We start from the raw sequence: 47,674 nt of genomic DNA, 5'->3' as shown, positions 1-47,674 counted from the left end.
GAGCTGATCGTGCAGGTTCTGGACGGGCTGCACCGGGCCGGCGAGGGGGGCGATGCGGGCCTCGAGGAGCAGACGAAGCGCGAGGTCGTCGCGCTCACCGACCGCTTCCCGATCTACGGCTGAGCTGTCAGAGCCTGATCTCCCGGCTTCCCCTTCCGCCGGGAGCGCTCTAGAACACGCCCCTTCCGGGGCCGGTCCCGCGCGGGACCGGCCCTTTTTTCGTAGCAGAGGAACGGGCGGCCGATGCGGTGCCCCTATTGCGGCGGCCTCGACACGCAGGTGAAGGATTCGCGCCCGAGCGACGACAGCTCGGCGATCCGGCGCCGACGCATCTGCCCGGATTGCGGCGGCCGCTTCACCACCTTCGAGCGGGTGCAGCTGCGCGAGCTGGTCGTGGTCAAGCGCTCGGGCCGCAAGGTGCCGTTCGATCGCGACAAGCTGCAGCGGTCGGTCGAGACGGCGCTCCGCAAGCGCCCGGTCGAGGCGGAGCGGATCGAACGCCTGGTCAGCGGCATCACCCGCCGGCTCGAGAGCAGCGGCGAGGCCGAGGTGTCGAGCGAGGCGATCGGCGAGGCGGTGATGGAGGGGCTGAAGGGCCTCGACGACGTCGCCTATGTGCGCTTCGCCTCGGTCTACAAGAATTTTCGCGAGGCGCGGGACTTCGAGGAGCTGCTCGGCCACCTCGCGGCCGGTGCCGCGCAGGCGTCGGCCGGGGAGGTCACGCCCCCGGCCGAGGACCCGCCGCCGGCCCGGCGCCCGCGGAGCCGCGCGTCGTGAGCGCCCAGGAGCAAGCCGACCGGCGCTACATGCGCCTCGCCCTCGCGCTCGGCCGGCGCCATCTCGGCCAGGCGTGGCCGAACCCGTCGGTGGGCGCGGTGCTGGTCGGCGGTCCGCCGGGGGCCGAGCGGATCCTGGCCCAGGGCGTGACGCAGCCGGGCGGCCGCCCGCATGCCGAGCGGGTCGCGCTGGCGGCGGCCGGCGAGGCGGCGCGCGGCGCCACGCTCTACGTGACGCTCGAACCCTGCTCGCATCACGGCCGCACATCCCCTTGCGCCGACGCCACCATCTCGGCCGGCGTCGCCCGGGTGGTGAGCGCGATGGACGATCCCGACCCCCGGGTCGCCGGCCGAGGCCATGCCCGGCTGGCGGAAGCCGGCATCGCCGTCTCGGTCGGGCTGATGGGAGCCGAGGCGGCGCGCGACCAGCGCGGGCACGTGTCGCGGATCCTGCGCGGCCGCCCGGCGGTCTTCCTCAAGCTCGCCCGCACGGCCGACGGCTACGCGGCGGGCGGGGAGGGGCGGCTGATGATCAGCGGCCCGCGCGCCAATGCCGAGATCCACCTCCAGCGGGCCCATTGCGACGCGATCATGGTCGGCGTCGGCACGGTGCTGGCGGACGACCCGTCGCTGACCGTGCGCCTGCCCGGGATGGCGGCGCGCTCGCCCCTGCGGATCGTCCTCGATCCCGGCCTGCGCACGCCGCCCAGCGCCGGCCTGGTGCGCACCAGCGCCACCGTGCCGACGCTGATCCTCGCCGGCCGCGACGCGCCCGAAGCGGCGGCCGAGGCGCTGGGCGCGGCGGGCGCCGAGGTCCAGCGGGTGCCGGTGACCGCGGACGGCCGCATCGATCTGCCCGCGGCCCTTCGCTTCCTCGGCGCCCGCGGCCTGACCCGGATCTGCTCGGAGGGCGGGCCGACGCTCGCCGACGCACTCGCCCGCGACGACCTCGTCGACGAGTGCCTGCTCGTCACCGGCGACTGCGTTCTCGGCCAGCCCGGCCTGCCGGCGATCGGCCCACATCTCGCGGCCCGCCTCGCCTCCGGGGACTTTCCGGTCGCGGAGGAGTACAGGATCGGCACCGATCTCTTCACCTGCCACGCACGGAGCCCGTAGATGTTCACCGGCCTCGTCTCGGATGTCGGCCGCGTCGCCGCGGTCTCCGGCGATTCCAAGCTCAAGCGCATCGCCATCGACTGCGCCTACGACCCCGCCGGCATCCTGATCGGCGCCTCGATCGCCTGCTCGGGCCCCTGCCTCACCGCCGTCACGGTGACGCCGCGGGACGGCGGCTGCACCTTCGAGATCGACGCCGCCGCCGAGACCCTGGCCCGCACCACGGTCGGGGAGTGGGTGCCGGGACGGCGGGTGAACCTCGAACGCTCGCTCAAGATCGGCGACGAGCTCGGCGGCCACCTCGTCACCGGCCATGTCGACGGGCTCGCCGAGATCGTCGCCCGCGAGCCGGTGACCGGCCAGGTCGACGACGTCTGGGCGCCGAGCGAGCGTTTCGTGCTCCGGGCGCCTCCGTCCCTCTCGCGCTTCATCGCCGAGAAGGGCTCGGTCTGCCTCGACGGCACCTCGCTCACCGTCAACGGTGTGACGGGCGACACCTTCACGGTGCTGCTGATCCCCCATACGCTCGCGGTCACCACCTGGGGCGAGCGCCGGGTCGGGGACCGGCTGAACCTGGAGGTCGACCTGATCGCCCGCTACGCGGCGCGGCTGACCGAGGCGCGGGCGAAGCCCGAATAAGGCCCCCGGGGATCGCCGCCGCGTTCGCCCGCGATGCCGGTCGAACGCCGCCCGAGATCGGCAACCAAACCCGCGTCTCGGCATTCACGTCCTCACCGCGACCATGGTCCCGTCACGGGAATTGCTGTAAGCCGACCCCATGAGCCTCGACCGGCCGATCGCGCGCCTGCTGGCGGCGATGATCCTTGCGATCATCGCCTACGCCGTGCCGTCCGCCGTTCAGGCCCATGAGGGTCATGCGCATCACGCCCATCATGGGGCCGCCGGGCCGGCGCCTCAGGCCACCGCGCCTTCGGCCTCCGTGACACCCAAGGTCGCGCTTGCCCCGGTGGCCGCCGAGGCCGCGCGCCTCATGCCGACCCATGACCATCGCTGCCGGTCCGGTTGCGGCACCCGCTGCTGCGCGACCATGGCCTGCTGCGCCACGTGTATCCTGCCCGGGTCCTCCCTGGTGTCACCGTCCCTGTTCCGGGCCGTCACGCTGATCCCGCGCGACCTTCCCCGGCTTGCCGGCATCGGCCCCGAGGCTCTGCCCGAGCCCCCACGAACCCGCGCGTGACGTAGCGCGCCTGGAGGCGCGCGACGCCCGGACTGCGCCCAAGAGCGGCGCCGTCCGAAAGCTCCGACGCGAGGATTCCCGTTCACGTCGATCCGTTTTGCCGCCGCCCTTGCCGCTGCGTTCCGCCGCTCCGGCGGGGTCCGCGCACGCCCATGCCGACGCGGCTCTCACGACGCGACCGCCACGGCCACTCCACCTGATCCCCATCGAGAGGAAGACCCATGATCCCGCTGCGCATCCTCGCCGCCATTGCCCTGCTGTCGGCCGGTCCCGCCATCGCCCAGGGCACACATGCCCACGGCGCCCACCGGATGCCGGGCGATGCCTCCGCGACCCATGACCACGACATGACGACGATGATCCAGGCGATGAAGCCGGATCCGAAGGACGCGGCCTCGACCAAGGACTTCAAGGCCGCCGACAGGACGATGATGCGCGACATGCACGTGCCCTATACCGGCGACGCCGACGTCGACTTCCGCACGCACATGATCCCGCACCACAAGGGCGCGGTGGCGATGGCCAAGGTGGCGCTCGACTACGCCAAGGATCCCGCGACCAGGGCGATGGCTCAGAAGATCATCGACGACCAGGAGAAGGAGATCTCCGAGATGGAGGGCTGGCTGAAGCAGCACGGCAAGTAGCCGATCCGGACCGCGTCACCCGAGATCCCGCAGGAGAGCACGATGCCCGAATCCACGATCCGCAAGGCGGTCCTCTACCGGATGGCCACCCCCGAACATACCTGCCCGTACGGGCTCAAGGCCAAGGATCTTCTCGAACGCGAGGGCTTCCAGGTCGAGGACCACCTGTTGACCACGCGGGAGGAGACCGACCGGTTCAAGGCCGAGCACCAGGTCAGGACGACGCCCCAGACCTTCATCAACGGCGAGCGGGTCGGCGGCTTCGACGACCTCCGGCGCCATTTCGGCAAGCCCGCGAACGACCCGAACAGGACGACCTACGTGCCCGTCGTCGCGGTGTTCTCGATGACGGCGCTGATGGCCCTGGCGGCGAGCCACGCTGTTGACGGGACCCCCTTCACTCTCCGCGCCGCGGAGTGGTTCATCGCCTTCAGCATGTGCGTGCTCGCCCTCCTGAAGCTGCAGGACGTCGAGAGCTTCTCCTCGATGTTCCTGGGCTACGACCTGCTCGGCCGACGTTGGGTGCGCTACGCCTACGCCTACCCGTTCCTGGAGGGCATCGCCGGAATCCTGATGGTGGCGGGTGCCCTGAACTGGATCTCGATCCCGGTGGCCCTGTTCATCGGCACGGTCGGGGCCGTCTCGGTGTTCAAGGCGGTCTACGTCGACAAGCGGGACATCACATGCGCCTGCGTCGGCGGGTCGAGCAAGGTGCCGCTCGGATTCGTCTCGCTTACCGAGAACGCGATGATGGTCGCCATGGCCCTCTGGATGCTGGCCATGCACCACTGATCGGTGGCTTGACCTTTATCCAGTGGACGGGCCTAGCGAGGCCACGACCGACGAATTCGTCGTGCAAGGAGGAAGACCATGAAACGGATCGTCCTGACATCGGCCGCCCTGCTGCTGCTGGCGGCCTCGCCGGCGATGGCGATGTCCTGCTGCGGAGGCGGTAAGGGCAAGGGCGCCATGATGTGCGGCAAGGCCGCGCCGAAGGGCGCCATGGCGATGAACCACGGCGCCATGAAGGGGAAGAAGGGCGGCTGCTGCTGCGAGGGCATGTCCATGAACATGAGCTGGCGCGGCTAAGCCGATTGCGCGGGAGGGGTCACCGGCCCTGCGACAAATCTGCGATAGATCAAGCCTGCTGGGGAACGCCCGCCCCGGCGCCCCTATCCTCGGCGCCGGGGCGGTTCTCTGCGGTCAGCTATGCGCCAGGATCGCCAGCAGCAGCAGCGCGATGATGTTGGTGATCTTGATCGCCGGGTTCACCGCCGGGCCGGCGGTGTCCTTGTAGGGGTCGCCGACGGTATCGCCGGTCACCGCGGCCTTGTGGGCGTCGGAGCCCTTGCCGCCGTGATGGCCGTCCTCGATGTACTTCTTGGCGTTGTCCCAGGCGCCGCCGCCGGAGGTCATCGAGACCGCGACGTAGAGGCCGGTGAGGATGACGCCGAGCAGCATCGCGCCGACCGCCGCGAAGGCCTGGCCCTTGCCGGCGATGGCCTGGATCACGAAGAACAAGACCACCGGCGACAGCACCGGCAGCAGCGAGGGGACCACCATCTCCTTGATCGCCGCCTTGGTCAGCATGTCGACGGCGCGGCCGTAATCGGGCCGCTCGGTCCCCTGCATGATGCCGGGCTTCTCGCGGAACTGGCGGCGGACCTCCTCGACCACCGCGCCGGCGGCGCGGCCGACCGCCGTCATGGCGATGCCGCCGAACAGGTACGGGATCAGGCCGCCGAGCAGCAGGCCGACGACCACGTAGGGGTTCTGGAGCGAGAAATCGACCGTGACCCCCTGGAAGAACCGATACTGCGTCGGCGAGGCGTTCTTGATGAAGTAGTCGAGGTCCGAGGTGTAGGCGGCGAACAGCACCAGGGCGCCGAGGCCCGCCGAACCGATGGCGTAGCCCTTCGTCACCGCCTTGGTGGTGTTGCCGACGGCGTCGAGCGCGTCGGTCGACTTGCGCACTTCCTTGGGTAGCCCCGCCATCTCGGCGATGCCGCCGGCATTGTCGGTGACCGGCCCGAAGGCGTCGAGGGCGACGACGACGCCGGCGAGCGCCAGCATGGCGGTGACCGCGATGGCGATGCCGAACAGGCCGGCAAGCGAGTAGGTCACGATGATGCCGGCGACGATCACGAGGGCCGGCAGCGCGGTCGATTCAAGCGAGATCGCCAGGCCCTGGATCACGTTGGTGCCGTGGCCGGTGACCGAGGAATGGGCGATCGACTTGACCGGCCGGTAGCTGGTGCCGGTGTAGTACTCGGTGATGACGACGATCAGCGCCGTGATGACGAGGCCGGCGACCGCGCAGAGCAGCAGGCTGAGCGAGGTGAAGCTGTCGCCGCCCGCCGTGGTGAAGCGGGTCGAGAAGCCGCCGAACATGACGAGGTTGAGACCGGCGATGGCGACGATCGAGAGCGCGCCGGCGCCGATCAGCCCCTTGTAGAGCGCCCCCATGATCGACTGGTTCGAGCCGAGCCGCACGAAGAACGTGCCGATGATCGAGGTGACGATGCAGGCCGCCCCGATCGCCATCGGGTAGATCAGCATCGTCTCGAGCACGTTGCGGCCGCCGACATCGGTCTGGCCGGCAAAGAAGATCGCCGCCAGCACCATCGTGGCGACGAGGGTGACCGCGTAGGTCTCGAACAGGTCGGCGGCCATGCCGGCGCAATCGCCGACATTGTCGCCGACATTGTCCGCGATGGTGGCGGGGTTGCGCGGATCGTCCTCCGGGATCCCGGCCTCGACCTTGCCGACGAGGTCGCCGCCGACATCGGCGCCCTTGGTGAAGATGCCGCCGCCGAGCCGGGCGAAGATCGAGATCAGGGACGCGCCGAAGCCGAGCGCCACCAGGGCGTCGATGACCTCGCGGCTCGCCGGGTTCAGGCCCGCGAAGCGGGTGAGGTAGGTGTAGTAGAGCGCCACGCCGAGGAGCGCGAGGCCGGCCACCAGCATGCCGGTGACGGCGCCCGACTTGAACGCCACCGACAGGCCGGCGCCGAGGGACTGGGCCGCGGCCTGGGCGGTGCGGACGTTGGCCCGGACCGAGACGTTCATGCCGATGAAGCCGGCGACGCCCGACAGGACGGCGCCGATCAGGAAGCCGACCGCGACCTTGAGGCCGAGGAACCAGGCGAGGAGCCCGAACAGCACCACGCCGACGAGCCCGATGGTGAGGTATTGCCGGCGCAAGTAAGCCTGGGCGCCCTCGGCGATCGCGCCGGCGATCTCCTGCATGCGCTGCGTGCCGGCATCGCGCCGCATGACGTCGTTGATGGTGACGATGCCGTAGGCAACGGCGCAGAGGCCGCCCAGGATGATGAGCAGGAGTGCGGTCATTCTACCGTCCTTGATTGTCGGGCATTCCCGCGACGTCGGACGGCCGAGATGGCGAGCGGCCGTGTACGCGCGAAGCGGGCCTCCCTCCCTGTTGAGCGGGCCCGCGCGCCAGCGCCGATCCGCCGCCTAGTCGTGCCAAACTTCCCACCCGAGCGCAAACGCTCCCAAGCTTCGTCCGCTTGAGACTTTCGGCGCCGGGGCCGAATTTTGGAATCGGGTCAGAAGTGGCTGAACGAACCCGAGCGGAAGCCCGCCGCGGTGCCGTCGGCCGCGCGGAAGACCGGCGGGGCGCTGCGATCGGTCACGATGCCGATCTCGGTGAGCGGCACGCCGGCCCGCCGGGCGGCCTCCTGCAGGGCCGGAACCTCGGCCGGATCGGCGGCGCACAGGATCTCGTAATCGTCGCCGCCGGTGAGCGCGATCTCGAGGGCGGCGCCCGCCGCGAGCGCCGCCCGGGCGGCTTCCGAGAGGGGGACCCGCGCGATCTCGACCTCGGCGCTCAGGTCGGCGGCCCGCATCATCTTGGCAAGGTCGCCGACGAGCCCGTCGGACACGTCCATCGCCGCGCGGGCATGGGCGCGCAGGGCCGGCGCCAGGGCGAGGCGGGCCTGCGGGTGCAGGTAGCGGTCGACCAGGGCGGCGCGGGCCGGGAAGGACAGGGCCTCGCCCCAGGGCGCGGCGGGCTTGGCCCGCAGCCTGAGGCCCAGCGCCGAATCGCCGATGCTGCCGGAGACCAGCAGCCGGTCGCCGGCCTGCGCCGCGCCCCGCCGCACCATCGTGCCGGCCGGAACCTCGCCGAGCGCCGTGATGCCCACGAGGGTCGAGCCTCCCGCCCGCACGGTGTCGCCGCCGAGAAGCGGGCAACTCGCCAGCGCCGCGGCCTCGCTCAGGCCGGTGCAGAACTCGGCGAGCCAGGCCTCGTCCCACTCGTCGGACAGTGCCAGGGTCAGCAGGAAGCCCCGTGGCTCGGCGCCCTTGGCGGCGAGGTCGGACAGGTTCACGCCGAGCGCCTTGCAGGCAATCGAGGCGGGCGGGTCGTCGGGAAAGTAGTGCACGCCGGCCACCACCGCGTCGGCGGTGAGAACAAGGTCGTGCCCGGGGCTCGGCGTCAGCAGGGCCGCGTCGTCGCGCAGGGACAGCCCGCCGGCACCGGCGAGCGGCGCGAAGTAGCGGGCGATCAGCTCATCCTCTGTCGGGCGGGGCAAACCAGATCTTGCCATCGCGGGGCGCTCTCGCGGCGGGGGGACGGGCAATCGACGGAAACGTGCTCCACCTGCCCCCCGGCCGGTTGCGCGGGCGCAGGCTGGCGGGCGCGATGATAACCCAACGCGAGAAAGGGAAAATTGTCCCGAACGCCCGGCTCGTCGCGCCGTGTCGCCGGGACCCGTCCCGCGTCGCCTCAGCCGGCGCGGGAACCCTTGGTCGTGGCTCCTTTGGGCGCGGACCCCTTGGTGAAGTCGTCCGGCCGCACCGCGCGGCCGACCTTGTCGAGCACCGCGTTGACGAGGCCGGGCTCCTCGCCCTCGTAGAAGCTGTGGGCGACGTCGACATATTCCGAGATCGCGACCTTCACCGGCACGTCGCGGCGGAACATCACCTCGTAGGCGCCGGCGCGCAGGATCGCCCGCACCACCGCTTCGAGGCGGCGCAGGGGCCAGCCGGCGGCGAGCGCCGCGTCGAGGCGCTGGTCGATCGCCCGCTGCTCCTCGACGACCCCGCGCAGGAGGTCGCGGAAGAACGCGGTCTCGGCCGGCGGGTGCTCGACCTCGTCGATGACCTGGCCGATCCAGAACGCCTCGAACTCGGCCAGCGCGTCGATCACGCCCTTGCCGGAGATCTCCATCTCGTAGAGGGCCTGGACCACCGCCAGGCGGGCGCCGCTGCGTTCGGCGGGCTTCATCTCACTCGGTCTCCGATTGGCGGCGGGGGGTGAAGCCGATGGTGCGATCCTGGCGGCCCGCCTCCTCGGCCCGGCGAAGCGCCAGTACCGCAAGCGCCGCCTCCGCCGCGCCGCCGCCCTTGTTCATCTCGGCGACGCGGGCACGGGCCTGGGCCTGGGCCTCGGTCTCGACGGTCAGGATGCCGTTGCCGAGCGGCAGGCGCAGGCCTACCGAGAGGTCCATCAGCGCGCGGGCGCTCTCGCCGGCGACGATGTCGTAGTGGCCGGTCTCGCCGCGGATGACGCAGCCGAGCGCCACCACGGCGTCGTAGGGCGTGCGTGCCCGGGCCGCCGCCTCGAGCAGGATGGCGACGGTCTGGGGAATCTCGAGCGCGCCCGGCACCGTGACGACCACGGCCTCGGCGCCGGCCGCCTCGATCGCCGCCGTCGCGCCGGCGAGGAGCTCGTCGGAGATCTCCTCGTAGTAGCGGGCCTCGACCACGAGCACGCGGGCTCCGGTGAGCTGGTGACGGTCGGCTCCGCTGTCTCGGCGTGGCGTGTGCATGGCGCGGGTCTTCGAGCTTCGAGCGAGCACCGGCTCGCGCGGGGCCGCTGAAGCGGCCTCGCTGCGGTGCATCACCGGCGGGGAAGGGGAGCACTAGACCAGAAGAGCGGCCTCCCACAAGTGCGCGGTACCCCCACCGATCGTCGCTCCTTGCCAATCCGGAACAATCCGGTCATCCCGAGCGCCGGAGCCGGGAGCCGAGCGCGACATCCTGGCCGCAACAAGAATCTCGCTACAACCAGACCCGCCCGGGAGGAGGCCGCCGTGACGACCGACATCGAAGCCCGCACCATCAAGCGGATCAGCTGGCGGCTGATCCCGTTCCTGATCGTCTGCTACTTCGTCGCCTATCTCGACCGGGTCAATGTCGGGTTCGCCTCGCTGACCATGAACCGGGATCTCGGCATCTCGGCCACCGCCTACGGCCTCGGCGCCGGCCTGTTCTTCATCACCTATTTCATCTTCGAGGTGCCGTCGAACCTGGCGCTGGAGAAGTTCGGCGCACGGCGCTGGATCGCCCGCATCATGATGAGCTGGGGCCTGATCTCCGGCGGCATGGCCTTCATCGGCGGCGAGACCAGCTTCTACATCATGCGCCTGTTGCTCGGTGCGGCCGAGGCCGGCTTCTTCCCGGGCATCATCTTCTATCTCACGCTGTGGTTCCCGGCCGCCTACCGCGCCCGCATCGTCTCGCTGTTCATGGTGGCGATCCCGCTCTCGAGCGTCATCGGCTCGCCGATCTCCGGCCTGCTGCTCGAGATGGACGGCCTGCTCGGCTTCCGGGGCTGGCAGTGGCTCTACGTGATCGAGGCGCTGCCCGCTCTGGTGCTCTCGGTGATGACCTACCTCTACCTCACCGACCGCCCGGCCGACGCCAAGTGGCTCGCTCCCGACGAGCGCGCCTGGCTGGAGCAGACCCTCGCCGCCGAGAAGGCCCGCAGCCCGCGCCAGGGGCATGTCCCGCTGACGCGAGAAATCCTCAACCCGCGGGTGCTCGCCATCGCGGTCGTGTATTTCGGCGCGGTCGCGCTGCTCTACGCCTTCGGCTTCTTCCTGCCGCAGATCTTCAAGGGCTTCGGGCTCACCAACGCCCAGACCGGCTTCCTGATGATCATCCCGTACGCCGTCGGCACGGTGGGCATGCTGTGGTGGGGCCGGCGCTCCGACGCCAAGCGCGAGCGGCGCTACCACCTCGCGGCGGCGCTCGCCTGCGCCTCGCTCTGCACCATCGGGGCGGCGCTGGTGCCCGATCCGATCGTCAAGGTCGTGCTGTTCTCGGGCGCCGCACTCGGCATCTTCGGCGCATTGCCGATCACCTGGACGCTGCCGACCGAGACCCTGTCGGGCGCCGCCGCCGCCGGCGCGATCGCGGTGGTCAACTCGATCGGCAACCTGTCGGGCTTCGTCGCGCCCTACGCCGTCGGCGCGATCAAGGACTGGACCGGCAGCTTCACCGGCGGCCTGCTGCTGATCGCCTGCGCGGGCATCGTCGGCATGATCACGGTCCTGCGCCTGAGCCATACCGGCGCACCTGCGGTTCAGGGCCGCGTCGGCGCCCCGGCCGAATAGGCTCGGCGCCCCCCGGGACGGCTCCCGCAGGCCGTCCCGGGAACCCGCGACACACTCGCGGGAAATCTGGAACTCCTCCGGATCGAAGGGCCTTTTCGCCCTTTATTCCGGGGCTTGGCCGTGCAACAGAGCTACCCGCGCGGCGACGCCCGGTCGCATTGCCGCCATGAGCGGGGAGGTGCTTCGGTCCGACAGGATCGGGGAACCAGAACCTCGCCGACCTTATCCGCGGGTTTCCACGCCGTTTCGCCGCGCAGGCGGCGGCCCGCGCCGTCAACGATCTCTCGGGAGAGCCGGAACTTGGCCACCACCGCCGCCCCCTCCGACGCCGCGCATCCCCACGGGACGACCCGCCGGGACTTCCTGTTCCTCGCCACCGGCGCGGGCGCCGTGGTCGGGGCCGCCGCTCTGGCCTGGCCCTTCGTCGCCTCGATGGCTCCCGACGCCGAGACGATCGCCGCCGGCGCGCCGATCGACGTCGACCTCACCCCGATCGCCGACGGGCAGATCGTCAACGTGTTCTGGCGCGGCAAGCTGATCTTCGTGCGCCACCTCACCGAGAAGGAGGTCGCCGACATGAAGGCGGTCGCCCCGGCGAGCCTGATCGATCCGGCCCCGTTCCTGGGCCGCGTGAAGGACGGCCACGAGCGCTGGCTCGTCGCCTACGGCAACTGCACCCATCTCGGCTGCGTGCCGATCGCCAACGCCAACGGACATGAGGGCTGGGGCTGCCCCTGCCACGGCTCGCAGTTCGACGCGGTGGGCCGCGTGACCCGCGGTCCGGCGCCGATCAACCTGCCGATCCCGCCCTATGCCTTCCAGGGCGACACCAAGGTCCGCATCGGCGAAGGCGCCACCGCCTGAACTAAGCCGATCGTGAAGCAACGCCAGACGCGGGCTGCCCCATGAGCGCACACGCTACCACCTACGTTCCCAAGAGCCGCATCGCGAAGTGGTTCGAGGCCCGGCTGCCGATCGTCGGCCTGGTCCATTCGTCGTTCATCGCGTTCCCGGTTCCGCGCAACCTGAACTACTTCTGGACCTTCGGCGCGATCCTGATCGTGATGCTGGGCTCGCAGATCATCACCGGCGTCTGGCTGGCGATGCACTACCAGCCCTCCGCCACCGAGGCGTTCAACTCCGTCGAGCACATCATGCGCGACGTGAATTACGGCTGGCTCCTGCGCTACATGCACGCCAACGGCGCCTCGATGTTCTTCATCGCGGTGTACGTGCACATGTTCCGCAACCTCTATTACGGGTCGTACAAGGCCCCGCGCGAGGTGCTCTACATCCTCGGCGTGATCATCTACCTGCTGATGATGGCGACCGCGTTCCTCGGCTACACCCTGCCGTGGGGCCAGATGTCGTTCTGGGGCGCCACCGTCATTACCAACATCCTGGCGGCGATCCCGATCGTCGGCGACACGATCCAGAGCCTGCTCTGGGGCGGCTACTCGGTCGGCAACCCGACCATCAACCGCTTCTTCTCTCTGCACTACCTGCTGCCGTTCATGATCGCCGGCGTCGTCGTCCTGCACGTCTGGGCGCTGCACGTCACCGGCCAGAACAACCCGACCGGCATCCCGATCAAGACCGGCAAGGACGCCGTGCCCTTCACCCCCTACGCGACCATCAAGGACGTGTTCGCGGTGGTGGTGTTCTTCGTCTTCTTCGCCTACTGGATCTTCCTGCAGCCGAACTATCTCGGCCACGCCGACAACTACATCCCGGCGAACCCCGCCGTGACGCCGGCGCATATCGTGCCCGAGTGGTACTTCCTGCCCTTCTACGCCATCCTGCGCGCGGTGCCGGACAAGCTCGGCGGCGTGATCCTGATGTTCGGGGCGGTGATCATCCTGGCGCTGGCGCCGTGGCTCGACACCTCGCGGGTCCGCTCGGCCAACTACCGCCCGATCTACCGCCAGTTCTTCTGGGTGTTCATCTTCTGCTGCTTCCTGCTCGGCTGGCTCGGCTCGAAGCCCCCGGAGGGCGGCTACGTCCTCGCCTCGCGCCTGGCCACCTTCTACTACTTCGCCCACTTCCTGATCGTGATGCCGCTGGTCGGCCTCTTCGAGACCCCGAAGCCCCTGCCGGGCTCGATCCTCGAGAGCGTCACCGGCCCGGGCAAGCAGGTCGGCTCGTCCGGCATGCCGGCCGGCGCCACCGCCGCTCCCCCGACCAAGGGCTGACAACTCCGCAAGGGTTGGGCGGATGCTGGGAGGCGTCCGCCCCGCTCCTCGACCACACAGAAGACTGACGACGCCGCAAGGGGCATCGAGGGGAATGATCAGAACACGCGCTCTCGGGACACGCGCCCTCCTGGCGGCCGCTTTCGCCGCGATCCTGTCGGTCGGCGCCGCCTCCGCGGAAGAGCATGGACCGCTGCCGCACCGCGAGAAGTGGACCTTCTCGGGGATGTTCGGCACCTTCGACCAGGCGCAGCTGCAGCGCGGCTTCCAGGTCTACCGCGAGGTCTGCTCGAACTGCCATAGCCTGAGCTACATCCGCTTCCGCAACCTTGAGCAGGAGGGCGGGCCCGACTTCTCGGCCGCCCAGGTCAAGGCGCTGGCGGCGGAGTACAAGGTCAAGGACGGGCCGAACGATTCCGGCGACATGTTCGAGCGGCCCGGCCGTCCGGCCGACAAGATCCCGGCGCCGTTCCCGAACGAGCAGGCGGCGGCCGCCGCCAATGGCGGCAAGGCGCCGCCGGACCTGTCGCTGATGGCCAAGGCCCGCACCTTCGCCCGCGGCGGCCTGTGGTTCATCATCGACTGGCTGCCCTTCATCGGCTATACCGAGCAGGGCCCCGACTACATCCACGCCCTCCTCAACGGCTACAAGGACGAGCCGCCGAAGGACGTGACGGTGCCGGCAGGCGGCCACTACAACGAGTACTATCCGGGCCACGTCATCGCGATGCCCAAGCCCCTTAGCGACGGTCAGGTGACCTACGCCAAGGGCAAGAACGGACAGCCGGTCGCCCCGGAGACGATCGACCAGTACTCGCGCGACGTGACCGCCTTCCTGATGTGGACGGCCGAGCCGCACCTCCTGGCACGCAAGTCGCTCGGCCTGCGGGCGCTGCTCTTCCTGATCGTGCTGGCCGGCCTGCTCTACTACGTGAAGAAGAAGATCTGGTCGGACGTCGGCGGCGAGACGCACGGGCTGCAGCCCGAGCTGCACAAGACGCACTGACCTCACCCAGTCCAGTCGTCCAGAGGCCCCGCGAGGGGCCTCTTTTCGTTAGAGGAGAAGCTTCATGGCCAAGGCCGTTCTCGGAGTGATCGGCGGATCGGGCGTCTACGACCTGCCCGGGCTGGAGGACGTGCGCGAGGAGGCGATCACCTCGCCCTGGGGCGAGCCGTCGGACGCGCTCCGCATCGGCCGCATCGGGCAGACCCCGGTGGTGTTCCTGGCGCGCCACGGCCGCGGCCACCGGCTGTCGCCGTCCGGCATCGATTACCGTGCCAATATCGACGTCCTGAAGCGCGCCGGCGTCACCGACATCGTCGCGCTGTCGGCCTGCGGCTCGTTCCGCCAGGAACTCTATCCCGGCCTGTTCGTCCTCGTGGACCAGTTCGTCGACCGGACGGTCGGCCGCACCTCGTCGTTCTTCGGCAATGGTTGCGTCGCCCACGTCTCGATGGCCCATCCGGTCGGGCCAGGCCTGCAGGCCCGCATCCTCGCCGCGGCGGAAGCCGAGGAGATCGCGGTCAGGAAGGGCGGCACCTATGTCTGCATGGAGGGGCCGCAATTCTCGTCCTACGCCGAGTCGCTGACCTACAAGGCGCAGGGCTACGACGTGATCGGCATGACCAACATGCCGGAGGCCAAGCTCGCCCGCGAGGCCGAGATCACCTACGCGACGATCGCGATGGTGACCGACTTCGATTGCTGGCACCCGGAGCATGACGCCGTCGACGTCGCCGCCGTGGTGGCGGTGGCCCGCGCCAACGCCGCCAAGGCCGCCCGCCTGGTGAGCCGGCTCGCCCGCGACTTCCCGGCCGAGCGCGAGCCCTGCCCGGCGCGCTCCGACCGGGCGCTCGACGGCGCCATCATGACGGCCCCGGGCCACCGGGATCCGGCGCTCCTGGCCAAGCTCGACGCGATCTGCGCGCGGGTGTTGGCGCAGGGGTGATCCGGCCACGCGCTGGCGCGCATGGATGGTATAAAGCCGGCAACACCCCTGGCCTTTCCACGGGCTGCCTTTTAACAAGGCAGCCCGTTTCCCGTTGGCGACCCCACCTGCGATGACCGAGACCACCCTCCGCGCCGGCCGCGTCGACCGGCGTACTGCCGAGACCGACGTCAGCGTCGCGCTCACCCTCGACGGCACCGGCAAGGCCAGCATCGCGACGGGGGTCGGCTTCCTCGACCACATGCTCGAGCTGCTCGCCCGGCACGCGCTGTTCGATCTCGAGATCAAGGTGACGGGCGATCTCCATGTCGACCAGCACCATACCACCGAGGATTGCGGTATCGCGCTCGGCCAGGCCTTCGCCCAGGCGCTCGGCGACAAGCGCGGCATTCGCCGCTACGCCGACCTGCACCTGCCCATGGATGAGGCACTGACCCGGGTCGCCGTCGACATTTCGGGGCGGCCGTTCCTGGTCTTCCGCACCGCGTTCGCCCGCGAGAAGATCGGCGTCTTCGACACCGAGCTGGTGCGGGAGTGGTTCCAGGCCTTCGCGATGAATGCCGGGATCACGCTCCACGTCGAGACGCTGTACGGCGACAACCAGCACCACATCGCCGAGAGCTGCTACAAGGGGCTGGCACGTGCCTTGCGGCACGCCGTCGAAGTCGACCCCCGCGAGGGCGGCCGGGTCCCTTCGACGAAGGGCTCGCTCTGAAGTTGTAAGATATCGAGCAAGACCACGCGACGGATCCCGGGGAGACCGGATGACCACCTACACCTTGCACGTCCCCGACGAGGTCGATCCCGGCGAGCCGGAAGCCCTCGACCAGGCCAAGCTGGTGCCCGACGCCTTCGTCTGGCCGGCCTTCTGGTTCTCGGCCCTGTGGTTCTTCTGGCACCGGCTCTGGCTCGCCGGGCTGGTCGTGCTCGCGGCCGAGATCGTGGTCTGGGGGGCGGGCTTCGTCCTGGGTCTGAACCCGGTCGCCGGCTTCCTGATCGCGCTGCTCCTGTCGTGGCTCGTCGGCCTCGAAGCCTCGTCCCTGCGGCGCTGGACCTATGCCCGCACCGGCCGGCCGATCCGCGACGCGGTGACGGCCTCGGACGCCCGCGAGGCGGAGGTGAAGGTCGTCGCCCGCTGGCTACGCGAGGAGGGTGCCCGGCTCGGAGCGGCTCCGGCGCGGCCGGTGGTGACGCCGACGAGCGTCCGCGCCGAGAGCCCGGCGCTCGGCCTGTTCCCGGAGGCGCAGAGCCCCCGGTGAGCGCCGCAACCGCATACTCCTTCGTTTCGTTGATCCCGCACACCGCGGCCCGGGAGGACTTCCGTTGAGCGCGGAGACAGTCGCCATCATCGATTACGGCTCCGGCAACCTGCACTCGGCCGCCAAGGCCTTCGAGCGCGCTGCCCGCGAGGCCGGAGCCGATGCGCGCATCGTCGTCACCTCCGACCCCGAGACCGTTGCCGCCGCCGACCGTGTCGTGCTGCCAGGCGTCGGCGCCTATGCCGATTGCCGACGCGGGCTCGATGCCGTGTCCGGCATGGTCGAGGCGATGACCGAGGTGGCGCATGGCCGCGCCCGGCCGTTCCTCGGCATCTGCGTCGGCATGCAGCTTCTCGCGAGCCGCGGCCTCGAATACGAGGTCACGCCCGGCCTCGGCTGGATCCCCGGCGACGTCGCGCCGATCCGGCCGTCGGACCCCGGGCTGAAGGTGCCGCATATGGGCTGGAACACGCTCCAGGCGGACCGCCCGCACCCGCTCCTCGACGGGATCCCGACCGGGTCTGAGGGCCTGCACGCCTATTTCGTCCACAGCTACGCCCTCGCCCCGGCGGAGCCCGGGGACGTGGTGGCGAGCGCCGATTACGGCGGGCCGGTCACCGCCATGGTGGCCCGCGGCACCATCGCCGGCACCCAGTTCCATCCCGAGAAGAGCCAGACTCTCGGGCTGCGGCTCATCGGCAACTTCCTGCGCTGGCGGCCCTGAGAGCGGCCGCCGCTCCCTCTTCTCAAGCCTTGCGGTGACGACGCGTGATCCTGTTTCCGGCCATCGATCTCAAGGAAGGGCGCTGCGTCCGCCTCGTGCAGGGCGACATGGCCCAGGCCATCGTCTTCAGCGACGATCCGGCGGCGCAGGCCGCGACGTTCCAGGAGCAGGGCTTCTCCTGGCTCCACGTGGTCGATCTCGACGGGGCGTTCGCGGGGGCGCCGATGAACGCGGCAGCGGTCGACGCGATCCTGACCGCCGTCAAGATCCCGGTGCAGCTCGGCGGCGGCATCCGCGAGATGCGCACGGTCGAGGCCTGGCTCGCCAAGGGCGTCAGCCGGGTCATCATCGGCACCGCCGCGGTGAAGGACCCGACCTTCGTGCGCGAGGCCGCCCGCCGCTTCCCCGGCAAGATCGCCGTCGGCATCGACGCCAAGGACGGACGCGTCGCGGTCGAGGGCTGGGCCAAGACCTCGACGGTCACGGCGGACGAGCTCGGCCGCCGCTTCGAGGATGCCGGCGTCGCCGCGATCATCTACACCGACATCGCCCGCGACGGGATCCTCAAGGGCCTCAACATCCCGATGACCTTGGGCCTCGCCCAGGCGGTGAAGATCCCGGTCATCGCCTCCGGGGGGCTGGCCTCGATCGAGGACGTGCACCGGATCCTCGAGCCGGATTGCGCGAGCCTCGCCGGGGCGATCACGGGCCGCGCCCTCTATGACGGCCGGATCGACCCGAAGGAGGCGCTGGCCGCCATCGCGCGGGCGACGGCCGCGCAGGGCGGGACCCAGCCGGCGGCGTGAGGCGCTGGGGCTCGCCGCGTGATAGGATCGCGGTCGCTTTCCGGAGGCATGTGACAGCATGACGGCCGCGACCCGCAAGTCCAAGCCGCCGCCGATGCGGCCGTCTTCCCCGCGCCCGATGACCGCCTATGCCGACGATATCTACGGCTGGGCGAGGGAGCAGGCTGCGGCGCTCCGCGTCGGCGACTTCTCGGCGCTCGACCGTGAGAACTTGGCCGAGGAGATCGAGAGCTTGGGCCGCTCGGAGTTCAACCGCCTCGTCAGCTTCTATGCGCTGGTCCAGCTTCATATGCTCAAGTGTGAGTACCAGCCGAGCCACCGCTGCGCGAGCTGGGAGGTCTCGATCGCGACACATCGCAAACACGTCAGGCTGACGATCGCTGACAATCCTAGCCTCAAATCCCGCCTCGACGAGGCGTTTGAGCGCGCCTACCTGCAGGCACGACTCGACGCGATTCGCGAAACCGGCCTCGCTCCCAAGGCCGTTCCCGCCACTTGCCCCTTCACGCGCGACGAGGCGATGACACGCCCGTTCGTTCACGAGTGAGCCAACGCCCCGTGCTCAAGACCCGCATCATCCCCTGCCTCGACGTCAAGGACGGCCGCGTCGTCAAGGGCGTGCAGTTCCTCGAATTGCGCGACGCCGGCGATCCGGTCGAGGCCGCCAAGGCCTACGACCGCGCCGGGGCCGACGAGCTCTGCTTCCTCGACATCACGGCGAGCCACGAGGACCGCGGCATCCTGCTCGATGCGGTGAGCCGCACGGCGGAGGCCTGCTTCATGCCGCTCACCGTCGGCGGCGGGGTGCGCAAGGTCGAGGACATCCGCACCCTGCTGCTCGCAGGCGCCGACAAGGTCTCGATCAACACTGCCGCGGTGAACGACCCGAATCTGGTGGCGCGGGCGGCGGAAAAGTTCGGCGCGCAATGCATCGTCGTGGCGATCGACGCCAAGCGCGTCTCAGGCGCCGACGAGCCCGCCCGCTGGGAGATCTTCACCCATGGCGGCCGCAAGCCCACCGGGATCGACGCGATTGACTTCGCCCGCCTGGTGGCGGGGAAGGGGGCCGGCGAATTGCTGGTCACCTCGATGGACCGCGACGGCATGCGCTCGGGCTACGATCTCGGCCTGACCCGGGCGATCAGCGACGCGGTCAGCGTGCCGGTGATCGCCTCGGGCGGCGTCGGCGGCCTCGACGACCTCGTGGCGGGGGTGCGCGATGGCGGCGCGAGCGCGGTGCTCGCCGCCTCGATCTTCCATTTCGGCCAGCACACCGTCGCCGAGGCCAAGGCCCATATGGCGGCGGCGGGCCTGGCGATGCGGCTCGATCCGACGCCCTGACTCATCGGCAATCGCCGCAGCAAATGCCGCGGGTTGCGGCTTGACCGCCCGGCATGGCCGGCTCCAGGGTTCCTCCGCAACACCGATGGCCGCCGCATGACCACCTTCACCCTCGCCGACCTCGACCGCATCGTCCGCGAGCGGGCCGCCGCCTCGCCGGAGGAATCCTACACCGCCAAGCTCGTCGCCGGCGGGCCGGCGCGGCCGGCGAAGAAGCTCGGCGAGGAGGCGGTCGAGGCCGCCATCGCGGCGGTGCAGGGCGACCGCGACGGGCTGACGGCGGAGGCGGCGGACGTGCTGTACCACCTGCTCGTCGTGCTGCGGACCGCCGAGATCCCGCTCGAGGCGGTGATGGCGGAGCTGGAGCGGCGCACGGCCCAGAGCGGGATCGCCGAGAAGGCGGCGAGGAGGCCGGCATGACCGAGGCCGGCACCAACGGCGCCAGCATGGCCCCCACCCTCGGCGCCGCGGAACTCGCCGCCAGCCTCGACGAGGCGACCGCCCACCTCTCGCCCTACCGGGTCTTCGCCCGCGAGGAATGGGCGCACCTGCGCGCCGATACGCCGCTCACCCTCAATGCCGAGGACGTGATGCGGCTGCAATCGCTCAACGACCCGATCTCCCTCGAAGAGGTCATCGCGATCTACCTGCCGCTGTCGCGGCTGCTGTCGCTCTACGTCGCGGCGACGCAGGGGCTGTTCAAGGCGACCCAGCGCTTCCTCCTCGCCGAGCGCGAGGTGAAGGTGCCCTACATCATTGGGGTCGCCGGCTCGGTCGCGGTCGGCAAGTCGACCACCGCCCGGGTGCTGAAGGCCCTGCTCGCCCGCTGGCCCAACACCCCGAAGGTCGACCTCGTCACGACCGACGGGTTCCTGTTCCCGAATGCCGAGCTGAACCGCCTCGGCCTGATGGAGCGCAAGGGCTTCCCGGAGAGCTACGACACCCCGACGCTGCTGCGCTTCCTCGCCGACATCAAGGCCGGCAAGCGCCACGTCGCGGCGCCGCTCTACTCCCACCTCGTCTACGACGTGGTGCCGGGGGAGAATACGGTGGTCGACCGGCCCGACATCCTGATCGTCGAGGGGCTGAACGTGCTCCAGCCCGCCCGCCTGCCGCGGGACGGCACCGCGATCCCGTTCGTCTCGGACTTCTTCGACTTCTCGGTCTATCTCGACGCGCACGAGGACGACCTGCACCGCTGGTACGTCAACCGCTTCCTGCGCCTGCGCCACACCGCCTTCCGCGACCCGCTGTCGTATTTCCGCAAGTACGCGGAGATCAGCGAGGAGGAGGCGCTGACCATCGCCGACGGGCTGTGGAACCGCATCAACCTCCTGAACCTGCGCGACAACATCGTGCCGACGCGCCAGCGCGCCAGCCTGATCCTCGCCAAGGGCGCGAGCCACCGCATCGAGAGCGTGGCGCTGCGGAGGTTGTGAGCCCAGCGCGGGATGCCTCGCGCCTTCGCAACTGATCGTCCTTCCGGTCATTTCGGCGGCGCATCAGCGGATCCCGGAATGACGCGTAGGGTATGACAAGCGTCGCGACGTGCGATCGAGGCTTCAGCTTGACCGTCCTCCCATCCCCCGCCAGCATGGGGGAAAACCGGGAGGAAATCATGAAACGAGCCCTTCGGCGCGCCGGCCTGGCGCTGGCCGCGACCCTCAGCGCGGCTGCGGCGCAGGCACAGGTCTCCGACGACGTGGTCAAGATCGGCGTCCTGTCGGACATGAGCGCGTCCCAGGCCGACAGCACCGGCCCGGGGTCGGTCACCGCGGCCCGGATGGCGGTGGAGGAGTTCGGCGGCACGGTGCTCGGCAAGCGGATCGAGGTCGTCTCCGCCGACCACCAGAACAAGCCGGATGTCGGCTCGAACATCGTCCGCCAGTGGCTCGAATTGCAGCAGGTCGACGTGGTGGCCGACGTGCCGACCTCGTCGGTGGCGCTCGCCGTCCAGAATCTCACCCGCGAGCGCGACCGGCTGTTCCTGAATTCCTCGGCCGGCTCCTCCGACCTGTCCGGCCCGGCCTGCTCGCCGAACGCGATCCACTGGACCTACGACACCTATTCGCTGGCCAACGGTACCGCCGGTCCCCTGGTGCAGCAGGGCGCGACCTCCTGGTATTTCGTCACCGCCGACTATGCCTTCGGGCACGCGCTGGAGCGTGACACCGGCCAAGCGGTGACCCGCGCCGGCGGCAAGGTCATCGGCTCGGTACGCCACCCGATGGGGATGGCGGATTTCTCCTCGGCGCTGCTCCAGGCCCAGGCCTCCGGCGCCAAGGTGATCGCGCTGGCCGATCCGGTCGGCGACACCGCGACGGCGGCCAAGCAGGCCGGCGAGTTCGGCATCCAGCAGCAGGGCCAGAAGCTCGTCGGGCTCTTGATCGACGTGGTCGACCTGCGGGCGATCGGCCTCGAGACAGCGCAGGGAATGCTGCTCACCACCAGCTTCTACTGGGACCGCGACGACGAGACCCGCGCCTTCGCCCAGCGCTTCCTCAAGCGCCACGGCCGCATGCCGACCCAGTTCCAGGCCGGCGTCTATTCCAGCATCGCCAACTACCTGAAGGCGGTCCAGGCGGCCGGGACCGATGCGGCCAAGCCGGTGATCGCCAAGATGCGCGAGACGCCGGTCAACGACTTCTACGCCAAGAACGGCCGGGTGCGGGAGGACGGCCGCATGGTCCACGAGATGTACCTGATGCAGGTGAAGGCCCCGGCCGAATCGAAGGGCGAGTGGGACCTGCTCAAGCTGATCGCGACGATTCCCGGCGACCGGGCGTTCCGGCCGATCGAGGCGGGAAACTGCCCCTATCTCGGCAAGGCCGGGTGATCGGCTGACAAGGAAGCGCCCACGCCAAGTTCGATGGTGGAGGTGAACGGCGTGGGCGCGGGCCCGTCATCGGGGCAGTGGCTGAAGCCTACGCCGATGGGAGGCTTTGACCATCACCTATTTGGGGGGAGTTGCGCCCGGGGGACGTACCGCCCCGGGGACGGAGCGCCGTCACGGCTCTTCTTCCTCCGCCAGGGGATAGGCCGCCTCGACCACGTAGGGCCCGCCGCCGACCGAGTCCCGCGCCGAGTACAGGGCGGCTCGCCGGGCCGTGAACGACACGGGCGGGAAGACCGGCTGCATCGCCAGGTACTGCGCTACCCCGTCCGGACCGGCGCCGCGCTTGAGCCGGGCCAGGGTGACGTGAGGGGTGAAGCGCCGCGTATCGGGCGCGACGCCGAGCTGGCGCAGGATGCGCTCGTGCTCGGCCTGCAGCTCGGCGAGGTCGGGATCGGGCACCACGCGGGCGAAGAGCGAATGTGGCTTGTCGCCGCCGAACACCGCCAGCGCGTCGAGGGCGAGCGTCAGGGGAGGGCGGGGCCGGATCCCGGCGAGCGCCTCGGTGATCTCCTCGGCGAGCCCGCCATCGACGTCGCCGATGAAGCGCAGGGTGACGTGGTAATCCGAGGGCTCGACCCAGCGCGCCCCGGGCAGGCCGCCCCGGAAGGCGCTCAAGCGGAGTCCGGTTTCGGGCGGGACCTCGATCCCGGTGAACAGGCGCGGCATCGGATCAGGATCCCTTGCGCAGGCGCGTCAGGAAATCCTCGACGCTCGGCAGGATGCCGGTCACGACCTTGGCGACGCCATCCCTGGTCGGGTGCAGGCCGTCGGCGAGATTGAGGCTGCGGTCGCCGGCAATGCCGTCGAGGAAGAACGGATACAGGATCAGGCCGTAGCGCTCGGCGAGCCGCGGATAGATCGCGTCGAAGCGCTTGCCGTAATCGAGCCCGAGATTCGGCGCCGCCCGCATGCCGGCGAGCATCACCGGGATGCCGCGGGCCTTCAGCCTGGCGACGATCGCGTCGAGCGCCTTCTCGGTCACCGCCGGGTCGGTGCCGCGCAGCATGTCGTTGGCGCCGAGCTCCAGGATGACCCCGTCGGTCCCGTCCGGCACCGACCAGTCGACCCGGTCGAGCCCGCCGGTCGCGGTATCGCCCGAGACGCCGGCATTGGCGACCGCGACCGCGTGCCCGCGGGCCTTGAGCGCCGCTTCGAGCTGCACCGGGAAGGCCGCCGCCGCCGGCAGGCCGTAGCCCGCCGTCAGGCTGTCCCCGAGGGCGACGAGGTTCAGGGAGCGCCCCTTGGTCGCGGTCTTCGGAGCCTCCTGGGCTTGGAGCGGCGTCACGAGCGTCATCAGCAGCGAAACGATCAGAAATGCGAGCGCCGCGCGGCGGCCATCATGGCGAACCACCCTGGAGCGGCCCATATCGGGCCGACGGGCCGCCTGTCCTGCGTAGGTCCGTCCCAACACGTCACCTCCGGCGGCGGCCCGCATGGCCGCCGCGCTACAGATCGGCTTTCCCTCCATGACCGACAAGGCCACCGGACCGGCGATCGCGCTCGACGGCGTCGATCTCAGCCTCGGCCGCGGCGCCGCCCGGGTCCACATTCTCAAGGGCATCTCGCTCGCCGTCGCGCCGGGCGAGGCGGTCGGCCTCGTCGGTCCCTCGGGCTCGGGCAAGTCGACCCTGCTGATGACCATGGCCGGGCTGGAGCGGCCGGATTCGGGGCGGGTGCTGGTCGAGGGCACCGACCTCGCCGGGCTCGACGAGGATGCGCTGGCGCGGTTCCGCGGCCGGCGCATCGGCATCGTGTTCCAGTCCTTCCATCTCGTCCCGACCATGACGGCGCTCGAGAACGTCGCGCTGCCGCTCGAACTCGCCGATGCGCCGGATGCGCAGGTGCGCGCGGCGCGGGAGCTGGAGGCGGTCGGCCTCGGCCACCGCCTGCACCATTACCCGGCTCAGCTGTCGGGCGGCGAGCAGCAGCGCGTCGCCATCGCCCGCGCGGTGGTCCCGGAGCCGGCGATCCTCGTCGCCGACGAGCCGACCGGCAACCTCGACGAGGCGACCGGCGCGCAGATCGTCGAGCTGCTCTTCGCCCTCAAGCGCGACCGCGGCGCGACCCTGGTCCTGGTCACCCACGATCCCGGCCTCGCCCGCCTGTGCGACCGCACGGTGCGCCTGCGCTCGGGCCTGATCGACACGACGGTGAGCGCGTAACGGCGATGCACGGAAGCCTTCCGAACCTCGCCGGCGGCGCGCCCGGTCCGTCGCCCAGCATGTCGCCCGGCGGTCCCTCGTTCCTACCCTCGCGCCTGCCGCTCACCCTGCGCCTCGCGCTTCGCGAGCTGCGCGGGGGCCTGCGCGGCTTCACGGTGCTGCTCGCCTGCATCGCCATCGGCGTCATGACCATCGCGGGCGTGGCCTCGCTGTCGCGCTCGCTCTCCGACGGGCTCGCCCGCGAGGGGCGGCGGATCCTCGGCGGCGACGTCACCTTCGGGCTGGTCCACCGCGAGGCGAGCCCGCAGGAACGGGCCTTCCTCGAGGCGCGCGGCCGCGTCTCGGTGGTGGGCTTCACCCGCGCCATGGCGTCGGCCGGGGACAAGGGGGCGGCGCTCGTCGAGCTGAAGGCGGTCGGGTCCGATTACCCGGCGGTCGGCGAACTGACCACTCAGCCGCCGATGCCTCCCGCCGAGATCTTCGCGGCCCGCGACGGCGTCTACGGCGCCGCCGCGGATCCGGCGCTGCTGGCGCGCCTCGACCTCAAGCTCGGCGACCGCCTGACGATCGGCGGGGCCGAAATCGTGCTGCGCACCGAGCTGGTGAGCGAACCGGACAAGATCGCCGGCGGCATCGGCTTCGGCCCGCGCCTGATGGTGTCGCTCGACGCGCTCCGCGCCTCGGGGCTGGTCCAGCCCGGCAGCCTCAACCGCTTCGTCTACCGGGTGACGCTGCCGAGCGGCGACGATGCGGCGGTCGAGAGGACCATGAGCGAGGCCAGGGCCGCCCTGCCCGAGGCGGGCTGGGAGATCCGGTCGCGCCTCAACGCCGATCCGCGCTTCGCCCGCAGCATCGAACGCTTCACGCAGTTTCTCACGCTGGTCGGCCTCACTGCGCTCCTCGTCGGCGGCGTCGGCGTCGCCAACGCGGTGCGGGCCTTCGTCGAGCGCAAGCGCGCCTCGATCGCGACCCTCAAGAGCCTCGGCGCCCCCGGCCGCCAGGTCGTCGGCATCTATCTGACGCAGGTCATGCTGATCGCCGGGATCGGCATCCTGGCCGGCCTCGTGGTCGGCGCCGTGCTGCCTTTCGCGCTCGATGCCGCCTTCGGCGCCCTGCTGCCGCTGCCGCTCAACCCGACGCTGGCGCCGGGCGAACTCGTCGTGGCGGCCCTCTACGGCGTGCTGACGGCGCTCGCCTTCGCGATCGGCCCGCTCGGCCGCGCCCACGACGTCGCGGTCTCGGGCCTGTTCCGCGACACGGTCGATCCCGACCGGCGCTGGCCGCGGCCGCGCTACCTGGGTATCCTGGCGCTCGCGCTCGCCGGCCTCGTGGGGCTCGCGCTCGCCACCGCCTATGATCGCGGGGTAGCGCTGATCTTCATCGCCGCGGCCGGCCTCGCCTTCGGGTTGCTGCGCCTCGTCGCCGCCGGGCTGATGGCGCTCGCCCGCCGCCTGCCGCGCCCGGCCAGGGCCGCGCCGCGCCTGGCGCTCGCCAACCTGCACCGGCCGGGGGCGCTCACCCCCTCGATCGTGCTGTCGCTCGGCCTCGGGATCACGCTGCTCGTGACCTTGAGCCTGATCGACGCCAACATCACCCGGACCCTGACCCGCTCGCTGCCGGCGCGAGCGCCGAGCCTGTTCTTCCTCGACATTCCGAGCCGCGACGCGGAGGCCTTCGACCAGTTCCTCGGGCGCGCCGCACCGCGGGGCAAGATCGAGCGGGTGCCGATGATGCGCGGGCGGATCACCGCGCTGAACGGCGTGGCGGCGGGGCAGGTCAAGGCCGGCGAGGACGCCGCCTGGGTGCTCGACGGCGATCGCGGCATCACCTACGCCGAGGATCTGCCGGACGGCTCGACCATCACGGCCGGCCGGTGGTGGAAGGGCGAGGAGGCGGGCAAGCCGCTCGTCTCCTTCGACGACCAGCTCGCCCGCAGCCTGAAGCTCAAGGTCGGCGACACGGTCACCGTCAACGTGCTCGGGCGAAGCCTGACCGTCACCATCGCCAACCTGCGTCACGTCGAGTGGCGCAACCTCGGCATCAACTTCGTGATGGTGTTCTCGCCCGGCACCTTCCGGGGTGCGCCGCACAGCGACCTCGCGACCCTGACCCTGCCCGAGGGGCCGGACGCCGCCCTGGAGGCCCGGATCCTGCGCGACGCCGCCAAGGAATTTCCCTCGGTGAGCAGCGTGCGGGTGAAGGACGCCCTCGACGCGGTCAACGACCTCGTGGCCAAGCTCGTCTTCGCGATCCGCGGCGCCAGCGCGGTGGCGATCGCCACCAGCCTGTTCGTGCTGGCCGGCGCGCTCGCCGCCGGCCATCGCGCCCGGCTCTACGACGCGGTGGTGCTCAAGACCCTCGGCGCGACCCGGGCGCGGCTGCTCTTCGCCTACACGATGGAGTACGGCGCGCTCGGTCTCGCCACGGCTTTGTTCGGCCTCGCCGCCGGCACGCTGGCCGGCTGGGTGATCCTGACGAAGGTCATGCGTCTCGATTTCGCCCTCGACCTCTCGGGGGCGCTGCTTGCGGCCGTCCTGGCGGTCGTGGTGGCGATCGTCCTGGGGCTTGCCGGCACCTGGCGCATCTTGAGCCAGAAGCCGGCGCAGTACCTACGAAATCTGTAGGATAGTTAATCCCGCGTGCCGCCTGCGGCGGATTGACCTTGGGTTTGACCGGATTCCGACGGAAGTCGGATCCGCTCACGCCCTTGTGCGCGCTGCCTCCACCCCACATATTCCCGTCAAGGCAGACGGACCCGCGAGGGAGCGGATGCCGGTTCGACGCGTTGAGCGTCCGAGGGTCGCGTAGGAACCTCGCACCAGGAACATCCACGCTAGAGAGCTTCCGAAGGAATCTCCCATGGCATTCGAGAACAGCCCGTTCCGGCAGGGCAACGCGAGCGGCTTCGGGGGCCCCACGGGCTACGCCCAGAGCCAGGTCCAGGTCGACCAGGGCCTGCGCGCGTTCATGCTCGGCGTCTACAACAACATGATCGTCGGCCTCGGCATCTCGGGGCTGGTGGCGATCGGCATCAACAAGCTCGCGGTGGCGACCTCGCAGGCGGATGCGGTGGCGCGGATCGGCTCGATCCCGCTGACCAGCTTCGGCCGCACGCTCTACGCCACGCCGCTGATGTGGGTGATCGCGCTCGCGCCGCTCGCCTTCATCTTCCTGTTCTCGTTCCGGATGGACCGGATGTCGGCCTCGTCGGCCCGCACCACCTTCTTCGCCTTCGCGGCGGTGATGGGTGCGTCGCTCTCGACGCTGCTCATCCGCTACACCGGCGCGAGCGTGGTCCAGGTCTTCTTCATCACCGCGGCCGCCTTCGGCGGGTTGAGCCTCTACGGCTACACGACGACCCGCAGCCTCTCGGGCATCGGCTCGTTCCTGGTGATGGGCCTGATCGGTCTCGTCATCGCCAGCCTGGTCAACATCTTCCTGGCGTCGAGCGCGCTTCAGTTCGCGATCTCGGTCATCGGCGTCCTGATCTTCGCCGGCCTGACCGCGTACGACACGCAGAAGCTCAAGGAGATGTACCTCTACGGCAACTTCGACGGCGAGACCGCCGCGAAGGTGTCGGTGGTCGGCGCGCTGACCCTTTACCTGGACTTCATCAACATGTTCCAGTTCCTGCTCTCGCTGATGGGCAACCGGAACAACTAAGGCATCGGGACTGGGGCGGATCGCTGCCTCGGCCTCCACAGGACGCGAAGCCCCGGCCGGAAACGGCCGGGGTTTTTTCGTGGGTGGAGCAAGGGCGATTGACGGCGCGATTTATCTGACTTAGGTCAGACATATGCTCCACGACGCCGTATCCCGCATCCGCCGCTTCAACCGGGCCGTGACCGCCGAGGTCGGGGCTCTCGATACCTCGTTCCTCGGCCGCGGCCGTCCCCTCGGGGCGGCCCGGGTGCTCAACGGCATCGGGCATGGGCGCGGCGATGTCGGCGCCCTGCGCGACTATCTCGGGCTCGATTCCGGATTGTTGAGCCGGCTCCTGCGCGGCCTGGAGGAGGAGGGGCTGGTTGTGACGCTGCCTCACCCCTCCGATGCGCGCCGCCGGGTCGCCGCTCTGACCGAGGCTGGCCGCAAGGAGTTTGTCGCCTACGAGGCCCTGTCGAACGCACAGGCCGCGTCCCTGGTCGAGCGCTTCCCGCGCGCCGAGGAGCTGTTGCGCGCCATGGACCTCGTCGCCACGGCGCTCGGCCGCGAGCGGATCGCGATCGAGGAATGCGACCCGCGCGCCGCAACGGCCGTCTCCTGTCTGACCGCGTATTACGCCGAACTCGGGCGGCGGCTCGCGACCGGGTTCGACGTCGCGCTCTCCCGCGATCCGGAGGCCGCCGACATGATGCGGCCGCGCGGCGCCTTCCTGGTCGCGCTGTCGGACGGGATGCCGATCGGATGCGTCGGCCTGAAGGGGAAGGGCGGCGAGGTGGCCGAGATCAAGCGCCTCTGGGTCTGCCCCTCCGCCCGCGGCCTCGGCCTTGCCCGGCGGCTGATGCGTGCGGCGGAAGATGCGGCGCGGGATCTCGCGATCACGACCCTGCAGCTGGATTCGAACAGCGCGCTCACCGAGGCGCTGCAGCTCTACCGCCGCACCGGATGGGTCGAGATCGAGCGCTTCAACGACGATCCGTATCCGGATTTCTTCTTCGAGAAGCGGGTGTAGCGGGGCGCTCCGGCAGTCCTGACACTCTCGTCGTCCCGGGTTCTCGACGTCGTCGAGCCCCGGCATGATCGGGAGGGCGTCGATGAGGGGCCGTCACCCCCGCGCCCCGCGCAGGATCAGCCGGCTTCCCCGCACCTCGTACGAGGCCAGCCGCTCCAGGAAGCTCATTCCGAGCAGGTTGACGCTCAAGGCGCCCGGCCGCGTCACCAGGGCGGCCACCCGGGTCTCGCTGATCGGGCCGACCGCCACCGAGTCGAGCACCACCGGCGCCGCCGCGGTGCGGCCGTTGGCGGTCTGGACCTGGACCCGGTAGGCCGCGGCGCTCGGGCGGATGCCGAGCGCCGCGGCGCTCTCGGCAGTGAGCACCACGGCGCTCGCGCCGGTATCGAAGACGAACGCCTCGACCCGGCCGTTGACCTTGGCCTGCACGGTGAAGCCGCCATCGACCCGGCGGGCGATCACCACCTCGTCGCCGGTCCGGGAGACCGGCTGGCCCGGGTTCATCTCGGCCAGCGTCCGGAACGCCATGTCCCGCGCCTGGTCGCGATGGACGTAGAGCACGGCGCCCCCGGCACCGATCAGGCCCCAGACCAGCAGCGCGAGCAGCCCCTCCCCGAAACCCGACCGGAACCGGTGACCGACGCCGTTCAGCACCAGCAGGGCAACGGCGACGAGGCCGGCGAGGCCGGCGGCCTCGTCGGGCCGCAGGCCCGCGACCTCGCGCCCGCCGAGATGCGCCCAGGCGGCGGCGCAGGCGAGGAGCAGGAACCCGATGCCGACGGCGCCCGGCACCGGTCAGGCCAGGGCGGCGGCCGGGTCCGGCATCGCCACCGGCCCGGATGCGGCGGCGGCGAGGCGGCCTGGCAGGATCGCCATGATCCGCAGCCGCTCGGCCTCGGACAGGGAGCCCCAGGCGCCGATCTCGTCGCCGGTACGGCCGCAGCCCTCGCACAGGCCGGTGGCGGGATCGAGGACGCAGAGGCGGATGCAGGGACTGGACGGACGGGGAGACGAGACGGGCATCAGGCGGGAATCGCGATCACGAGGGCGAGGAGGGCGGCGATCTCGGCCATCTGCTGGCTCGCCCCGATCACGTCGCCGGTCTGGCCGCCGACGAGGCGGGCGGCCATCCGGGTGAGCGTCCAGGCGGCCACGAAGGCGAGGAGGCCGGCGAGGCACAGGCCGAGCCAGGGCAGGCCGAGGAGGCCGGCGAGGGCCAGCACGGCGAGGCAGAGGACCCACGCGGTGGCGTGGGTCCGGCCCGTCGGCCGGCCGACCGCGTGGGCGGCGCCGTCCGGACGGGCAGGCGGCAGCCGGCAGAGCGGCCACAGGGCGGCGGTGCGCGACAGGGCAGCGGCAGCGAGGAACACCACGGCGACGCGCCAGCCGAGCCGGTCGGCCAAGGTCGCCAGGGCGCCGATGCGCAGGGCGTAGGACAGGATCAAGGCGGCGGCCCCGTAGGCGCCGATGCGGCTGTCGCGCATGATCTCGAGGCGCCGGGCGGCCGTCAGCCCACCGCCGAACCCATCCGCGACGTCGGCGAGCCCGTCCTCGTGCAGCGCCCCGGTGGCCAGGGTGGCGAAGGTCAGCGCCAGGGTCGCGGCGAGGAACGGCCCGAGGCCGAGCGCCAGGGCGGAGGCCAGCGCCACGGCGCCGGGGAGCCCGATCACCAGGCCGGCCAGCGGTAGCATCCGGGGCACGGTGCGGAAGTCGGGCGCGGCGTGACGGTCGGTCTCGCCCGGCAGCGCCGGCACCGGCAGGCGGCTGTAGAAGCGCAGGCAGGCGGCGAGATCGGCGAGCGGCGGCCACGGCCCGGAACGCGGCGGGGGCGGCTCGAACGCGTCGTCGGGGTCAGGGTCGGCGCGGCCCGGCCCGGCGCTCGTCTCAGCCGCCATCACTCACGATATCCCGACGCCATCGACCTGCGAGCACGGAGTCGCCCCGTCCGGCCATTTTGCTGTATCTGCTCGCGGCACGATAGCCCCGCATGCGGGGTTGCCCCCGCAGGACACGCTCGCCATGGCCGACATCCCCACCGACGCCCCCTCGCCGACCGCCGGCATCCCGGCCGACGCCACGCCGTTCGACGACATCCGCCGCCTGATCGCCACCATGCCGGGGCCGGACGAGGCCGCCGCCGCCGAGGTCTCGGCCCGGGACTCGCTGCTGACCAAGCCCGCCGGCAGCCTCGGCCGGCTCGAATTCCTCGCCGCCTGGATGGCCGCCTGGCAGGGCAAGGCGCCGCCGAGCCTCGACCGGCCGCTGGTCTGCGTCTTCGCCGGCAGCCACGGCGTCGCGGAGCGGGGCGTCTCAGCCTATCCGTCGGCGGTCAACCGCCAGATGCTCGACAATTTCGCCGCCGGGGGCGCGGCGATCAACCAGATCTGCGCCGCCTACGGCCTCGGCTTCAAGGTGTTCGATCTCGCCCTCGACATGCCGACCGGCGACATCACGGTCGAGCCGGCGATGACCCAGAAGGCCTGCGTCGCCACCATGGCGTTCGGCATGGAGGCCGTGGCGGCCGGGACCGACGGCCTTGCCGTCGGCGAGATGGGAATCGGCAACACCACGGTGGCGGCGGCGATCTACGCCGCGCTCTATGGCGGCGAGCCGGCCCGGTGGGTCGGCCGCGGCACCGGCATCGACGAGGCCGGCCATGCCCGCAAGGTCGCCGCGGTGGAGGCGGCGCTCGCCTGCCACCAGGGCCATCTCGACGATCCGCTCGCCGTGATGGCCCGCCTCGGCGGCCGCGAGATCGCCGCCATGGCCGGTGCGATCCTGGCCGCGCGGCTGCAGCGGGTCCCGGTGGTGATCGACGGCTACGTCTCGACCGCCGCGGCGTCCCTGCTTCACGCCATCGATCCGCGGGCGCTGGACCACTGCCTCGCCGGCCACGTCTCGGCGGAGGGCGATCACGCCGCGGTGCTGGAGCGCCTGGGCTTGCGCCCGCTCCTCGACCTCGGGCTTCGCCTTGGCGAGGGCAGCGGCGCGGCCCTCGCGCTCGGGGTCGTCAAGGCGGCGGTGGCCTGCCACCGGGAGATGGCGACCTTCGCCCAGGCGGGGGTGTCGGGGCCGACCGCCTGAGCCCTCAGGCCGACCTCGCCATCGCCTTGCGCACCCGCCCGACCAGCGCCCAGAGCCGCGGATCACGCTTGATCCGCCGCTTCAGGCGCCCGCCCGCCTCCGCGGCGAGCCCGAAGGCCCGGCCGCGCAGGCTCACCGGCAGCACCGCGTCGACGAGGCCGATGGTCTCGTCGCAGACGCTGGCCTTGTAGCGCGCCTCGCCGACGCCGAGGTCGAGGGCGGTGCGGCCCCTGAGCGCCTGGTCGCGGATCAGTGACTGGAGCAGCAGGTCGCCGGGGCTGAACCGGGCGAGCGCGGGATCGGGATCGAACGAGGTCAGCATGCCGCTGAAGCGGTGCGCATCGACGGCGCCCACGAAGGTCGCGAGGACGCGCCCGGCCTGCGTGCGCAAGGAATGCAGCTCCAGGGCGCCGGCCCGGTGCGCCTCGGCGAGGAAGCGCCGCGCCGACGGGTCGGCGAAGGGATCGCTGATCCCGAGCTGGGCGAAGCGCTCCGCCTTCTGGGCGAGGTAGGCGGCGAGGATCGCCTCGCCCTCCGCGGCGTCGCCCGCGACGTGGTGCTCCACCGGGCCATGGGCGGCAACCAGCCACTTCTCCTTCTGGCGCAGCTTGCGTCGCGCATCACCGCTCATGACGCGCTTGAGCACCGCGTCCGGATCGGCCGCGAGCGCCAGGCCGTAGCCGTCGCTCGGCGAGGCCGGGCCTTCCGCCAGCGGGTTCGCCACTCCGTTCCACAGGCGCGGCTGGTCGACGAGGTGGATCACGTCGATCCCGGCGCGGCGCCCTCCTTGCGCCAGGGCCTGACGGTAGGCCGCGCCCGGCAGGGCGGCGGCGTCGGGGCCGGCGAAGACCGGCATGTGGTAGTTCGCGTGGCGGCCGCCGATCACCCGGGCGACCCGGATGCCGGCTTCGCGCTTCACCGCCAGCGGCAGCAGCGCCCGGGGCCGGCCGTCGGCGTCGCGCAGCAGCACCGGGCAGGGGCGGGCATTGCCGGGCAGGGCCGCGGCGAAGGCGTTCACCCAGTCGAAGCGCTGGTAGGGCGTCATCACGACGCCGGGCAGCGCTTCGAGGGCGCGCCACGGACCTTCCGCCGCTGCGAGGCTCGAGAAGATCTCCGGCCTCAGCCCGACCGCCGGCGCGGACTCGGCCGCCGCCCCGTCCGCCGCGAGTTGCACGCTCCCGCCCATCGCCCCGCCCTCGCGCCCCGCCCTCGCATGGCCTTCCCATGAGGTACCGGGCAAGCGTGCAGAATCCGCAAACGGCGTAACGAAGCTTTCGCCGACCGTGGTGAGGATGCGGTCATGCTCTCCGCCACCGCTCGCCACCGCCTGTTCCATGCCGGCTTCGCCGCCATCGCGGCCACGGGGTCCGACCGCTGGCTCGCGCCGGTTGCCCGCGGCCGCGGCGTGATCCTGACCTTCCACCACGTCCGGCCGGACGAGCCGCCGCCGGGCGCCTACGCGCCGAACCGCCTGCTCGCGATCACCCCGGCCTTCCTCGACCGCACGCTGACCGCCCTGCGGGCGCGCGGCTTCGCGATCGTTGCGCTGTCCGATGTGCCGCGGCTCCTCGGCGAGGACGGACCGCCCTTCGCGGTGCTGACCTTCGATGACGGCTACCGCGACAACCTCGAGCACGCGGCCCCGGTCCTGCACCGCCACGGCGCGCCCTGGACCCTGTTCGTCACCCACGATTTCGCCGCCGGGACCGGGCGGCTGTGGTGGATCGAGCTCGAACGGGCGATTGGCGCCCTCGACCGGGTGCGCCTGCCGGAGGTCGGGCTCGACCTCGCCGCCGTCGGCGATGCCCAGAAATCGGCCGCCTTCGCGGAAGCCTACCGCGCCCTGCGGGCCGGGCCGGAGGAGAGCTTACGCGCCGCGACCCTGCGGCTCTGCCTCGAGGCGGGACTCGCGGCGGAGCGGATCGCCGGCGAATTGTGCCTGTCGGCTCCCGAGCTGCGGGAGCTCGCCCGCGACGAGGCGGTGACGCTCGCCGCCCACACCCTGTCGCACCCGATGCTCGCCAAGCACGACGAGGCGTTCGCCCGGCGCGAGATCGTCGAGGGACGGGACCGGCTCGCCGCCTTGCTTGGCCGGGTGCCGGAGCATTTCTCCTACCCGGTCGGCGATCCCGGCTCGGCCGGGGCGCGGGACTTCGCGCTCGCCCGCGAGGCCGGCTACCGCACCGCCGTGACGACGCGGCCCGGCCACCTCTTCCCCGGCCACGCCGCGCACCTGCACGCGTTGCCGCGGGTCTCGGTCAATGGCTGCTTCCAGAGCGACGCGGCCTTGCGCGCGCTTTTGTCGGGTGTGCCGTTCCTGGCCTGGAACCGCTTCCGGCGGCTCGACGTGGCGTGAGGCGTCAGCGGTGGCGCCGGCGGCGGTGATGCCGGCGCTCGCCCCCGCTGATGACCGCGAAGGTCGCGCTCTGCCGTCCGCCGCGCAGGCGACGGGTCCAGCCGCGGCGGCCGCGGGGCGCCGGCTCGGCGGCCTCGCCCAGGGCCGGCGGCTCGGGCAGGCGCGGGATCGCGGTCGCCGCCGCCGATGCTGCGGAGGCTGCCGCCGCCGCGAGGCTCTTCGCGGCGGGGCCGAACAGCGACAGGCACTGGTTATAGGCGAGATCGCCCTTGATGCGCTCGCAATCGCCGACGGAGCGCGGCGCACCCTGCGCCAGGGCGCCGCCGGCGAGGGGGCCGAGAAGGAGGAAGAGCGCGAGCGCGTGGCGCATGGGCCTGGGGCTGCCTTGCGAGGTTCGATCGGTGCACGGGGCGGGAGCGCGAAGCCGGAGGGCCGCATCCCGGTCTCTGGCAGCCATTTTGGGCGAAAAGCCGGCGTTAACCAGACGGTTCACACCCTCATACGGTTTACGGCCCCGCTCAAGCGCCACGCGGCCTCCATCGCGAGTCCCGGGATGATTCCCCGGGAAAAAAAGCTCAGGTGGGATCGCGGTCGGGCCGTTCCATCCAGCGGATCAGCGGCATCAGCGGGAAGATCCAGGCGATGCCGAGGATCGCGTACAGCACCGACTGCACCACGGCCGGCGTCTCCGCGATGCGGCTGTCGGCGAGCGCCATGGCGAGGGGGGCGTAGACGATCACGAAGGCGATCATCGCGATCGCCCCGAGGAGGGAACGGGTCCGGCGGCGCATGGGGGCAACCTGTGGCGGTGGCAGTCGTGCGATACCGCCTACGCGAGGCGTCACCCCGCCGCAATCCGCCGGTCCGACGCAGGCCGGCGGCATCGGCCTACCCCGCCCGCGACAGCGGCGCTCCTGTATCGTTCCCCGCCCGGGCCGCCGCCAGCAGCGCTTCGCTGCGCGTGCGCCACGCCGCGATCGCCCGGGCCTTGACCGGGCCGAAGCCGCGGATCGCCTCCGGCGCCCCGAGAAGGTCGCGCAACATCGTCGGGTCGGCCCGGCCGACGAGGGCGAGTGCCGCATCGATCTGCGCCTCATAGGTCGCGAGCACCGCCCGCTGCTCGGCGATCAGCGCCAAGGGATCGAAGCGCCGGCCGCGCAGGATCTTCAGGGCGGCGATCCCGCGCAGCACCGGCAGCACCCACGGCCCGAAAGCGATCTTGCGCGGCTCGGATTCGCCGGGGCGGGTCCGGGCGAGGAGGGGCGGGGCGAGGTGGAAGGTCGGGCGCACGCGCCCGCCGGAGCCCGGCCCCTCGAATTCCTCCGAGAGGCGGGCGTGGAAGGCGGGGTCCGAGTGGAGGCGCGCCACCTCGTACTCGTCCTTGATCGCCATCAACCGGAACAGCGAGCGGGCGACCGCCTCGGCCAGGCCGTCGCCGGCCCGCTGCCGCACGGCCTCGACCCGGGCGCGGTAGCGCGCCGCGTAGGCCTCGTCCTGGTAGGCGGCGAGGTGCTCCGCCCGCCGGTCGATCACCGCGTCGAGGTCCTGCGCCGGCGCCGCCTCCGGGGCGATCTGCGCCGCGACGAAGGCCGGGTCGGCGGCGAGCAGCCGGCCCCAGGCGAGCGCCAGGCGGTTGCCCGGGACCGCGACGCCGTTGAGCGCCACCGCCTGGTCGAGGGCGGCGCCGGAGACCGGCACGAGGCCGCATTGCCACGCAAAGCCGAGGAGCAGCACGTTGGCTCCCTGCGCGTCGCCGGTCAGCCGCGCCGCCATCGCCTGGGCGTCGAGGCTCCGCAATGCCCCGGCGCCGACCCGGCGGGCGAGCAGGCTCTCGAGCATCCTGGTGTCGATGCGGGCATGCGGATCGCGCAGGGTCGTGCCGGTCGGGATCTCGTGGGTGTTGGCGACGATGCGGGTGCGGGTGGGGTCGATCACCGCGGATGCCTCCGCGCTCGCCGCTACCACGAGGTCGCAGGCCAGCACCGCATCGGCCCGGCCGCGGTCGATCCGCACCTGATGGAGGGCGGACGGATCGGCAGCGAGCCGCACGAAGGACAGCACCTGCCCGCCCTTCTGGGCGAAGCCCATGAAGTCGAGCACGCTGGCGCCGCGTCCCTCGAGATGCGCCGCCATGGTGATCAGCGCACCGACCGTCACCACACCGGTGCCGCCGACGCCGGCGACCAGGATCTCGTAGGGCGCCCCGCCCAGCATCGTGTCGGGCTCAGGAAGCGCGGCGGCGCGGGCCGCGACGGCCTCCGGGGCGACCGCGACGCCCGGCCGGCGACGCGGCGTCGCGCCGTCCAGCGTGACGAAGGACGGGCAGAAGCCCTTGAGGCAGGACAGGTCGTTGTTGCAGCCGGTCTGGTCGATGGCGCGCTTTCGCCCGAACTCGGTCTCGACCGGGACGACCGAGAGGCAGTTCGACTTCGCCTGGCAATCGCCGCAGCCCTCGCAGACGAGAGGGTTGATGACCGCGCGCCGCGCGACGGGGGCGGCCAGGCCGCGCTTGCGCCGCCGGCGCGCCTCGGTGGCGCAGGTCTGGTCATAGACCAGCACGGTGACGCCGGGCGTGTCGCGCAAGCTGCGCTGGACCGCGTCGAGCTCGTCGCGGTGATGCACGGCGACGCCCGCGCCGAGGGGGTCGCGGGCCGCCGCCCGCGCCACCCGGTCGGGATCGTCCGAGACCACAACGACCCGGGCCGCGCCCTCGGCCGCCACCAGCCGGGTGATCTGCGGCACGGTGAGCACGCCATCGACGGGCTGGCCGCCGGTCATCGCGACCGCGTCGTTGTACAGGATCTTGTAGGTGATGTTCGCCCCGCTCGCGACTGCCTGCCGGATCGCCGCGTGGCCGGAATGGAAGTAGGTGCCGTCGCCGAGATTCTGGAACACGTGGGCCTGGCGGGTGAACGGTGCCTGGCCGGTCCAGTCGACGCCCTCGGCGCCCATCGGCACGATGCCGGTGGTGTCGCGCTCCATCCAGTTCGCCATGAAGTGGCAGCCGATGCCGGCCCGCGCCTGCGAGCCCTCCGGCACCCGGGTCGAGGTGTTGTGCGGGCAGCCGGAGCAGAAGTAGGGCGTGCGGACCGGCAACGGCCCGGAGGCGGGGGCGGCCGGGACGGCATCCGGCTCGTGCACCGCAAGGCCGAGGCCGCGCAGGGCCTCCGCCAGGAGGCCGGCGAGGCGCGAAGGCCGCAGCTCCTCGACGTCCGGCACCAGGGGCGCGCCGCTCGCGTCGCGCTTGCCGAGGATGCGCGGGCGCCGGTCCCCCGGGAGATCGTAGAGGCCGTCGCGCAGCTGGCGCTCGACCAGCGCCGCCTTCTCCTCGATCACCAGCACCGTCTCGACGCCCGCCGCGAGGCCGGCGATCCGGGCGCTGTCGAGGGGATGGACGAGGCCGACCTTCAGCACCGCGACGCCGCCGGCCGCGAGCGCATCCGGGCCGTAGCCAAGCAGGCGGAACGCTTCCATCGCATCGCCATGGGCCTTGCCGACGGTGACGACGAGGAGCCGCGGCCGCTCGGGTGCCACCACCAGCCGGTCGAGGGGGGTGGCCCGGGCGAAGGCGCGCACCGCATCGAGCTTGTTCAGGGCCCGCGCCTCGATGGCGAGGCTCGGCAGGTCGGGCCAGCGGATATGCAGGCCGCCGGGAGGCGGGGTGAAATCCGGTGCGGCGAAGTGCGGCAACGGCGCGAGATCGACCGAGGCTGCCCCCTCCACCACCTCGGAGATCGCCTTGAACCCGACCCAGGCGCCGGAAAAGCGCGAGGCGGCAAAGCCCCACAAGCCGAACGCCTCGTACTCGGCGATCGAGCCCGGGTGGATCACCGGCAGGTGCCAGGCGGCGAGCGCCAGGTCGCTCTGGTGCGACATCGACGAGGAGACGCAGCCGTGGTCGTCGCCGGCGACGACCAGCACGCCGCCCCGACGGGAACTGCCATAGGCGTTGCCGTGCTTGAGCGCGTCGCCGGAACGGTCGACCCCCGGGCCCTTGCCGTACCAGAGGCCGAACACCCCCTCGACGGTGGCGGCCGGATCGAGCGCCACCCGCTGGCTGCCGAGCAAGGCCGCCGCCGCGAGATCCTCGTTGATGCCCGGCTGGAAGCGGATGCCGGCCGCCGCGAGCCGGTCCTTGGCGCGCCACAATTCCTGGTCGACGGCGCCGAGGGGCGAGCCGCGATAGCCGGATACGAGGCCGGCGGTGTTCAGGCCGTCGCGGCGGTCGATCGCTGCTTGCGCCAGGAGGAGCCGCACCAGGGCCTGCGTGCCGGTCAGGTAGGCCCGGCCGGTCGTGCGATCGAAGCGGTCGTCGAGGCGGTAGGCGCGGTCGAGCTCGGGCATCGGCGGGATCTCCTCGGCCGCCAGGCTATGCCGGACTGCCGGGCAAAACCTGCCTGTTTGCTTCCACGAAAGCGGTGGCGGAGGTATGAACGGGGCGAAAATCACCGATCCGGGACATGCTCATGCCTGACCGCGCCGACGCACCCGACCGCTTCGAGCGGGCGATCCTCGACGCCTTGCAGGACGATGCGCGGCTCTCGGTGCAGGATCTCGCCCAGCGGATCGGCCTGTCGACCTCGCCGACCTGGCGGCGCCTGAAGGCGCTGGAGGAGCGGGGGATCATCCGCGGCTACGTCGCCCTCGTCGATGCGGCGGCGCTCGGCCACGGCCAATGCGTCTTCGCCCACGTGACGCTGGCCAAGCACGACCGCGCCGGCGTCGCCGAGTTCGAGCGGGTGATCGGCGGCCGCGACGAGGTGCTCGAATGCTTCTCGACCACCGGCCAGGCCGATTACCTGCTGCGGGTCGTGGTGCGGGACGCGCAGCACTACGAGCGTTTCCTGCAGGAGGCGGTGTTCTCCTGCCCGGCGGTGCAGCAGATCCACTCCAACTTCGCCCTGCGCGAGGTGAAGTTCAGCGTGAAGGTGCCGACCGGTGCCAAAGCATAAAAAAAGAGCCCGGCCGTGAGGCCGGGCTCCGCTCCGTCCGGGGGACGGAGTGTGACGACTAGAAGCCGTTGAACTTGTAGTTCAGGCCGGCGCGGACGACCGCGAACTCGGTCTCGCGACGGTACAGGTTGGCCGGGCCGACCGACACCACGCCCGGCGAGAACACCGAGTACTGGGTGCCGTTGGTGGTCTGCGCGAACACGCCGTTGTTGCGGTTGCCCTGATCCAGGTTCACGTACAGGCCTTCGACCTTGAGGGTCACGGCCGACGAACGGAAGAAGTTCAGGAACGAGTCGGTGGGCAGAGCGTACTCGACGCCGCCGCCGACGACCCAGCCGGTCTGGAAGTCGTCGCGCGAGCTGTTGGTCAGGCCGAAGTCGCGACCGCCGCCCGAGCCGTAGGCGAAACCGCCGGTGGCGTACACGAGGGTGCGATCCCAGGCGTAGCCGAGGCGGCCACGGACGGTGCCGAAGAAGTCGAGGCCCGAGATGCCGTTCGGGTTGAAGACCAGCGTGCCCGGAACGACGCCGCCGCCCGGAGCGGTGGCGAAGGCGTAGCGGTTGCGGTCACGGCCGAAATCGACGTACTGGGCGTCGGCCTCGATGCCCACGACCACGCCCGAGCCCGGGGTGAACTGGTAGTTGTAGCCGATCTGGCCGCCGCCGACGAAGCCGTCGTTGCTGTTGCGGTTGCCGAAGGCGAGCACGCCGCTGGTCGGAGCGCCGGCGGCGTTCACGAACACGGTGTTGCCGAGCGTGGTGCCGGCCGGCACGCCGACGACGGTCGGGGCGCGGGTGTCAGCGGTGTTGAAGCCGTAGCCAGCGTTGAAACCGGCGTAGAAGCCCGTCCACGTGAAGACCGGAACCGGGGTGAAGACCGGCGGCGGAGCAACGCGACGCGGCAGGTCGGCAGCGAAAGCCGAACCGGCGACGACGATGCCGGCGAGGGCGGTAGCGCTCTTGAGAAGCGACTTCATGGTACTGGTCCTTCCTACTATGCCGCGGCGACGGCGCCCGTTTGCGGGTCGGCGGTCAACCGAAGCAGTGTCCCCGACATACCCCGGTAGCTCCGGGAAAGCTGTGTCCTCGCGACAACGCTGGTGAGTTTCACCGCGGCCTTAATGGCTGTTCATCGCGAGCCTTCCCTTGGCTCCTTACCCCTTCAACGCGCGCGAACGGTCAAGGTTCACGTGCGCACATATTTTTTTGCTACGCTTGCCGGAGCAATCCTAATGAATGCCGAACGTCACCTGGAACGAGCGATTCGCCGGGTCGATTCGAGGCTGCGCCGCCCCGGCGACGCGGCGGTCACAGGGCGTCGGGTTCGATCGCGATCGCCGAGACGAGCCGGCCGTAATCGGCTTCCGCCCGGTGGGTGGTGCGGCGGTAGCTGAAGAAGCGCTCCGGGTCGGAATAGGTGCACAGGCCCAGATTCGCCACCTCGCCGAGGCCGGCGCGCCCGAGCCGCGCGACGATGTAGGCCGGGAGATCGAACAGGCTGTGGCCGTCGCGCTCGGGGCTTTGCGCGAAGAAGCGGGCATTGTCGGCGCCTGCAGCCTCGAAGCGCTCGCGGAATTCCGGGCCGACCTCGTAGGCGGACGGTCCGATCGTCGGGCCCAGCACCGCGACCGTGGAGGCGCGCTCGGCGCCGAGCTCCTCCATGGCGGCGAGCGTCGCCTCGATCACGCCGGTGAGCGCGCCCTTCCAGCCGGCATGGGCCGCGCCGACGACCCGGTTCTCCGGATCGGCGAACAGGATCGGCCCGCAATCGGCGGTGAGGATGCCGAGCGCGAGCCCCGGCACCCGGGTCACCATCGCGTCGGCGCGGGGCCGCTCCGCGAAGGGGGCTTCGACCACCACCACCTCGGGCGAGTGGATCTGGTAGAGGCTGACGAGGTTCTCCGGCGCGACGCCGAGTTCGGCGGTCATGCGGCGGCGGTTCTCCCGCACATGGGCGGGATCGTCGCCGGAGCCGAGGCCGCCGTTGAGGGAGGCGTAGAGCCCCTGCGACACGCCGCCCTCGCGGGTGAAGAAGGCGTGGCGGAGGCCCGCATGGGAGCTGAGCTCGGGCGCTTCGATGAACATCGCGGGATCGTCCTGGCGGGAGGTGTCCCGCAGGATCGCCGGGACACGTGTCGAAAGCGCGTATCTAGAACCCGGGTCAGTCTACAACCCTGGCAAGCCCGGCAACCCTGGCAAGCCCGGCTGGCCGGGCCCGGCGAGCCCCATCACCTTGAACAGGTGGCCCATGCCGCGGGTCGAGCGGTCGATGAGGCGGTCGGCCCCGGCCTTCACGCTGGCGGCCTGGACCGGGTTCGCCCGCGCGGCCAGGCGCTCGGCCCGCTGGGCGAGGCCGAGGGCGAGGAGGAAATCGGCCTGCGTCACCGGCCCGTGCACCGTGGCGCCGGCGCTTGCGGCGGCGCGGGCGAGAGCGGCGAAATCGACCTGCGCGGTGAGATCGGTCTCGCCGGGGGCTTCCAGCGGATCGGCGAAACGGTGCCGGGCCACCGCCTGGAGCGTGTCGGCGGTGCCGCCGTAGAGGTCGCCGTAATCGATGGCGAGCAGCGCGCCTCCCTCGCGGGCGAGCCGGTCGCCGAGGCGGCGGGCGACGTCGAGGGCGACCGCCGGCAGGGTCAGGATCGCGCCGGGCGCACCCTCGGCGGCGATCTCCGGCGTCGGGTCCGGGCTCAACCCGAAGGCGAGGGCGTCGCCGTCGAGGCCGACCCGGCGCTCGCACCAGCCGCGATCGGTGCGCTGGTACTGGCGCACCGGCAGGGCGTCGAAGAACTCGTTGGCGATGAGGATCGCCGGGCCGGCCGGCAGGGTGCCGATATCGTCGTGCCAGGTCGGCGCGGCCGTCGCGAGCGCGCGCGCCTGCGCGGCGCGCAGGGTCGGGCTGGTCTCGACGAGGTGGAGGTCGGCCGCCGCGAGGCAGTCGGGGGCGGCGGCGCGCAGGGCCCGCAGGGCATCGGCCATCAGGGTGCCGCGGCCGGGGCCGAGCTCGACCAGGCGGAACGGCGCCGGGCGCCCGAGCCCGTGCCAGACCTCGGCGGTCCAGAGGCCGATGAGCTCGCCGAAGATCTGGCTGATCTCCGGCGCGGTGGTGAAGTCGCCCGCCGCGCCCAGGGGATCGCGGGTGCGGTAATAGCCGAGAACCGGGTGGCCGAGGCAGAGCGCCATGTAGCGCTCGATGGTGATCGGCCCCTCGACCGCGATCAGGCGGCGCAGCTCGCCGAGGAGCGGCGTCTCGCTCACGCGGATCTCGCCTCCGACGAGTCGGGCGTGGTCGCCTCCTCGTCGATCCGTGCCCGCGGCCGGGTGTCGCCGCGCAACGCCCGCACGATGAAGACCGCGCCGACCAGCAGCATCGGCACGCAGAGCAGCATCCCCATGGTGATGCCGCCGCCGAGCGCCCCGACATGGGTCCCGAACAGGAAGCCGAGCTGCGGGTCGGGCTCGCGGAAGAACTCGCAGGCCGTGCGGGCGATGGCGTAGCCGACGACGAACAGGCCGCCGAGCAGCCCGGGCCGGCGGAAGCCGACGCGCCGGACCGCGACCGCCATCACGATGAACAGCACCAGCCCCTCGGCGACCGCCTCGTAGAGCTGGCTCGGGTGGCGCGGCAGCGGCCCGCCATTCGGGAATACGATGGCGTAGGCGAAATCCGGCGCCGGCCGGCCCCACAATTCGCCGTTCACGAAATTGGCGAGCCGGCCGAAGAACAGCCCGATCGGCACCACCACGGCGGCGAGGTCGAGCATGGCGTAAGGGTTGAGGCCGCGGCGGCGGGCGAAGAGCAGCAGCGCCAGCACCGCCCCGAGGAAGCCGCCGTGGAACGACATGCCGCCGCGCCAGATCGCCAGGATCTCGGCCGGGTGCGCCAGATAGGCGGCGAGATTGTAGAACAGCACGTAGCCGATGCGCCCGCCGAGGACGACGCCGAGCGCCACCCAGACGATCAGGTCGTCGATGTCGACGGCGGTCGGCCGGCGCACCGCCCCCCACAGGGAGGGCGCCGCGATCAGGCGCTTGGCGTAGTACCAGCCGCCCACCAGGCCCACGATGTAGGCGAGGGCGTACCACTTGATCTGCAGCGGCCCGATCGCGACCGCGACGGGGTCGATGGCGGGGAAGGGCAGGGCGAGGAGCGGGGGCATCGGGCGATGGGGTGGACCGGTGGCGGGGCGGCGTCAAGCGGCGGTCATGCCGCGAAAGCATGACCGCCATAGGGCATCAGGGCAGCCTCACGCCGCCGGCGCCACCGCGGCCCCGCGGATCGACACCTCCCGCGGCTGGCCGTCGAGGAACAGCCGATAGGCGGCGTTGTCGGTCTCGTCGTGATGCTCGTAGCCGAGTTCGGCCAACGCTGCGGCGAAGCGGCCGCGCTCGGCCTCCGGCACCTGGATGCCGGCGAGCACCCGGCCGTGATCGGCGCCGTGGTTGCGGTAGTGGAACAGCGAGATGTTCCAGGTCACGCCGAGGCTGTCGAGGAACTTGAGCAGCGCCCCCGGCCGCTCCGGGAACTCGAAGCGCAGGAGCCGCTCGTCGGTCAGCCCCGGCACCCGGCCGCCGACCATGTAGCGGACATGGAGCTTCGCCATCTCGTTGTCGCTCAGGTCCACCAGCGCGTAGCCGAGGTGGCGCAGCTCCTCGATCAGGGCCTGCTTTTCCGAGCGGCCGCCGGCGAGCTGCACGCCGACGAAGATCTGCGCCTCGGCGCCCGGCGCGTAGCGGTAGTTGAACTCGGTGATGGCGCGCCGGCCGAGCGCCCGGATGAAGGCGCGGTAGCTGCCGGTCCGCTCCGGGATGGTGACGGCGAGCAGCGCCTCGCGGCGCTCGCCGATCTCGGCCCGCTCGGCGATGTGGCGCAGCCGGTCGAAGTTGAGGTTGGCGCCGCTGTTGACCGCCACCAGCGCCCCGGTGCCGGCGACGCTGCCCCGCGCCGCGTATTCCTTGAGGCCGGCGAGCGCCAGGGCGCCGGAGGGCTCGGACATCGCCCGGGTGTCGTCGAACACGTCCTTCACGGCGGCGCAGATCGCGTCGGTGTCGACGGTGATGACCTCGTCGAGATGCTCGCGGCAGAGCCGGAACGTCTCCTCCCCGGCCTGGCGGACGGCGACGCCGTCGGCGAACAGGCCGACCGAATCGAGCATCACCCGCTCGCCGGCCTCGATCGCCGCCTTCATGCTGGCGGCATCCGCCGGCTCGACGCCGATGACCTTGGTCTCCGGCCGCATGAACTTGATGAAGGTCGCGACCCCCGCGGCGAGGCCGCCGCCGCCGACCGGCACGAACACCGCCTCGATCGGGTCGCCGTGCTGGCGCAGGATCTCGAGCCCGATCGTGCCCTGGCCGGCGATCACGTCCGGATCGTCGTAGGGATGGATGAAGGTCAGGCCCTGCGCGGCCTCGAGGGTCTTGGCGTGGGTGTAGGCCTCGTCGAAGGCATCGCCGTGCAGCACCACCTGGCCGCCGCGGGACTTGACCCCCTCGACCTTGATCGCCGGGGTGGTGCGCGGCATCACGATCACCGCCGGGATCCCCAGGCGGGCCGCTGCGAGCGCCACCCCTTGAGCGTGGTTGCCGGCCGAGGCGCAGATCACCCCGCGGGCCAGCGCGTCGGCGGGCAGGCCGGCCATCTTGTTGTAGGCGCCGCGCAGCTTGAACGAGAAGACCGGCTGCAGGTCCTCGCGCTTGAGCAGCACCCGGGCGCCGAGGCGCTGCGACAGGCGCGGCATCGGGTCGAGCGGGCTCTCGATGGCGACGTCGTAGACGCGGGCGCCCAGGATCTTCTTGATGTAGTCGTGCACGGCTTCGATCAGTGTTCAGGGGCGAGGGCGGCTCGCCGGGGATGGGGCGTCGGGATAGCGGGTTTCCAATAACGAGTTTCCCTGGGGGATGCGAGCTTGACTGCGGCGATTCCGCCTCAGCGGGGCCCGCCGGCACTGCGGGAGATCCACTTCGCCACCATCGGGCCGGTGATGATGACGACGAGGAGCCGCAGGGTCTGCACCGCCAGGACGAAGGACACGTCCGAATGGGTGCCGACCGCGATGATCGCCACCGAATCGAGACCGCCCGGGCTCGTCGCCAGGTAGGCGGTGAGGAAGTCGATCGGCAGCCAGAAGGTCAGGCCCCAGGCCCAGAGGCCGCAGAGCCCGATCAGCCCGAAGGTCGCGACCAGCACGCCCGGCAGGGCGAACAGGGTCGCCCTGACGGTGGCGGGGGTGAAGCGCAGGCCCACCGTCCAGCCGATGCCGGCATAGGCGATGGCGAGCAGCCAGGACGGCAGGGCCATGTCGGCGAGCCCGGTGGCGTGCAGCGCCGCCCCGAGGACGAGCGGGCCGATCAGCGCGCCGGCCGGGATGCGCAGGCGCAGGCCCAGCCACGCACCGATGCCGGCCACCGCCAGCGTGCCGAGAACCGCGAGCGGGGTCGCGTCGCTGCCGGTCCCGGGCGCCCCGCCGGCCCCGCCGGCCAGGAAGCGGGCGATCACCGAGGCGGTCAGCGCCACGCAGGCGACGCGGACATACTGCATGAACGCGACGAGGCGCGGATCGGCGCCGAACTCCTCGGCCATCGCCACCATGGCGGAGGCCCCGCCCGGGGAGGAGCCCCAGGCCGCGGTGGTGCCGGGCAGGAGCCGGATGCGGGTCAGCACCCAGCCGGTCGTCGCCGCGGCCACCACCGTGACGCCGACCACCGCCATGATCAGGAGCCCGTCCTCCATCAGCGTCGCGGCGATCGAGGCGTTGACCGCGTGGGCGACGAGGCAGCCGATCAGCGCCTGCGAGGCCTGGAAGCCGATCTTCGGCACCCGGATCGGCGCGCCCCGCACCCCGAAGGCGATCGCCGCCAGCATCGGCCCGAGCAGCAGGGCGGCCGGGAAGCCGGCGAGGTGGAACAGGCCCGCGATGACCGCCGAGGCCAGGACGAGGCCCGCCCAGAGAGCCGCCGCGCGAGGCAGCGTGCGGCGGAGATCCGTCGAGGCGGGGTGCATGGCGTCCATGGTCGGGGGCTTTGGGATTCGCCGTGCCGCTATACGCGAATCATCCCGGTCTCGCGACCGGCGCCGGCCTCCTCGGCCTGCCCGAGGGGCAGCGTTGCGTGCGGCGCATGCTGGCGGAAGAAGGCCGCGAGTTCGGCAAGGCCGTCGCCGCGCGGGTCGCTGGCGCGCCAGGCGAGCGCGATGGTGCGGCTCGGCCCCTGCGGCCCGAAGCGGCGGCAGACCGTCAGCCCGGTCGGGTCCGGCCCGGGTGGGGCGGCGAGTGCCGGCAGCAGGGTGTAGCCGGCCCCCGCCGCCACCATCGAGCGCAGGGTCTCGAGACTGGTGGCGTGGCGTCCGCTCGCCGGGCCGGCGCCGCAGGCCGCCACCGCCTGGTCGCGCAGGCAGTTGCCCTCGTCGAGAAGCAGCAGGTCGGGTCCGGCGAGGTCGGTGGGCGCCGGCGGTTCGCCGCTCGCGAAGGCGTGCTCGGACGGGCAGGCGAGCAGGAACGGCTCGTCGAACAGCGGCGCGACGGTCAGCCCGGAATCGGGGATCGGCAGCGAGATCAATGCCGCGTCGGCCCGGCCCTCGCGCAGCGCATCGAGGATGTCGGCCGTGCGGCCCTCGCTCAAGGAGAGCGCGAGGTGCGGGAAGGCTTGGCGCAGCCCACGCAGCACCTGGGGAAACAGGTAGGGCCCGAGCGTCTGGATCGCCGCCAGGACGAGGCGGCCGCGCAGGCCGTGGCCCGCCCCCTCGCGCGCCAGCAGCAGCAGGGTCCGGGCCTCCGCCAGCACGGCGCGCGCCTGGCGCACCACCGCCTGTCCGCTCGGGGTCAGCAGGACCCGGCGGTTCGAGCGCTCGAACAGGGTGAGCCCGAGCGCCTCCTCCAGCTTGCGCACCTGGACGCTCAGAGTCGGCTGGCTCACGGCGCAGCGCTCGGCGGCACGGCCGAAATGGCCTTCATCCGCGACCGCCACGACGTATTCGAGGTCCCGCAGGGACAGACCGGAAACGTTCATAGGCTGCGTCTATCATAAACTTCGCAACGATGCATTTGTTTTCGGGTCACGCAGCGGTCATAGGTTGGAGCGAGACCAGTTCCAGGGTGTTGCCCCGTCGGCGGGCACCCTATGTGAGCGGTTCCTCGCGCGGGGTCCCGGTTCGGCACCCTGCGCCTGCACGCCAGAGGAGTTTCCATG

At 71.6% G+C, this 47,674-nt stretch carries 49 protein-coding genes (1 of these 49 cut by a window edge); 29 read left to right on the top strand and 20 right to left on the bottom strand.

Annotated elements, in window-relative coordinates; genetic code table 11:
* The first annotated feature begins 243 nt into the window (after positions 1-243).
* From nrdR to FF100_RS21230, 7 genes are all read left to right on the top strand, one after another.
* On the top strand, positions 244-777 hold the full coding sequence (gene nrdR / locus FF100_RS21260; RefSeq protein WP_139037734.1) for a transcriptional regulator NrdR: 534 nt from the start codon (positions 244-246) through the stop codon (positions 775-777).
* 29 nt (positions 778-806) lie between these two features.
* Positions 807-1,892, top strand: a complete 1,086-nt coding sequence (ribD, locus tag FF100_RS21255) for a bifunctional diaminohydroxyphosphoribosylaminopyrimidine deaminase/5-amino-6-(5-phosphoribosylamino)uracil reductase RibD (protein WP_139037749.1) — start codon at positions 807-809, stop codon at positions 1,890-1,892.
* Positions 1,893-2,531: a riboflavin synthase gene (locus FF100_RS21250; protein WP_139037733.1), complete on the top strand. Its 639-nt coding sequence runs from the start codon at positions 1,893-1,895 to the stop codon at positions 2,529-2,531.
* Between the two features lie 139 nt (positions 2,532-2,670).
* Complete coding sequence (locus FF100_RS21245; protein WP_139037732.1) at positions 2,671-3,090, top strand: hypothetical protein; 420 nt, start codon at positions 2,671-2,673, stop codon at positions 3,088-3,090.
* A gap of 221 nt (positions 3,091-3,311) precedes the next feature.
* Complete coding sequence (copM, locus tag FF100_RS21240) at positions 3,312-3,734, top strand: CopM family metallochaperone (protein WP_139037731.1); 423 nt, start codon at positions 3,312-3,314, stop codon at positions 3,732-3,734.
* Between the two features lie 42 nt (positions 3,735-3,776).
* The gene (locus FF100_RS21235; RefSeq protein ID WP_139037730.1) at positions 3,777-4,526 is read left to right on the top strand and encodes a MauE/DoxX family redox-associated membrane protein; all 750 of its coding nucleotides are present in this window, start codon (positions 3,777-3,779) and stop codon (positions 4,524-4,526) included.
* 78 nt (positions 4,527-4,604) lie between these two features.
* A complete protein-coding gene (locus FF100_RS21230; RefSeq protein WP_139037729.1) occupies positions 4,605-4,823 on the top strand; it encodes a hypothetical protein in 219 nt (72 codons plus the stop codon).
* Between the two features lie 114 nt (positions 4,824-4,937).
* Here FF100_RS21230 and FF100_RS21225 read toward each other — a convergent pair whose 3' ends face one another.
* From FF100_RS21225 to ribH, 4 genes are all read right to left on the bottom strand, one after another.
* On the bottom strand, positions 4,938-7,085 hold the full coding sequence (locus FF100_RS21225) for a sodium-translocating pyrophosphatase (protein ID WP_139037728.1): 2,148 nt from the start codon (positions 7,083-7,085) through the stop codon (positions 4,938-4,940).
* Positions 7,086-7,303: 218 nt separating this feature from the next.
* A complete protein-coding gene (thiL, locus tag FF100_RS21220) occupies positions 7,304-8,290 on the bottom strand; it encodes a thiamine-phosphate kinase (RefSeq protein WP_425463330.1) in 987 nt (328 codons plus the stop codon).
* 194 nt (positions 8,291-8,484) lie between these two features.
* On the bottom strand, positions 8,485-8,985 hold the full coding sequence (nusB, locus tag FF100_RS21215) for a transcription antitermination factor NusB (RefSeq protein ID WP_139037726.1): 501 nt from the start codon (positions 8,983-8,985) through the stop codon (positions 8,485-8,487).
* A 1-nt stretch (position 8,986) separates the two neighbouring features.
* A complete protein-coding gene (ribH, locus tag FF100_RS21210; protein ID WP_139037725.1) occupies positions 8,987-9,529 on the bottom strand; it encodes a 6,7-dimethyl-8-ribityllumazine synthase in 543 nt (180 codons plus the stop codon).
* 264 nt (positions 9,530-9,793) lie between these two features.
* On the opposite strand from ribH, the gene FF100_RS21205 reads away from it, so the two are divergent.
* The 14 genes from FF100_RS21205 (at position 9,794) to FF100_RS21140 (ending at position 22,205) form a co-directional block, all read left to right on the top strand.
* Complete coding sequence (locus tag FF100_RS21205; protein ID WP_139037724.1) at positions 9,794-11,098, top strand: MFS transporter; 1,305 nt, start codon at positions 9,794-9,796, stop codon at positions 11,096-11,098.
* Positions 11,099-11,398: 300 nt separating this feature from the next.
* Positions 11,399-11,962 carry a ubiquinol-cytochrome c reductase iron-sulfur subunit gene (petA, locus tag FF100_RS21200; RefSeq protein WP_139037723.1) on the top strand — a complete coding sequence of 188 codons (564 nt, stop codon included), beginning with the start codon at positions 11,399-11,401 and terminating at the stop codon, positions 11,960-11,962.
* 41 nt (positions 11,963-12,003) lie between these two features.
* Positions 12,004-13,290 (top strand): cytochrome b, encoded by a 1,287-nt coding sequence (locus FF100_RS21195; RefSeq protein WP_139037722.1) that lies wholly within the window; start codon positions 12,004-12,006, stop codon positions 13,288-13,290.
* 94 nt (positions 13,291-13,384) lie between these two features.
* Positions 13,385-14,296 (top strand): cytochrome c1, encoded by a 912-nt coding sequence (locus FF100_RS21190; protein ID WP_139037721.1) that lies wholly within the window; start codon positions 13,385-13,387, stop codon positions 14,294-14,296.
* Between the two features lie 64 nt (positions 14,297-14,360).
* Positions 14,361-15,239, top strand: coding sequence for an S-methyl-5'-thioadenosine phosphorylase (locus FF100_RS21185; protein WP_139037720.1), 879 nt, complete (start codon positions 14,361-14,363; stop codon positions 15,237-15,239).
* Positions 15,240-15,351: 112 nt separating this feature from the next.
* Positions 15,352-15,954 (top strand): imidazoleglycerol-phosphate dehydratase HisB, encoded by a 603-nt coding sequence (gene hisB / locus FF100_RS21180; RefSeq protein WP_139037719.1) that lies wholly within the window; start codon positions 15,352-15,354, stop codon positions 15,952-15,954.
* Between the two features lie 49 nt (positions 15,955-16,003).
* Positions 16,004-16,498: a DUF2628 domain-containing protein gene (locus FF100_RS21175; protein WP_139037718.1), complete on the top strand. Its 495-nt coding sequence runs from the start codon at positions 16,004-16,006 to the stop codon at positions 16,496-16,498.
* Positions 16,499-16,562: 64 nt separating this feature from the next.
* Positions 16,563-17,222, top strand: coding sequence for an imidazole glycerol phosphate synthase subunit HisH (gene hisH / locus FF100_RS21170; protein ID WP_139037717.1), 660 nt, complete (start codon positions 16,563-16,565; stop codon positions 17,220-17,222).
* Positions 17,223-17,266: 44 nt separating this feature from the next.
* Entirely contained in the window at positions 17,267-18,028 is a 762-nt protein-coding gene (gene hisA / locus FF100_RS21165) for a 1-(5-phosphoribosyl)-5-[(5-phosphoribosylamino)methylideneamino]imidazole-4-carboxamide isomerase (protein ID WP_139037716.1), read from the top strand.
* A 58-nt stretch (positions 18,029-18,086) separates the two neighbouring features.
* Positions 18,087-18,575, top strand: a complete 489-nt coding sequence (locus FF100_RS21160; protein ID WP_246102196.1) for a DUF29 domain-containing protein — start codon at positions 18,087-18,089, stop codon at positions 18,573-18,575.
* Positions 18,576-18,586: 11 nt separating this feature from the next.
* A complete protein-coding gene (gene hisF, locus FF100_RS21155) occupies positions 18,587-19,369 on the top strand; it encodes an imidazole glycerol phosphate synthase subunit HisF (protein WP_139037715.1) in 783 nt (260 codons plus the stop codon).
* Positions 19,370-19,465: 96 nt separating this feature from the next.
* Positions 19,466-19,789, top strand: a complete 324-nt coding sequence (locus FF100_RS21150) for a phosphoribosyl-ATP diphosphatase (protein WP_139037714.1) — start codon at positions 19,466-19,468, stop codon at positions 19,787-19,789.
* Positions 19,790-19,815: 26 nt separating this feature from the next.
* Complete coding sequence (gene coaA, locus FF100_RS21145) at positions 19,816-20,808, top strand: type I pantothenate kinase (RefSeq protein WP_139037747.1); 993 nt, start codon at positions 19,816-19,818, stop codon at positions 20,806-20,808.
* Positions 20,809-20,987: 179 nt separating this feature from the next.
* Positions 20,988-22,205 (top strand): ABC transporter substrate-binding protein, encoded by a 1,218-nt coding sequence (locus tag FF100_RS21140; protein ID WP_139037713.1) that lies wholly within the window; start codon positions 20,988-20,990, stop codon positions 22,203-22,205.
* A 171-nt stretch (positions 22,206-22,376) separates the two neighbouring features.
* On the opposite strand, the gene thpR is transcribed toward FF100_RS21140, so the two are convergent.
* Together thpR and FF100_RS21130 are read right to left on the bottom strand one after the other, a co-directional pair.
* Positions 22,377-22,931 carry an RNA 2',3'-cyclic phosphodiesterase gene (gene thpR / locus FF100_RS21135; RefSeq protein ID WP_139037712.1) on the bottom strand — a complete coding sequence of 185 codons (555 nt, stop codon included), beginning with the start codon at positions 22,929-22,931 and terminating at the stop codon, positions 22,377-22,379.
* A gap of 4 nt (positions 22,932-22,935) precedes the next feature.
* Positions 22,936-23,559, bottom strand: a complete 624-nt coding sequence (locus FF100_RS21130; RefSeq protein ID WP_246102194.1) for an arylesterase — start codon at positions 23,557-23,559, stop codon at positions 22,936-22,938.
* Positions 23,560-23,731: 172 nt separating this feature from the next.
* Here FF100_RS21130 and FF100_RS21125 point away from each other — a divergent pair, with 172 nt between their 5' ends.
* The 4 genes from FF100_RS21125 to FF100_RS21110 all read left to right on the top strand — a co-directional run bounded on the left by FF100_RS21125 (position 23,732) and on the right by FF100_RS21110 (position 29,099).
* Entirely contained in the window at positions 23,732-24,427 is a 696-nt protein-coding gene (locus FF100_RS21125; protein ID WP_139037745.1) for an ABC transporter ATP-binding protein, read from the top strand.
* Positions 24,428-24,432: 5 nt separating this feature from the next.
* On the top strand, positions 24,433-27,051 hold the full coding sequence (locus tag FF100_RS21120) for an ABC transporter permease (RefSeq protein ID WP_139037711.1): 2,619 nt from the start codon (positions 24,433-24,435) through the stop codon (positions 27,049-27,051).
* A 235-nt stretch (positions 27,052-27,286) separates the two neighbouring features.
* Positions 27,287-28,090 (top strand): Bax inhibitor-1/YccA family protein, encoded by an 804-nt coding sequence (locus tag FF100_RS21115; RefSeq protein WP_139037710.1) that lies wholly within the window; start codon positions 27,287-27,289, stop codon positions 28,088-28,090.
* Between the two features lie 133 nt (positions 28,091-28,223).
* On the top strand, positions 28,224-29,099 hold the full coding sequence (locus FF100_RS21110) for a helix-turn-helix domain-containing GNAT family N-acetyltransferase (RefSeq protein WP_139037709.1): 876 nt from the start codon (positions 28,224-28,226) through the stop codon (positions 29,097-29,099).
* 93 nt (positions 29,100-29,192) lie between these two features.
* Here the strand turns inward: FF100_RS21110 and FF100_RS21105 are convergent, their stop codons facing one another.
* The 3 genes from FF100_RS21105 to cobS are packed head-to-tail and all read right to left on the bottom strand — an operon-like array spanning position 29,193 to position 30,994.
* On the bottom strand, positions 29,193-29,891 hold the full coding sequence (locus FF100_RS21105; RefSeq protein ID WP_139037708.1) for a retropepsin-like aspartic protease family protein: 699 nt from the start codon (positions 29,889-29,891) through the stop codon (positions 29,193-29,195).
* A 3-nt stretch (positions 29,892-29,894) separates the two neighbouring features.
* Positions 29,895-30,122, bottom strand: a complete 228-nt coding sequence (locus FF100_RS21100; protein ID WP_171070278.1) for a DUF1289 domain-containing protein — start codon at positions 30,120-30,122, stop codon at positions 29,895-29,897.
* Positions 30,122-30,994, bottom strand: a complete 873-nt coding sequence (gene cobS, locus FF100_RS21095; protein WP_139037707.1) for an adenosylcobinamide-GDP ribazoletransferase — start codon at positions 30,992-30,994, stop codon at positions 30,122-30,124. Before cobS ends, FF100_RS21100 begins: the two co-directional genes overlap by 1 nt.
* 124 nt (positions 30,995-31,118) lie before the next feature.
* Between cobS and cobT the strand changes: the two genes are divergently transcribed.
* On the top strand, positions 31,119-32,183 hold the full coding sequence (gene cobT / locus FF100_RS21090; RefSeq protein WP_139037706.1) for a nicotinate-nucleotide--dimethylbenzimidazole phosphoribosyltransferase: 1,065 nt from the start codon (positions 31,119-31,121) through the stop codon (positions 32,181-32,183).
* A gap of 4 nt (positions 32,184-32,187) precedes the next feature.
* On the opposite strand, the gene FF100_RS21085 is transcribed toward cobT, so the two are convergent.
* The gene (locus FF100_RS21085; protein WP_139037705.1) at positions 32,188-33,369 is read right to left on the bottom strand and encodes a GNAT family N-acetyltransferase; all 1,182 of its coding nucleotides are present in this window, start codon (positions 33,367-33,369) and stop codon (positions 32,188-32,190) included.
* Between the two features lie 114 nt (positions 33,370-33,483).
* Here FF100_RS21085 and FF100_RS21080 point away from each other — a divergent pair, with 114 nt between their 5' ends.
* Complete coding sequence (locus tag FF100_RS21080; protein ID WP_139037704.1) at positions 33,484-34,539, top strand: polysaccharide deacetylase family protein; 1,056 nt, start codon at positions 33,484-33,486, stop codon at positions 34,537-34,539.
* Between the two features lie 4 nt (positions 34,540-34,543).
* On the opposite strand, the gene FF100_RS21075 is transcribed toward FF100_RS21080, so the two are convergent.
* From FF100_RS21075 to FF100_RS21065, 3 genes are all read right to left on the bottom strand, one after another.
* A complete protein-coding gene (locus FF100_RS21075; protein WP_139037703.1) occupies positions 34,544-34,909 on the bottom strand; it encodes a hypothetical protein in 366 nt (121 codons plus the stop codon).
* A 205-nt stretch (positions 34,910-35,114) separates the two neighbouring features.
* On the bottom strand, positions 35,115-35,330 hold the full coding sequence (locus tag FF100_RS21070; protein ID WP_139037702.1) for a DUF2842 domain-containing protein: 216 nt from the start codon (positions 35,328-35,330) through the stop codon (positions 35,115-35,117).
* A 97-nt stretch (positions 35,331-35,427) separates the two neighbouring features.
* A complete protein-coding gene (locus tag FF100_RS21065; RefSeq protein WP_139037701.1) occupies positions 35,428-38,883 on the bottom strand; it encodes an indolepyruvate ferredoxin oxidoreductase family protein in 3,456 nt (1,151 codons plus the stop codon).
* Between the two features lie 122 nt (positions 38,884-39,005).
* Here FF100_RS21065 and FF100_RS21060 point away from each other — a divergent pair, with 122 nt between their 5' ends.
* Positions 39,006-39,491: an Lrp/AsnC family transcriptional regulator gene (locus FF100_RS21060; protein WP_139037700.1), complete on the top strand. Its 486-nt coding sequence runs from the start codon at positions 39,006-39,008 to the stop codon at positions 39,489-39,491.
* A gap of 58 nt (positions 39,492-39,549) precedes the next feature.
* Here the strand turns inward: FF100_RS21060 and FF100_RS21055 are convergent, their stop codons facing one another.
* From FF100_RS21055 to FF100_RS21025, 7 genes are all read right to left on the bottom strand, one after another.
* Positions 39,550-40,467: an outer membrane protein gene (locus FF100_RS21055; protein WP_139037699.1), complete on the bottom strand. Its 918-nt coding sequence runs from the start codon at positions 40,465-40,467 to the stop codon at positions 39,550-39,552.
* Between the two features lie 331 nt (positions 40,468-40,798).
* Complete coding sequence (pgeF, locus tag FF100_RS21050; protein WP_139037698.1) at positions 40,799-41,575, bottom strand: peptidoglycan editing factor PgeF; 777 nt, start codon at positions 41,573-41,575, stop codon at positions 40,799-40,801.
* An 81-nt stretch (positions 41,576-41,656) separates the two neighbouring features.
* A complete protein-coding gene (locus FF100_RS21045) occupies positions 41,657-42,751 on the bottom strand; it encodes a class I SAM-dependent methyltransferase (RefSeq protein ID WP_425463334.1) in 1,095 nt (364 codons plus the stop codon).
* On the bottom strand, positions 42,742-43,647 hold the full coding sequence (gene lgt, locus FF100_RS21040; protein WP_139037696.1) for a prolipoprotein diacylglyceryl transferase: 906 nt from the start codon (positions 43,645-43,647) through the stop codon (positions 42,742-42,744). The genes FF100_RS21045 and lgt overlap by 10 nt, the downstream gene beginning before the upstream one ends.
* An 87-nt stretch (positions 43,648-43,734) precedes the next feature.
* A complete protein-coding gene (gene ilvA / locus FF100_RS21035) occupies positions 43,735-45,300 on the bottom strand; it encodes a threonine ammonia-lyase, biosynthetic (protein ID WP_139037695.1) in 1,566 nt (521 codons plus the stop codon).
* 116 nt (positions 45,301-45,416) lie between these two features.
* Positions 45,417-46,490 carry an AbrB family transcriptional regulator gene (locus tag FF100_RS21030; protein WP_139037743.1) on the bottom strand — a complete coding sequence of 358 codons (1,074 nt, stop codon included), beginning with the start codon at positions 46,488-46,490 and terminating at the stop codon, positions 45,417-45,419.
* A 38-nt stretch (positions 46,491-46,528) separates the two neighbouring features.
* Positions 46,529-47,494: a LysR substrate-binding domain-containing protein gene (locus FF100_RS21025; protein WP_139037694.1), complete on the bottom strand. Its 966-nt coding sequence runs from the start codon at positions 47,492-47,494 to the stop codon at positions 46,529-46,531.
* Between the two features lie 177 nt (positions 47,495-47,671).
* On the opposite strand from FF100_RS21025, the gene FF100_RS21020 reads away from it, so the two are divergent.
* Positions 47,672-47,674 carry the beginning of a catalase gene (locus FF100_RS21020; RefSeq protein WP_139037693.1) on the top strand. The gene runs 1,587 nt beyond the window's last position, so only the first 3 of its 1,590 coding nucleotides appear in the window; it begins with the start codon at positions 47,672-47,674; its stop codon lies beyond the right edge, outside the window.

The organism is Methylobacterium terricola, from assembly GCF_006151805.1.
GTDB classification, from domain to species: Bacteria; Pseudomonadota; Alphaproteobacteria; order Rhizobiales; family Beijerinckiaceae; genus Methylobacterium; species Methylobacterium terricola.
Note: the sequence above shows the minus strand (reverse complement) of the source record. Positions and strands in the feature narration are given on the sequence as shown.

What these genes read in the sequence shown, in the direction of transcription:
- FF100_RS21120 (WP_139037711.1), top strand. Translation starts at nt 24,433, where the DNA reads ATGCACGGAAGCCTTCCGAACCTCGCCGGCGGCGCGCCCGGTCCGTCG.
- copM (WP_139037731.1), top strand. Translation starts at nt 3,312, where the DNA reads ATGATCCCGCTGCGCATCCTCGCCGCCATTGCCCTGCTGTCGGCCGGT.
- ribH (WP_139037725.1), bottom strand. Translation starts at nt 9,529, where the DNA reads ATGCACACGCCACGCCGAGACAGCGGAGCCGACCGTCACCAGCTCACC.
- FF100_RS21025 (WP_139037694.1), bottom strand. Translation starts at nt 47,494, where the DNA reads ATGAACGTTTCCGGTCTGTCCCTGCGGGACCTCGAATACGTCGTGGCG.
- FF100_RS21060 (WP_139037700.1), top strand. Translation starts at nt 39,006, where the DNA reads ATGCCTGACCGCGCCGACGCACCCGACCGCTTCGAGCGGGCGATCCTC.
- FF100_RS21250 (WP_139037733.1), top strand. Translation starts at nt 1,893, where the DNA reads ATGTTCACCGGCCTCGTCTCGGATGTCGGCCGCGTCGCCGCGGTCTCC.
- FF100_RS21065 (WP_139037701.1), bottom strand. Translation starts at nt 38,883, where the DNA reads ATGCCCGAGCTCGACCGCGCCTACCGCCTCGACGACCGCTTCGATCGC.
- FF100_RS21230 (WP_139037729.1), top strand. Translation starts at nt 4,605, where the DNA reads ATGAAACGGATCGTCCTGACATCGGCCGCCCTGCTGCTGCTGGCGGCC.
- FF100_RS21100 (WP_171070278.1), bottom strand. Translation starts at nt 30,122, where the DNA reads ATGCCCGTCTCGTCTCCCCGTCCGTCCAGTCCCTGCATCCGCCTCTGC.
- FF100_RS21080 (WP_139037704.1), top strand. Translation starts at nt 33,484, where the DNA reads ATGCTCTCCGCCACCGCTCGCCACCGCCTGTTCCATGCCGGCTTCGCC.
- cobS (WP_139037707.1), bottom strand. Translation starts at nt 30,994, where the DNA reads ATGGCGGCTGAGACGAGCGCCGGGCCGGGCCGCGCCGACCCTGACCCC.
- FF100_RS21190 (WP_139037721.1), top strand. Translation starts at nt 13,385, where the DNA reads ATGATCAGAACACGCGCTCTCGGGACACGCGCCCTCCTGGCGGCCGCT.
- FF100_RS21115 (WP_139037710.1), top strand. Translation starts at nt 27,287, where the DNA reads ATGGCATTCGAGAACAGCCCGTTCCGGCAGGGCAACGCGAGCGGCTTC.
- lgt (WP_139037696.1), bottom strand. Translation starts at nt 43,647, where the DNA reads ATGCCCCCGCTCCTCGCCCTGCCCTTCCCCGCCATCGACCCCGTCGCG.
- FF100_RS21160 (WP_246102196.1), top strand. Translation starts at nt 18,087, where the DNA reads ATGACGGCCGCGACCCGCAAGTCCAAGCCGCCGCCGATGCGGCCGTCT.
- FF100_RS21130 (WP_246102194.1), bottom strand. Translation starts at nt 23,559, where the DNA reads ATGACGCTCGTGACGCCGCTCCAAGCCCAGGAGGCTCCGAAGACCGCG.
- nrdR (WP_139037734.1), top strand. Translation starts at nt 244, where the DNA reads ATGCGGTGCCCCTATTGCGGCGGCCTCGACACGCAGGTGAAGGATTCG.
- FF100_RS21110 (WP_139037709.1), top strand. Translation starts at nt 28,224, where the DNA reads ATGCTCCACGACGCCGTATCCCGCATCCGCCGCTTCAACCGGGCCGTG.
- cobT (WP_139037706.1), top strand. Translation starts at nt 31,119, where the DNA reads ATGGCCGACATCCCCACCGACGCCCCCTCGCCGACCGCCGGCATCCCG.
- FF100_RS21070 (WP_139037702.1), bottom strand. Translation starts at nt 35,330, where the DNA reads ATGCGCCGCCGGACCCGTTCCCTCCTCGGGGCGATCGCGATGATCGCC.
- FF100_RS21195 (WP_139037722.1), top strand. Translation starts at nt 12,004, where the DNA reads ATGAGCGCACACGCTACCACCTACGTTCCCAAGAGCCGCATCGCGAAG.
- FF100_RS21175 (WP_139037718.1), top strand. Translation starts at nt 16,004, where the DNA reads ATGACCACCTACACCTTGCACGTCCCCGACGAGGTCGATCCCGGCGAG.
- pgeF (WP_139037698.1), bottom strand. Translation starts at nt 41,575, where the DNA reads ATGTTCATCGAAGCGCCCGAGCTCAGCTCCCATGCGGGCCTCCGCCAC.
- FF100_RS21125 (WP_139037745.1), top strand. Translation starts at nt 23,732, where the DNA reads ATGACCGACAAGGCCACCGGACCGGCGATCGCGCTCGACGGCGTCGAT.
- thpR (WP_139037712.1), bottom strand. Translation starts at nt 22,931, where the DNA reads ATGCCGCGCCTGTTCACCGGGATCGAGGTCCCGCCCGAAACCGGACTC.
- ribD (WP_139037749.1), top strand. Translation starts at nt 807, where the DNA reads ATGCGCCTCGCCCTCGCGCTCGGCCGGCGCCATCTCGGCCAGGCGTGG.
- FF100_RS21150 (WP_139037714.1), top strand. Translation starts at nt 19,466, where the DNA reads ATGACCACCTTCACCCTCGCCGACCTCGACCGCATCGTCCGCGAGCGG.
- coaA (WP_139037747.1), top strand. Translation starts at nt 19,816, where the DNA reads ATGGCCCCCACCCTCGGCGCCGCGGAACTCGCCGCCAGCCTCGACGAG.
- FF100_RS21075 (WP_139037703.1), bottom strand. Translation starts at nt 34,909, where the DNA reads ATGCGCCACGCGCTCGCGCTCTTCCTCCTTCTCGGCCCCCTCGCCGGC.
- FF100_RS21235 (WP_139037730.1), top strand. Translation starts at nt 3,777, where the DNA reads ATGCCCGAATCCACGATCCGCAAGGCGGTCCTCTACCGGATGGCCACC.
- FF100_RS21185 (WP_139037720.1), top strand. Translation starts at nt 14,361, where the DNA reads ATGGCCAAGGCCGTTCTCGGAGTGATCGGCGGATCGGGCGTCTACGAC.
- FF100_RS21140 (WP_139037713.1), top strand. Translation starts at nt 20,988, where the DNA reads ATGAAACGAGCCCTTCGGCGCGCCGGCCTGGCGCTGGCCGCGACCCTC.
- FF100_RS21030 (WP_139037743.1), bottom strand. Translation starts at nt 46,490, where the DNA reads ATGCACCCCGCCTCGACGGATCTCCGCCGCACGCTGCCTCGCGCGGCG.
- FF100_RS21245 (WP_139037732.1), top strand. Translation starts at nt 2,671, where the DNA reads ATGAGCCTCGACCGGCCGATCGCGCGCCTGCTGGCGGCGATGATCCTT.
- hisB (WP_139037719.1), top strand. Translation starts at nt 15,352, where the DNA reads ATGACCGAGACCACCCTCCGCGCCGGCCGCGTCGACCGGCGTACTGCC.
- FF100_RS21225 (WP_139037728.1), bottom strand. Translation starts at nt 7,085, where the DNA reads ATGACCGCACTCCTGCTCATCATCCTGGGCGGCCTCTGCGCCGTTGCC.
- nusB (WP_139037726.1), bottom strand. Translation starts at nt 8,985, where the DNA reads ATGAAGCCCGCCGAACGCAGCGGCGCCCGCCTGGCGGTGGTCCAGGCC.
- FF100_RS21085 (WP_139037705.1), bottom strand. Translation starts at nt 33,369, where the DNA reads ATGGGCGGGAGCGTGCAACTCGCGGCGGACGGGGCGGCGGCCGAGTCC.
- FF100_RS21055 (WP_139037699.1), bottom strand. Translation starts at nt 40,467, where the DNA reads ATGAAGTCGCTTCTCAAGAGCGCTACCGCCCTCGCCGGCATCGTCGTC.